This is a genomic window from Sphingobium limneticum (genome assembly GCF_008710165.1).
Taxonomy (GTDB): Bacteria; Pseudomonadota; Alphaproteobacteria; order Sphingomonadales; family Sphingomonadaceae; genus Sphingobium; species Sphingobium limneticum.
Genome location: NZ_VYQA01000014.1, coordinates 57,672 through 115,342 on the forward strand (window position 1 = coordinate 57,672; position 57,671 = coordinate 115,342).

Annotated in this window: 49 protein-coding genes (2 of these 49 cut by a window edge); 24 read left to right on the forward strand and 25 right to left on the reverse strand. The window is 64.2% G+C overall.

Annotated features, from left to right (window positions below; translation table 11 throughout):
- From F4U95_RS17390 to F4U95_RS17400, 3 genes are all read left to right on the forward strand, one after another.
- A protein-coding gene (locus tag F4U95_RS17390; RefSeq protein ID WP_232016392.1) for a DcaP family trimeric outer membrane transporter crosses the window boundary here: on the forward strand, positions 1-533 show its 3' end. The gene continues 892 nt to the left of window position 1, outside the view; only the last 533 of its 1,425 coding nucleotides appear in the window; its start codon lies beyond the left edge, outside the window; the stop codon is at positions 531-533.
- Between the two features lie 56 nt (positions 534-589).
- Positions 590-2,260, forward strand: coding sequence for an MFS transporter (locus tag F4U95_RS17395; protein ID WP_120252331.1), 1,671 nt, complete (start codon positions 590-592; stop codon positions 2,258-2,260).
- A gap of 250 nt (positions 2,261-2,510) precedes the next feature.
- A complete protein-coding gene (locus F4U95_RS17400) occupies positions 2,511-2,771 on the forward strand; it encodes a hypothetical protein (RefSeq protein ID WP_120252332.1) in 261 nt (86 codons plus the stop codon).
- 48 nt (positions 2,772-2,819) lie between these two features.
- Here F4U95_RS17400 and F4U95_RS17405 read toward each other — a convergent pair whose 3' ends face one another.
- Together F4U95_RS17405 and F4U95_RS17410 are read right to left on the reverse strand one after the other, a co-directional pair.
- Positions 2,820-4,658: a DUF8034 domain-containing protein gene (locus F4U95_RS17405; RefSeq protein ID WP_232016394.1), complete on the reverse strand. Its 1,839-nt coding sequence runs from the start codon at positions 4,656-4,658 to the stop codon at positions 2,820-2,822.
- Positions 4,658-5,986 (reverse strand): MFS transporter, encoded by a 1,329-nt coding sequence (locus F4U95_RS17410; RefSeq protein WP_232016396.1) that lies wholly within the window; start codon positions 5,984-5,986, stop codon positions 4,658-4,660. The genes F4U95_RS17405 and F4U95_RS17410 overlap by 1 nt, the downstream gene beginning before the upstream one ends.
- 286 nt (positions 5,987-6,272) lie before the next feature.
- On the opposite strand from F4U95_RS17410, the gene F4U95_RS17415 reads away from it, so the two are divergent.
- A complete protein-coding gene (locus tag F4U95_RS17415; protein ID WP_120252333.1) occupies positions 6,273-9,062 on the forward strand; it encodes a TonB-dependent receptor in 2,790 nt (929 codons plus the stop codon).
- A 157-nt stretch (positions 9,063-9,219) separates the two neighbouring features.
- Here F4U95_RS17415 and F4U95_RS17420 read toward each other — a convergent pair whose 3' ends face one another.
- The 13 genes from F4U95_RS17420 to F4U95_RS17480 form a co-directional block, all read right to left on the reverse strand.
- The gene (locus F4U95_RS17420; protein ID WP_120252334.1) at positions 9,220-10,353 is read right to left on the reverse strand and encodes an NAD(P)/FAD-dependent oxidoreductase; all 1,134 of its coding nucleotides are present in this window, start codon (positions 10,351-10,353) and stop codon (positions 9,220-9,222) included.
- 11 nt (positions 10,354-10,364) lie between these two features.
- On the reverse strand, positions 10,365-11,735 hold the full coding sequence (locus tag F4U95_RS17425; RefSeq protein WP_150411942.1) for an FAD/NAD(P)-dependent oxidoreductase: 1,371 nt from the start codon (positions 11,733-11,735) through the stop codon (positions 10,365-10,367).
- The gene (locus tag F4U95_RS17430) at positions 11,717-12,022 is read right to left on the reverse strand and encodes a (2Fe-2S)-binding protein (protein ID WP_150411941.1); all 306 of its coding nucleotides are present in this window, start codon (positions 12,020-12,022) and stop codon (positions 11,717-11,719) included. Before F4U95_RS17430 ends, F4U95_RS17425 begins: the two co-directional genes overlap by 19 nt.
- A complete protein-coding gene (locus tag F4U95_RS17435) occupies positions 12,019-13,827 on the reverse strand; it encodes an ABC transporter ATP-binding protein (protein WP_120252336.1) in 1,809 nt (602 codons plus the stop codon). The genes F4U95_RS17430 and F4U95_RS17435 overlap by 4 nt, the downstream gene beginning before the upstream one ends.
- Positions 13,824-14,651 (reverse strand): ABC transporter permease, encoded by an 828-nt coding sequence (locus tag F4U95_RS17440; protein WP_120252337.1) that lies wholly within the window; start codon positions 14,649-14,651, stop codon positions 13,824-13,826. Before F4U95_RS17440 ends, F4U95_RS17435 begins: the two co-directional genes overlap by 4 nt.
- Positions 14,648-15,628, reverse strand: a complete 981-nt coding sequence (locus tag F4U95_RS17445) for an ABC transporter permease (protein ID WP_197716472.1) — start codon at positions 15,626-15,628, stop codon at positions 14,648-14,650. Before F4U95_RS17445 ends, F4U95_RS17440 begins: the two co-directional genes overlap by 4 nt.
- Positions 15,628-17,169 carry an ABC transporter substrate-binding protein gene (locus F4U95_RS17450; RefSeq protein WP_232016669.1) on the reverse strand — a complete coding sequence of 514 codons (1,542 nt, stop codon included), beginning with the start codon at positions 17,167-17,169 and terminating at the stop codon, positions 15,628-15,630. Before F4U95_RS17450 ends, F4U95_RS17445 begins: the two co-directional genes overlap by 1 nt.
- Positions 17,169-18,452: an NAD(P)/FAD-dependent oxidoreductase gene (locus tag F4U95_RS17455; RefSeq protein WP_150411940.1), complete on the reverse strand. Its 1,284-nt coding sequence runs from the start codon at positions 18,450-18,452 to the stop codon at positions 17,169-17,171. The genes F4U95_RS17450 and F4U95_RS17455 overlap by 1 nt, the downstream gene beginning before the upstream one ends.
- Positions 18,453-18,457: 5 nt before the next feature.
- Positions 18,458-19,126 carry a haloacid dehalogenase type II gene (locus F4U95_RS17460; RefSeq protein WP_120252340.1) on the reverse strand — a complete coding sequence of 223 codons (669 nt, stop codon included), beginning with the start codon at positions 19,124-19,126 and terminating at the stop codon, positions 18,458-18,460.
- 238 nt (positions 19,127-19,364) lie between these two features.
- The gene (locus F4U95_RS17465; protein ID WP_120252341.1) at positions 19,365-20,291 is read right to left on the reverse strand and encodes a 2-hydroxyacid dehydrogenase; all 927 of its coding nucleotides are present in this window, start codon (positions 20,289-20,291) and stop codon (positions 19,365-19,367) included.
- A gap of 169 nt (positions 20,292-20,460) precedes the next feature.
- Positions 20,461-22,596: a TonB-dependent siderophore receptor gene (locus F4U95_RS17470; RefSeq protein WP_150426555.1), complete on the reverse strand. Its 2,136-nt coding sequence runs from the start codon at positions 22,594-22,596 to the stop codon at positions 20,461-20,463.
- 328 nt (positions 22,597-22,924) lie between these two features.
- Positions 22,925-24,136, reverse strand: coding sequence for an acetyltransferase domain-containing protein (locus F4U95_RS17475; RefSeq protein WP_120252343.1), 1,212 nt, complete (start codon positions 24,134-24,136; stop codon positions 22,925-22,927).
- Between the two features lie 259 nt (positions 24,137-24,395).
- Entirely contained in the window at positions 24,396-25,814 is a 1,419-nt protein-coding gene (locus F4U95_RS17480; protein WP_120252344.1) for an aldehyde dehydrogenase family protein, read from the reverse strand.
- A gap of 122 nt (positions 25,815-25,936) precedes the next feature.
- On the opposite strand from F4U95_RS17480, the gene F4U95_RS17485 reads away from it, so the two are divergent.
- Both F4U95_RS17485 and F4U95_RS17490 read left to right on the forward strand, forming a co-directional pair.
- Positions 25,937-26,383 (forward strand): MarR family winged helix-turn-helix transcriptional regulator, encoded by a 447-nt coding sequence (locus tag F4U95_RS17485; protein ID WP_120252345.1) that lies wholly within the window; start codon positions 25,937-25,939, stop codon positions 26,381-26,383.
- Positions 26,384-26,502: 119 nt separating this feature from the next.
- Positions 26,503-28,632, forward strand: coding sequence for an acetate--CoA ligase family protein (locus F4U95_RS17490; protein WP_120252346.1), 2,130 nt, complete (start codon positions 26,503-26,505; stop codon positions 28,630-28,632).
- Positions 28,633-28,770: 138 nt separating this feature from the next.
- On the opposite strand, the gene F4U95_RS17495 is transcribed toward F4U95_RS17490, so the two are convergent.
- From F4U95_RS17495 to F4U95_RS17505, 3 genes are read right to left on the reverse strand one after another with little or no spacing between them, the layout of a single operon-like run.
- Positions 28,771-29,274, reverse strand: a complete 504-nt coding sequence (locus tag F4U95_RS17495; RefSeq protein WP_120253433.1) for a DUF3237 domain-containing protein — start codon at positions 29,272-29,274, stop codon at positions 28,771-28,773.
- 16 nt (positions 29,275-29,290) lie between these two features.
- Positions 29,291-30,040: an SDR family oxidoreductase gene (locus tag F4U95_RS17500; RefSeq protein WP_120252347.1), complete on the reverse strand. Its 750-nt coding sequence runs from the start codon at positions 30,038-30,040 to the stop codon at positions 29,291-29,293.
- A 15-nt stretch (positions 30,041-30,055) separates the two neighbouring features.
- A complete protein-coding gene (locus tag F4U95_RS17505) occupies positions 30,056-30,448 on the reverse strand; it encodes a nuclear transport factor 2 family protein (RefSeq protein WP_425505079.1) in 393 nt (130 codons plus the stop codon).
- Positions 30,449-30,543: 95 nt separating this feature from the next.
- On the opposite strand from F4U95_RS17505, the gene F4U95_RS17510 reads away from it, so the two are divergent.
- Together F4U95_RS17510 and F4U95_RS17515 are read left to right on the forward strand one after the other, a co-directional pair.
- Complete coding sequence (locus F4U95_RS17510; protein WP_120252348.1) at positions 30,544-30,945, forward strand: nuclear transport factor 2 family protein; 402 nt, start codon at positions 30,544-30,546, stop codon at positions 30,943-30,945.
- 10 nt (positions 30,946-30,955) lie between these two features.
- Entirely contained in the window at positions 30,956-31,510 is a 555-nt protein-coding gene (locus tag F4U95_RS17515; protein WP_120252349.1) for a MarR family winged helix-turn-helix transcriptional regulator, read from the forward strand.
- A gap of 15 nt (positions 31,511-31,525) precedes the next feature.
- Here F4U95_RS17515 and F4U95_RS17520 read toward each other — a convergent pair whose 3' ends face one another.
- Complete coding sequence (locus F4U95_RS17520) at positions 31,526-32,746, reverse strand: multidrug effflux MFS transporter (RefSeq protein ID WP_120252350.1); 1,221 nt, start codon at positions 32,744-32,746, stop codon at positions 31,526-31,528.
- 160 nt (positions 32,747-32,906) lie between these two features.
- Between F4U95_RS17520 and F4U95_RS17525 the strand changes: the two genes are divergently transcribed.
- Entirely contained in the window at positions 32,907-34,241 is a 1,335-nt protein-coding gene (locus tag F4U95_RS17525) for an MFS transporter (RefSeq protein ID WP_120252351.1), read from the forward strand.
- 134 nt (positions 34,242-34,375) lie between these two features.
- On the opposite strand, the gene F4U95_RS17530 is transcribed toward F4U95_RS17525, so the two are convergent.
- Positions 34,376-35,410 (reverse strand): aromatic ring-hydroxylating oxygenase subunit alpha, encoded by a 1,035-nt coding sequence (locus F4U95_RS17530; RefSeq protein WP_120252352.1) that lies wholly within the window; start codon positions 35,408-35,410, stop codon positions 34,376-34,378.
- 146 nt (positions 35,411-35,556) lie between these two features.
- Between F4U95_RS17530 and F4U95_RS17535 the strand changes: the two genes are divergently transcribed.
- Entirely contained in the window at positions 35,557-36,303 is a 747-nt protein-coding gene (locus tag F4U95_RS17535) for an alpha/beta fold hydrolase (RefSeq protein WP_246171635.1), read from the forward strand.
- Positions 36,304-36,333: 30 nt separating this feature from the next.
- Complete coding sequence (gene desA / locus F4U95_RS17540; RefSeq protein WP_120252353.1) at positions 36,334-37,734, forward strand: syringate O-demethylase; 1,401 nt, start codon at positions 36,334-36,336, stop codon at positions 37,732-37,734.
- A gap of 556 nt (positions 37,735-38,290) precedes the next feature.
- On the opposite strand, the gene F4U95_RS17545 is transcribed toward desA, so the two are convergent.
- From F4U95_RS17545 to F4U95_RS25155, 3 genes are all read right to left on the reverse strand, one after another.
- Positions 38,291-39,052 carry an IclR family transcriptional regulator gene (locus tag F4U95_RS17545; protein ID WP_120252354.1) on the reverse strand — a complete coding sequence of 254 codons (762 nt, stop codon included), beginning with the start codon at positions 39,050-39,052 and terminating at the stop codon, positions 38,291-38,293.
- Positions 39,053-39,127: 75 nt separating this feature from the next.
- Entirely contained in the window at positions 39,128-39,529 is a 402-nt protein-coding gene (locus F4U95_RS25150; RefSeq protein ID WP_232016398.1) for a nuclear transport factor 2 family protein, read from the reverse strand.
- Complete coding sequence (locus tag F4U95_RS25155; protein WP_120252356.1) at positions 39,526-40,662, reverse strand: cobalamin-independent methionine synthase II family protein; 1,137 nt, start codon at positions 40,660-40,662, stop codon at positions 39,526-39,528. Before F4U95_RS25155 ends, F4U95_RS25150 begins: the two co-directional genes overlap by 4 nt.
- Before the next feature lie 140 nt (positions 40,663-40,802).
- On the opposite strand from F4U95_RS25155, the gene F4U95_RS17560 reads away from it, so the two are divergent.
- The 5 genes from F4U95_RS17560 to F4U95_RS17580 all read left to right on the forward strand — a co-directional run bounded on the left by F4U95_RS17560 (position 40,803) and on the right by F4U95_RS17580 (position 48,167).
- A complete protein-coding gene (locus F4U95_RS17560; protein WP_120252357.1) occupies positions 40,803-41,414 on the forward strand; it encodes a TetR/AcrR family transcriptional regulator in 612 nt (203 codons plus the stop codon).
- 361 nt (positions 41,415-41,775) lie between these two features.
- Entirely contained in the window at positions 41,776-42,177 is a 402-nt protein-coding gene (locus F4U95_RS17565) for a hypothetical protein (protein WP_120252358.1), read from the forward strand.
- On the forward strand, positions 42,174-43,439 hold the full coding sequence (locus F4U95_RS17570) for an efflux RND transporter periplasmic adaptor subunit (protein WP_120252359.1): 1,266 nt from the start codon (positions 42,174-42,176) through the stop codon (positions 43,437-43,439). The genes F4U95_RS17565 and F4U95_RS17570 overlap by 4 nt, the downstream gene beginning before the upstream one ends.
- 109 nt (positions 43,440-43,548) lie before the next feature.
- Entirely contained in the window at positions 43,549-46,731 is a 3,183-nt protein-coding gene (locus F4U95_RS17575) for an efflux RND transporter permease subunit (protein ID WP_120253436.1), read from the forward strand.
- 11 nt (positions 46,732-46,742) lie between these two features.
- Positions 46,743-48,167 carry an efflux transporter outer membrane subunit gene (locus tag F4U95_RS17580; protein WP_120252360.1) on the forward strand — a complete coding sequence of 475 codons (1,425 nt, stop codon included), beginning with the start codon at positions 46,743-46,745 and terminating at the stop codon, positions 48,165-48,167.
- Positions 48,168-48,179: 12 nt separating this feature from the next.
- Here F4U95_RS17580 and F4U95_RS17585 read toward each other — a convergent pair whose 3' ends face one another.
- Positions 48,180-49,019: a p-hydroxycinnamoyl CoA hydratase/lyase gene (locus tag F4U95_RS17585; protein WP_197716473.1), complete on the reverse strand. Its 840-nt coding sequence runs from the start codon at positions 49,017-49,019 to the stop codon at positions 48,180-48,182.
- A 147-nt stretch (positions 49,020-49,166) separates the two neighbouring features.
- On the opposite strand from F4U95_RS17585, the gene F4U95_RS17590 reads away from it, so the two are divergent.
- From F4U95_RS17590 to F4U95_RS17600, 3 genes are read left to right on the forward strand one after another with little or no spacing between them, the layout of a single operon-like run.
- On the forward strand, positions 49,167-50,705 hold the full coding sequence (locus F4U95_RS17590; protein ID WP_120252361.1) for an FAD-binding oxidoreductase: 1,539 nt from the start codon (positions 49,167-49,169) through the stop codon (positions 50,703-50,705).
- Positions 50,705-51,100 (forward strand): c-type cytochrome, encoded by a 396-nt coding sequence (locus F4U95_RS17595; RefSeq protein WP_232016400.1) that lies wholly within the window; start codon positions 50,705-50,707, stop codon positions 51,098-51,100. The genes F4U95_RS17590 and F4U95_RS17595 overlap by 1 nt, the downstream gene beginning before the upstream one ends.
- On the forward strand, positions 51,097-51,600 hold the full coding sequence (locus F4U95_RS17600) for a hypothetical protein (RefSeq protein ID WP_120252363.1): 504 nt from the start codon (positions 51,097-51,099) through the stop codon (positions 51,598-51,600). The genes F4U95_RS17595 and F4U95_RS17600 overlap by 4 nt, the downstream gene beginning before the upstream one ends.
- 124 nt (positions 51,601-51,724) lie before the next feature.
- Here the strand turns inward: F4U95_RS17600 and F4U95_RS17605 are convergent, their stop codons facing one another.
- Complete coding sequence (locus F4U95_RS17605; protein ID WP_120252364.1) at positions 51,725-52,222, reverse strand: nuclear transport factor 2 family protein; 498 nt, start codon at positions 52,220-52,222, stop codon at positions 51,725-51,727.
- Positions 52,223-52,332: 110 nt separating this feature from the next.
- Here F4U95_RS17605 and F4U95_RS17610 point away from each other — a divergent pair, with 110 nt between their 5' ends.
- The 5 genes in view from F4U95_RS17610 to F4U95_RS17630 are tightly spaced (at most 40 nt apart) and all read left to right on the forward strand, a layout consistent with a single transcriptional unit that may run on beyond the window.
- The gene (locus F4U95_RS17610) at positions 52,333-53,247 is read left to right on the forward strand and encodes an NAD(P)H-binding protein (RefSeq protein ID WP_120252365.1); all 915 of its coding nucleotides are present in this window, start codon (positions 52,333-52,335) and stop codon (positions 53,245-53,247) included.
- Complete coding sequence (locus F4U95_RS17615; RefSeq protein WP_232016402.1) at positions 53,244-55,463, forward strand: PQQ-dependent dehydrogenase, methanol/ethanol family; 2,220 nt, start codon at positions 53,244-53,246, stop codon at positions 55,461-55,463. Before F4U95_RS17610 ends, F4U95_RS17615 begins: the two co-directional genes overlap by 4 nt.
- An 8-nt stretch (positions 55,464-55,471) precedes the next feature.
- Positions 55,472-57,079: a GMC family oxidoreductase gene (locus tag F4U95_RS17620; protein WP_120252366.1), complete on the forward strand. Its 1,608-nt coding sequence runs from the start codon at positions 55,472-55,474 to the stop codon at positions 57,077-57,079.
- Positions 57,080-57,119: 40 nt separating this feature from the next.
- Positions 57,120-57,668: a TetR/AcrR family transcriptional regulator gene (locus F4U95_RS17625; RefSeq protein ID WP_120252367.1), complete on the forward strand. Its 549-nt coding sequence runs from the start codon at positions 57,120-57,122 to the stop codon at positions 57,666-57,668.
- Positions 57,668-57,671: the 5' end (the start) of a cobyrinic acid a,c-diamide synthase CobB gene (locus F4U95_RS17630; protein ID WP_150426561.1), read on the forward strand. Its footprint extends 1,295 nt past the window's final position; only the first 4 of its 1,299 coding nucleotides appear in the window; the start codon lies at positions 57,668-57,670; its stop codon lies off the right edge, out of view. Before F4U95_RS17625 ends, F4U95_RS17630 begins: the two co-directional genes overlap by 1 nt.

Genomic DNA, 57,671 nt, shown 5'->3' on the forward strand with positions numbered 1-57,671 from the left:
GCAAGGCGCTGGAATGGCATGTCGCCGGGCTGATGCGAATGCTTTCGGTGAATCGTGAGGAACAGGGCGGCGCGCAGGGCGATACGGCCATGGGCTGGGGCGTCAGCGGCGGCGCGCGCGTCGCCTTCGGGCCGCAGGGGCGGCATGATGTGCGCCTGCTCGCCACCTATGGTCGCGGCATCGGCCGCTATCTGGGGCTGGGCGCGGTGGCCGACGTCGTGGACGATCCGGCTCGGGCGCAGCGGCTGGGGCTGGTCAGCAATCTGTCGGGCTATGCCGCGGTGAAGCTGGGCTGGACCGACAGCCTGCGCTCCACCTTCATGGCGGGCTATCACCGCGCTTATTATCCATCGGATTTCATCGTGCCGGGGCTGGCGGACAAGGCGGCCTATAGTCTGGCGGGCAACATCTTCTGGTCCCCGGTCGAACATCTCGACCTCGGCATCGAATATCGTCATGCTCAACGGAACGTCGTCAGTGGCCTCAAGGGCCAGATGGACCGGCTTGAGATGGCGGCCAAATATACATTCTGACTTGGGTTCACGCGATTCCACCCGACTGGCAATCGCACTTGAAAGGAGAGGGGCTTATGGCGACGACCTATGACGACGGCCAGCCGAAACAGCATGCGGCGACGCAGAACGAGAAACTCGTCATCGCCGCGTCCTCATTGGGGACGGTGTTCGAATGGTATGATTTCTATCTTTACGGGCTGCTGGCCACCTATATCAGCGCCCAGTTCTTTTCGGGCGTGAACGAGACGACCGGCTTCATCTTCGCGCTGGCGGCATTCGCGGCGGGCTTTGCGGTACGGCCCTTCGGCGCGCTGGTGTTCGGGCGGATCGGCGATCTGGTCGGGCGCAAGAACACTTTCCTCGTCACCATGGGAATCATGGGCCTGTCGACCTTTGCCGTCGGCCTGTTGCCCAGCTACGCCAGCATCGGCGTGGCGGCGCCCATCATCCTGCTGATCATGCGATTGGCGCAAGGGCTGGCGCTGGGCGGCGAATATGGTGGGGCTGCCACCTATGTCGCCGAACATGCGCCTGAGGGGAAACGCGGCCTTTATACCAGCTGGATTCAGACCACCGCGACCTTCGGCCTGTTCGCGGCGCTGCTGGTGGTGATCGGTTTCCGTTTCGCGTTGGGTGAGGAAGCGTTCGCGGCTTGGGGCTGGCGCCTGCCCTTCCTGATTTCGATTCTGCTGCTGGGCGTGTCGATGTGGATACGCCTGCAACTCAACGAAAGCCCCGTCTTTCAGAAGATGAAGGATGAGGGCAAGACGTCCAAGGCGCCGCTGACCGAGGCGTTCGGCCAATGGGGCAATCTGCGCTGGGTCATCATCGCGCTACTGGGTGCTGTCGCGGGGCAGGCGGTGGTCTGGTATGCGGGGCAATTCTACGCGCTCTTCTTCCTGGAAAAGACGCTGAAGGTCGATGGCGCGACCGCCAATATCCTGATCGCCATCGCGCTGGCGCTGGCCACGCCCTTCTTCGTCTTCTTCGGCTGGTTGTCGGACAAGATCGGGCGAAAGCCGATCATATTGGGCGGCTGCGCACTGGCGGCGATCACCTATTTCCCGCTGTTCGGCGCGCTGACCCATGCCGCCAATCCCGCGCTGGCGGCGGCGCAGGCGTCCGCCCCCATCACCGTCGTCGCCAACAGCAAGGAATGTTCGTTCCAGTTCGACCCCGTGGGCAAGAACAAGTTCGACACGTCGAGCTGCGACATCGCAAAGACCTATCTGGCCAAGGCCAGCGCCAGCTATGACAATGTCGAAGCGCCGGCTGGCAGCGCCGCCATCGTGAAGATCGGTGCGGTCAGCTTTACCGCGCCCGATCCCGCCACGCTGGCGGGCGATGACAAGAAGGCGGCCATTACCGCGTTTCAGGACGATCTGAAGGCGGGCCTTGCCACGGCGGGCTATCCGGCCAAGGCGGACACGGCGCAGATCAACAAGGTGGCGGTGGTCGCCATATTGTGGGCGCTCGCGATGCTGGTGACGATGGTCTACGGCCCGATCGCGGCGATGCTGGTCGAACTTTTCCCCAGTCGCATCCGCTACACGTCGATGTCGCTGCCCTATCATATCGGCAATGGCTGGTTCGGCGGCTTCCTGCCGACCACGGCCTTCGCCATGGTCGCGGCGACCGGAGATATCTATTACGGCCTGTGGTATCCGGTGGTGGTTGCCGCATTGACCGTGGTGGTCGGGCTGCTGTTCCTGCCGGAGACGTTCCGCCGAAATATCGAAGACTGAGACAGCGAGTTGTACAGGTGAAATCGTAGAGAGGCGGCGCCAGTGGGTGCCGCCTTTTCATTTGGTGTGGAATTTATCCGCAAAAGCGGTATTTTTTACCAAATAGTGGAATAATATTTTTCGACATTATCGATCCAATTTTTGAAAAGCCCGATTTTCCGCGCTTTTCGCGAATTGGCACGGCCCCTGCAATGTACCCGGCATGATCCACAACGGATCGCCAGAGAGATTTCAGGGAAGGACCATCATCATGAAGACCATCGCATTTGCCGCCGCCATCCTCGTCGCCACCGTCGCCGTTTCGGCAGCCGCCACCCCCGCTTTCGCGCAGCCGCAGGGCCGTTTCGGCGATGCCAAGGTGACCTATCAGGCGAAAACCGACCGCTATTGCTTCCGCGAAACCCGCATCGCGTCGCGCACGCCGTCCGTCCAGTGCCGGACCAAGGCGGACTGGGCACAGGCTGGCCTGACCATCAGCCGCAAGGCGTCGCTGCAGTTGGCCCAGCGCTGATCGGCTCGCCGCCATTGCCCCGGCAGCGCGCCGGGGCAGGGCAGAGACTTATCGGTCCCAGGGGAATGCCAAGGTCGGCCGGTTGGCATAGCGGGTCATCGCCAAAACCAACCGCGCGCCGCAACCCGGCTCCAGTCGAAGCGTGATATCGCGCCCGCCCACGGCCATGTTGCGACCATCCACCATCACGCCGTCGATCCGATGTTCGGCATAGGCGCCGCCCTGTATCGTCACGGTGCGCGCCTGGCGGCCCAGATTGACCATCGTAACCTCCGTTTCCCGATCCGCCAGCCGGTGGACCAGCGCGCCTACATCGGCCGGCACGCCGGCGCGCCTTGCGACCGGATCGAAATAGCGAAGGCGGCAATGGAGCGGTACGCCCCCTTGCGGCGGGGATGTTTTCGACCAGGGCGGCCGGGCGATATGCAGCCCGCCCGTCATCAACTGCACCAAGCTTTTGACGCTGGCCGGGTTGATGCCGATCGGCCAGTCCGCCAGTCGCGTCTGCGGCGTGGTATCGTCCTGCTCTCGCGCCGTCACCCGCTGCGCCACCCGCGCCAGATCGGCGGTCAGCGCCTGAACGGGATAATCGCCATTGCGCCCCTCTAGAAAGGCGATCCACGGATCGTCGCCCGCTGCCGCGCGATCGTCCGCGCGCTGCGACATATACCAGATTTCAAAGCCGTTGGTCCGATAGGGGCCGGGCTTCCACCCATACCAGCCCTGCGCATCATGCATGGTGGGCGCGGACAGGGTGCCGTCGATAGTGCGCGCGGCATCGTTGATCCGCGCCGTCTGCCGTCGCCACAAGTCGATATAGGCCATGTCCCCGCTCATCAGCAGCGCGCCCATGAAAGCGGTGATCGATCGGGGCACGCGATTGCGATCCTCTCGCATGCCGGTCTGCGGCACGATGGGTGAAAAGCCCCAGCCATAGACGCCCTGCCACCAATCGTCGCCCACCTTGCCGTCGGAGCGCACCCGGCTGGGCAGTAGGCCACCATTCTTCGCTGCCCGCTCCGCCCAGGCGGCCAGATAGTCGAGCGCCCATGTGCGGAACCGCTCCCCACCGCCCAGCGCATAGGCGTTCAGGCCGAGCGTGGTCGCCTGCAAATTCAATGGATTGTCGCCGACCACATCGCCATATTCGGCATAATGGTCGAGCGTCTGTTGATAGCTCGTCTCGCCATGTTCCATGTGGAAGGGCGTGGGATCGAACGGATCCCCGGCCCAGTCGAGCGGTGTGGCCTGGCGCAGCATCGGCCCGCGACTGCCGTTCAGCAGGCTGCGGATGATGCGGCGATCCGGGTCGTAATTGGGCGCCGTCGAATCACGGCCGGTGTAGAAATCGGCATAGCGCCGCGTGCGCGCCAGCAATGCCGGATCGCGCGGGCTGGACAGCCCCATGAGGTTGAAGCTGGTCAGCCCCTCCGCATTATGCTGCCAATCCATCTGCACGGGAAATTCGCGGAAATACATGCCGGCACGCGCGATCGGCACATCGGTCGTGCGGGCGGCGGCGAACTGGCGCAGATGCCCCTCCCAGAAACGGGCGGCCAGCGTCCTGATCCGGTCGCTGCCGCCCAGCGCATGCAGCAGATACCAGTCGTTGGTCGCCTCCGCCGCGTCATCCGGCCCGTCATTGGCGCCCCAGCGCTCGAACACCTTGAGTCGATCGCGCCGGTCGACATAGGCGGCATAGAATGTTTCGCAGGCGACCGCATTGGCGTCCAGCAACTGGCGCTGCATCCTCGCCCAATCGGGCGCGGCCATCGGCTTGTCCAACGACAGGCTGGCTTTTGCGGCCTTTGCCTGCGCGGGGAGGGCGAGCGCTGCTGCACCGCCCAGAAAGGCGCGCCTGTCTACCCGCATAAAGTCGACCCGCATCAGGCCAGCTCCAGCCGGCGGATCGGCCCCACGATCACGGTGAAGGCGAATATGGTGAGCAGGCAGTGGGCGCCCACGAATACCAGCGCCAGATCGAACGAGCCGGTCGCCGCGACGATATAGCCCACGACGATCGGCGTCACGATGCCGGCCATGTTGCCGAACATGTTGAACACCCCGCCCGAAAGGCCGGCCAATTGCTTGGGCGCTACGTCGGCCATCACCGCCCAGCCGAGCGAGGCGATCCCCTTGCCGAAGAAGGCGATCGCCATCAGCGTCACGACCAGCCATTCCGCATCGGCCCACACGCAGGCGATGATGAGCGTTGCCAGCAGCATGCCGACGACCAGCGGACCTTTTCTTGCCAGGTCCAGTGAACCGGTGCGTCGCAGGATGAGGTCGGACGCGAAACCGCCCACCAGCCCGCCGGCAAAGCCGCACAGCGCCGGGGCCGCAGCGGCAAAGCCCGCTTCCATGATGTTGAGGCCGCGTTCCTTGACCAGATAGATGGGAAACCAGGTGACGAAGAAATAGGTCAGCACGTTGATGCAATATTGGCCGAGATAAATGCCCAGCATCATCCGGTTGGCCAGCAATTGGCGCACATTGACCCAGGTGAAGGTGGGCGAGCGGCCGGCGGCGCCGCCCGCTTCCTCCATATGGATAAGGCCGCCGCCCGCCTCGATATGCGCCAGTTCGGCGGCGTTGATGGCAGGATGGCGGGCCGGGCTGTGGATGAAGCGCAGGAACATGGCGGTGGCCACCAGCCCCAGCGCGCCCATCACCCAGAAGACCGATCGCCAGCCGAAATCATGGACCAGCCAGCCCATCAGCGGGGCGAAGGCGACCAGCGAGAAATATTGCGCGCTGTTGAAGATGGCCGAGGCCGTACCGCGTTCCGCGCCGGGGAACCAGGCGGCGACCAGTCGGGCATTGCCGGGAAAGGACGGGGCCTCGGCCGCGCCGACCAGAAAGCGCAACACGAACAGGCTGGCCACCACCGGCAGGCCCATGATCAGGCCCACCGTCCCCTGTATGGCGGTGAAGATCGACCAGATGGCGATCGCCCCGGCGTAGATTTTCTTGGTCCCGAACCGGTCGAGCAGCGCGCCGCCCGGTATCTGCGCCAGCACATAGGCCCAGGCGAAGGCGGACAGGATGAAGCCGGTCTGCACCGGCGACAGTCCCAGTTCGCCGCTGGCCGCATTGCCCGCGATGGAGAAGGTTGCGCGATCGGCATAGTTGATCGAGGTGATCAGGAAGATCAGCGCGATGATCCTGTATCGCACATAAGTGGGACGGGCGGCGATAGGAACGGCCTGCGACAAATCTGCTCTCCTGATGGCGCCGCCCATCTGTCGGGGCGGTCGGAGGATGGGGAAGAGGCAGGCTAGCCGGATGGACGGCGATCGTCCAAGTCCAAAAGCGGCATGATCCAGCCATATCTTGGCATGATTGCGGCCATGCAACCGGTGTCCATTGCGGATCGGTGCAAGCTGTGCATCGATCCATGCCGGATTGAGATTGGCATTTTCCGCTGTCGCGGCAGTATCCAGACAGAACCGATCCGGTGCCATAGCCCGGACAATTAGGATGAGGGGAGTGAGAAAGGCCATGAACGGCACCACCAACCGCTGCAAGGCGATTTTGAGCCTGACGACCGCGATCGCGACGATCGCTCTGGCGCCGCATGGACTGGCGCAGGCCGACCCGGTTTCGCCGCAGGCCGATGCGCCGGTCGCCGATATCGTCGTCACCGGCTTTCGCGCCAGCCTGAACAATGCGCTGGCGATCAAGCGCAACGAAACCGCCACGGTCGATGCGATCAAGGCGGAGGATATCGCCGAATTTCCCGACCTAAACCTGGCCGAATCCTTGCAGCGCATCCCCGGCGTCGCGATCAGCCGCGTCAACGGGGAAGGGCGCAACATCTCCGTCCGCGGCCTTGGCCCCGAATATACCCGCGTCCGCATCAACGGCATGGAAGCGATCGGCACCAGCGGCGGCACCGACAATTCAGGTGGCGTGAACCGGGGTCGCGGCTTCGACTTCAACATCTTCTCGTCCGACCTGTTCAGCAACCTGTCGGTGCGCAAGACCGCGACGGCCGATGTGGAGGAAGGGTCGCTGGGCGGCACGGTCGATCTTCAGACGTCGCGCCCGCTCGACTATCGCAAGCCCACGGCGGTCCTCTCCGCCGCCGCCAGCTATAATGATCTGCGTCAGAAGACGACGCCGCGCCTGTCCGGTCTGGTCGCTACCCAGACGGACGACGGGCGTTTCGGCGTACTGCTGTCGGTCGCCTATGAAGAGCGGCGGATCAAGGAAGAAGGCGCCAACATCACCCGCTGGAGCTATGGCGGATTCAATAACGGGTTCAATGCCGCTTCGACCCTGCCGGGCTATACGATCGGGCAGATCAACAATAATAATCCCGATACCGCGCTGTATCACCCGCGTATTCCGGGACTGGTCAGCTATGACATTTCCCAGAAGCGCCTCGGCGCGGCGGGATCGGTCCAGTTCAAGCCGACCGACCGCACGCTGATTTCGATCGACGGCCTCTATTCGCGCCTGGACGGCACCCGCAAGGAAGCGCAGCTACAGGCGATCAGCTTCAGCCGATCGGGCACAGGCAAGCCGCAGACGATCATTCGCGACGGCGTGGTGGACGACAACAACAATATCGTCAGCGGCCGGTTCGACAATGTCGATCTACGCTCCCAGGCGCGCTATGACGTGCTGAAGACCGAATTCTACCAGTTTACAGGGTCTATCGACCACCAGTTTACCGACCGGCTGAAACTCTTCGCCATGGGTGGCTATGCCAGTTCGGAATTCACCAATCCCATCCAGACCACGGTGACGATCGACGCGATCAACACCGGCAATTTCCAATATGATTTCTCGACCCGCTTCCCGAATATCCAGCCGGGCGTGGACGTCGCCAATCCCGCGACATGGAGCTTCATCAACGGCACGTCGGAAGTGCGCATCCGGCCCCAGAGTGTCAGCAACGCCTTCACCACGGCCAAGGGGCATGTGGAATGGGAAGCGATCGACGGCATCACCTTCAAGGCGGGGCTGGACTGGCGCCGGTTCGAATATGGATCGACCGAGCGCCGTCGCCTGTCCGGCGAAACCGTAGTCGCCCCGCTGACCGCCGCGCAGCTGGCCGGCATGACCACGCTCTTTTCCGGCTTCGGCAAGGGGCTGAACGTACCCGCCGGCACGCCGACCGCCTGGATCGTGCCCAATCTCGACGCCTTCATCGCGCAGGGCGGCATCTACACCGACCCGCGCTACGCCACCGGCGGGATCGAGAATGCGACCGCGCGCGGTTCCTACATCAATGTGAAGGAGGAGGATGTCGGCGTCTGGGGTATGACCCAGTTTAATTTGCAGGATATTGCCGGCGTGCCGATCCGGGGCGACATCGGCCTGCGCTATGTGAAGACCGACCAGTTCTCCACCGGCTATGCCAGCCAGGGTACGGCGATCAACCTGGTCACCGCCGATCGCAGCTACAAGCGCTGGTTGCCCTCATTGAACCTGGTCGGCAACATCACCGATACGTTGCAGGTCCGCTTCGCCGCCGCCAAGACGCTGGCCCGTGCCGGCATCGCGTCGCTGACGCCGGGCGGTAATTTGAACGTGTCGGGTGGCAACCGCACCTATAGTTCGGGCAACCCGGACCTGAAGCCGACATCGTCGAAGAATCTGGACGTTTCGGTCGAATGGTATCCGATGCCGGGCGCGATCTACGCCATTTCCGGCTTCCGCAAGGATATCGGCAGCTTCGCCCAGACGCTGAGCGTGGGCGTGCCCTATAGCAGCCTCGGCCTACCGGACGCATTGCTCAACGGCACGACGGCGTCGCCGGGCGATATCTTCATCGTCAGCCAGCCGGTCAATTCGGACGGCGGCATCCTCAAGGGCTTCGAAGTCAATGTGCAGCAGCCCTTCAGCTTCCTGCCGGGTGTGTTCGCCAATTTCGGTGTGATGGCCAACTATACCTATGTGACGTCGAATATCGAATATCTGACCTCGGCCAGCGGGGCGACATCGGTGACGGCGCCCTTGGTCGGCCTGTCCAAGCAGGCGGCCAACGCCACCCTTTATTATGAGGACAAGAAGTTCCAGATCCGCGGATCGGTGGCCTATCGCTCCAAATATCTCACCGCGGTGCCGGGCACGGAAGGCAATGCCTATAATGGCACCAACAGCACGCTCAACGTCGATGCGCAGGCCAGCTATAACCTGACCGAGAAGATGAAGATCAGCATCGAGGCGATCAATCTCACGGACACGAAGAACGACCAGTTCGTGGATGAGACGAACCGGCTCAACGTGCTGACCCACAGCGGTCGCCAGTTTAATTTCGGCGTACGTTACAGCTTCTAACCCTCCCTTTCCCGAAGCACGCCGACCTGACGCCGGTTGCCTGATCAGGCAGCCGGCGTCATTTTTCGTACGGGGGAGAGGGTCGTTTCAAGCAAACTCCGTTCGGGCTAATACCAATATTTGTTGGTGGCCGCCCGAACGGAAGAGGGCGTAACTGTCAGGCCTGCGCGAAGCGGGCGATATCGTAGGGCGCCATCGGGATGTCGGTCGCGCCCTTGGCGATGATTTCCGCCATCGTTTCGCCCACGCCCGGCCCGATCTGGAAGCCGGAACCGGAAAAGCCGAAGGCGTAATATAGCCCGCTGGTCGTCGCGCTCGGGCCCATGACCGGCTGGCTGTCGGGCAGATAGCCTTCGATGCCGGACCAGACGCGGATGATGTTGAGCTTGCCCAGTTGCGGGGCCAGCCGACGGATATGCTTCAACTGGCTCAGCGTGTTCTGCGGCTCGACATAGGCGCGATATTGATCGGGGAAGGAGGGACCACGCGTGCTGCCCCCCAGCACGATATTGCCGCGCGCCACCTGCCGGAAATAGACCGTCTCCTCCTCCAGCGGGGTCATGACGCCTACGGCCGGATGGATCGCATAGGGCACCGGTTCGGTCACGCTCATATTCGGTCCGCGCGGCACGATCGGCACCGGCTCACCAAATTGCGACGACAGGGCGTTGCCCCAGGCGCCGGCCGTCACCAGCAGGATCGGCGCGCGGAAGGTGCGCCCGTCGGCGGCCGTGACGATGAAATCTTCGCCCAGCTTCTGCGCGTCGATAATCTTCGTATTTTCATGCACGACCGCGCCCAACTTCTGCGCTGCGCGGGCGAAAGCCGGGGCGGCAAGGCGCGGATTGGCATGGCCATCGGTCGGCGAATAGGAACCGGCCAGCACATCGGGACCGAAGAAGGGGAATTTGTCGCGCAGCGCATTGCCGCTCAGCAGTTCGAGGTCGAGGCCCTCCAGCCGCGCCTTGTCCGCATACTCCTCCATCGCGCCAACCAGTTCGGGCCGCTCGCGATAGCAGACGCGGATATGGCCGGACTGAAGATATTCCACATCCGCGCCCAGCAATTCGCGCGACTTGCGCCAGATGGCGATGGCGCGATTGGCGAGCGGCAGCTGATGAAATCCGCGCCCCTGCCGCCGCACATTGCCGAAATTGGTGCCGCTGGCCTGCCGCCCGATCAGGTCGGTTTCCAGCAACGTGACGGACAGGCCATGGCCGCGCAGGAACAGCGCGGCGGATGATCCCATCAGCCCGCCACCCACGATGATGACGTCGCTTGCCCCATTCATTGACGGGCCCATCATTCTTCTCCGATCGCGATGGTCAGCGGCTTGACCGGCGCCTGTCCGCGCAGGCGGCCGACCTGTTCGACCGGCACGCCAGCCTCGGCGGCGATCAGTTCGGCGGCGGCTAGACCGCAATAGCGACCCTGACAACGGCCCATGCCGACACGGCTGAACGCCTTGGCCCTGTTCGCCTCCTTCGCCCCCGTTTCGCGCATGACCACGCGCAGATCGCCCGCCGTCACGCCCTCGCAGCGGCATAGGATCGCGTCATCGGGCAGCTTTGCCGCCTGTTCGACAGGCCATGGGAAGGCCTTGGCCAGTCCGCGCGCGAATTTGGCATAATTGGCGACGTCGCCGCGCAGGCTCGCCATCTCGCCCTTGTCCACCGAAAGGCCAAGGTCGACCAGCGCCGCCAAGGCCGCCAGCCGTCCGCTCGCCTCGGCCGATCGCGCCCCCAATATCTTTGCGCCGTCGCCGGCCAGATAGACGCCCGCGACGCTCGCGCGCCCATCGCCATCGCGCTCGGGCAGCCATTGCCGCGTGCCGGGATCGAAGGCGAAGGCGCAGCGCGCCAGATCGGCCAGCTGGGTTTCGGGGCGCAGATGATAGCCCATCGCCACCGCGTCGCAGGCGATCGTCTCTTCGCGACCGGAGGCGGTGCGGAACCGCACCCCGTCGACGCCGCTTTCCACGTCGCCCATGATCTCCACCGGCGTCACGCCATGCTGCACAGTGACGCCCGCGCGCTTGAGCGTCCGGGTCAGCGCCACGCCGTTCCACAGCACGGACGGCATCGCCAGCAGGTCCGGCAGCGCCTTCAGCCGCGCGGAGAAAGGTGACGTATCCAGCACCGCCGCGACATCCGCCCCGGCCTCCACATATTGGCTGGCGACCAGATAGAGCAAAGGCCCGGAGCCCATGAACAGGACCTTGTGCCCGATCGACACGGCCTGGCTTTTCAAGGCCACCTGCGATCCACCAAGACTATAGGCGCCGGCAAGGTTCCAGCCCTTGACCGGCATCAGCCGATCGGTCGCGCCGGTGCAGAGCAACAGCGCGTCGAACGGGATGGCCTCCTGCACGGTGCCGCTCGCGGTCCACAGCTGTCCGGCGGCGATATTCCACACCAACGTTTCGGGCCGATAGTCGATCGCGCCCTTCAGCCCGTCGAACGTCTCGTGCAGGGCCTTCGCTCGCCCGGCCTCGGTGCCGTAGAGTTTCTCATAGGGGCGGGTGAAATTGTCCGGCTGGCGGCGATAAATCTGTCCGCCGTCGCGCCGGCCTTCGTCGATGACGATCGGGCGGATGCCGGCCGCTACGCAGGCCTCCGCCGCGCGCGTGCCCGACGGCCCGGCGCCGACGATAATTATACGTGGTTTGGCCATGATGCCCCCGGCTGGCTGGTCAATATGCGCTGGCCCGATGCTGCCAGCGTGGAACAGGCGCGCAGGCGATCGCCGCTTTCGGTCCACACCCAGCAATCCTGACAAGCGCCCATCAGGCAGAAGCCGGCGCGCTTTTCCGGCCCGAACTCGCTCTGGCGCAGCCGGTCGCCCGCGCTCAGCAGCGCGACCATCAGCGTGTCGCCTTCCAGCGCCTCGATGGGCGCGCCGTCGACATGCAGGGCAACGGAGGGGCGATCGGTTTCGCCCAGGCGCACGAACCGGCTCATGACGCGATCAATCTTTCATCTCCATGATGGCATAATATACGGCTGCCCTTTGCCAGCGGATGGCGGGGCGGCGGGGTGGTGTTGCACAGACCCTCCACCCGTGCGGCGCAGCGCGGCAGGAAGCGGCAGAGGTCGGGATGGTCGCCGGCCGGGCCGATCGGCGGGGGCGCGGCACCGGCATGGCTTTCCTCCAGCCAACCCGCGCGCATTTCCGGCACCGATCCGATCAGCAGATCGGTATAGGGGTGGAAGGGGCTGGACTGGAAGGCGGCGCGCGGCCCGGTTTCGACCATGGTGCCGGCATAGAGCACCAATATATCGTCGCAAATGGCGCGCACCGTGGAAATATCATGGCTGATGAACATGGTCGCGATGCCCAGATCGCGGCGCAGATCCGCCATCAGGTCCAGGATCGCCGCGCCGACCACCGTGTCCAGCGCCGACGTGACCTCGTCGCACAATATGAGCTGCGGGTCGGCCGCCAGCGCGCGCGCCAGGTTGATGCGCTGCTTCTGCCCGCCGGAAAGTCCACCGATCGGCCGGTCGATCAACGCGACCGGTAAGCGGATGAGGTCCAGCAATTCCGCCACGCGCATCCGCACGGCATTGCCCTTCAAACCATGATAAAAGGCCAGCGGACGCTGCAATATTTGCCCCACGCTATGCGCGGGATTGAGCGCCGTGTCTGCATTCTGAAACACCAGCTGGATACGGCGGAACTGTTCGCGGCTGCGCCCCTGCAATCCGGGCGGCAGCGGCTCGCCGTCCAGCAGCACCTGCCCGCTTGCCGGGGGCAGCAGGCCGGCGATGACGCGCGCGATGGTGGACTTGCCCGACCCGCTTTCGCCGATCACGCCCAGCGTCGCGCCACGCTCGATCGTCAGGTTGATGTCGCGCAGCACCGGTATGCGCGGCCGGCCATCCTTGCCGATCTTGCCATAGCCCGCCGTCATGCCCCGGATTTCCAGCAGCGGCGCGGCGGGAATGTCGGCCTTCACCGGCGTCGGGCGGATCGCGGGCCGGGCTGCGGCCATCAGCGTTTTCGTATAGTCGTCCGCCGGACGATGCAGGATTTGCGCCGCTCCGCCGGCTTCGCGAATGCGACCTTGATTGAGGACGACGATCTGGTCGGCCATCTGCGCCACCACGGCCAGGTCGTGCGAGACATAAATGGCAGTCGCGCCGCGCTCCAGCACCACGGCCTTGAACGCGCGCAGCACTTCGATCTGGGTGGTGACGTCCAGCGCCGTCGTCGGTTCGTCCAAGATGACCAGTTCGGGATCGGTGATGAGCGCCATCGCGGCCATCAGCCGCTGCAATTGCCCGCCCGACAGCTGGTGCGGGTATCGCGCGCCGATCGTGTCGGGGAAGGGCAGGGCGAGCGCGCGGAACAGCTCGACCGCCTTCGCCTCTGCCGTGGCGCGGGGCATCAGGCCATGGATCATCGCCGGTTCGATCACCTGATCCATGATCGTGCGCGACGGGTTGAAGGCCGACGCCGCGCTCTGCGCGATATAGGCGATGCGGTTGCCGCGCAGTTGCGCCAGCGCAGGCCGGTCCAGCGTCGTGATCTCCGCATCACCCACGCGAATGGAGCCGCCCGCGATCGTCGCGCCGGGCCGGGCATGGCCCAGCAGCGTCAGCGCGATCGTCGTCTTGCCCGATCCGCTTTCGCCGATCAGCGCCAGCACCTCACCGCGCTTCAGTGCGAAGTCGATGCCGCTGACGATCGGAAACGTCTCGCCCTTGGCATTGCGCGCGGTGACGCACAGATCCTTCACCGCGACATGGATGGCATCGGTCATGCGCGCTTCCCCCGGCCCGGCAATCCGTCGATCAACAGGTTTACGCCCACGGTCAGCGTGGCGATGGCGACGGCCGGCGCGATGATCGCCAATGCGCCTTCGCCAAGCCCCGAAATATTCTCGCGCACCAGCGACCCCAGATCCGCGTCGGGCGGCTGCACGCCAAGGCCCAGGAAGGACAGGCCCGACAGCAGCAGCACGATGAACACGAAGCGCAGGCCGAAATCGGCAAGCAGCGGGTGGATCATGTTGGGCAGGACTTCGGCGATGGCGATATGGAAACGGCCCTCGCCGCGCGCACGGGCGACCTGCACATAATCCATCTGGGCAAGGTTCACCGCCAGCGCGCGGGCGATGCGGTAATTGCCCGGCACATAGGTGATCGCCGCAATCAGCAGCAACAGCGGCAGCGAGGAGCCGAAGGCGGCGACCAGCACCAGCGAGAAGATCTTGGACGGGATGGAAATCAGCATGTCCATGAAGCGCGATAGCGGCTCGTCGACCTTCGCGCCACCCACCGCAGCCGTCAGCGCCAGCGCCGTGCCGGTCGCGCTCGCCAGCATCGCGGCTGCGGCGGCGAGGCCCACCGTATAGCGCGCGCCCGACAGCAGGCGGCTCAGCACATCGCGACCCAGATAGTCGCTGCCCAGCCAGTGCGCGGCGGACTGGCCATCGAACACGTCATAGGCGACGAAAGCACCGACCGGATAAGGCGCGAGCATCGGGCCGAAGAGGGCTACGGCCAGCCAGAAAAGAACCAGCGCCAGCCCGAGTTTGCCGGACAAAGGAAGCGCCTTGGCCTGCGAAAGAATATGAGCGATCATTGCGCACGCAGCCTGGGGTTGGCGAGGATCGCGGTCACGTCCGCGATCAGCATCAGGAGGAGATAGGCCGCGCAGAAGATCATCGCGCAGGCCTGAAGCAGCGGCATGTCGCGGCTGGTGACGGCATTGACCATCAGGCTGGCAAGGCCGGGATAGTTGAAGATCGTCTCCACGATCACCGCGCCGCCCAGCAGATAAGAGAGGCTAAGCGCCATGGCGTTGACGATCGGCGCGATGGCATTGGGCATGATATGCCTCAGCACCACCTGCACCGGCGCGACGCCCTTCAGCACCGCCATTTCGACATAGGGGCGATCCATCTGGTCGATCACCGCGGCGCGGGTCATGCGCGCCATCTGGGCGATCACGATCACGCTCAGCGTCAGGATCGGCATGGCGACCCCGCGCAGATAATCGCCCCATCCCATTTCCTGCGAGGCCATAGCGATGGAGGGCAGCCAGCGCAGCTTGACCGAGAAGATCAGCACCGCAATGGTCGCAACCAGAAATTCGGGCACCGCCACCATGGAGAGGGTCGCGACATTGAGCGCGCGGTCCAGCCGCCCGCCCCGGTTCATCGCCGACCCGATGCCGATCGCAAGCGCCACCGGCACCGCAACCAGCGCCGTCAGCGCCGCCAGCAACAGGCTGTTGGGCAACCGTTCGCTGATGACGTCGGACACCGGCATGTTGGCGACCAGCGACTGGCCCGGATCGCCGCTGACCATGCCGGTCAGCCAGCTAGCGTACCGGACATAGGCCGGGCGATCGAGGCCCATCTCATGGCGAAGCGCCGCGACCTGCTGCGGGGTGGCGCTCTGGCCTAGCGCTTCCTGCGCGGCGTCGCCGGGCAACAATTGCGCGATGATGAAGATCGTCACCGACACCAGCAACAGGGTCAGCAACGACGACGCGAAGCGTTTGCCGATCAGGGTCAGCGCAGCCTTCATGCCGCTTTGGGAGGCGCCACCCGCCATCAGCCTTCCCACCAGACATGTTCGGAAAATTGATAGCCCATCAGGCCGCCCAGCGACACGGGATAGAGGCCCTTGAGCCGGCGATCATAGCCGTCGATCAGGCTGATGAAGACCGGAATGCCGACGCCGCAATGATCGCGGACCAGCCCCTGCATCTCGCCATAAAGCTGTTTGCGCCGCGCCTGATCGGCCTCGCCCCGTGCCTCCAATAGAAGCTTATCGAAACGGGGATTCTTCCATCCGCTCTCGTTCCATGCCGCGTCGGATTTGTAGAAGAGGCTGAACAGCAGGTCGGCGGTCGGGCGGGGGTTGGTGTTGCCGAAGCCCAGCGGGTGTTTCATCCAATGGGTCGACCAGTAACCGTCCGCCGGCACCCGGTTGACCGCCAGCTTCAGGCCCACGCGCGATCCATATTCCTGCAGGATCGATGCCATGTCGACCGACCCATCGGCGGCGGGCGCGGCATAGACGGGCATGCGCACACCGGTCAGGCCCGCACGCTGCAAATGCCATTTCGCCTTGTCCAGATCCAGGCTGCGCTGCGGCAGGTCGGCGCGATAATAAGGATGGAAGGGCGGGATCGGCTGGTCGTTGGCGATGGTCGCATAGCCGCGATAGAGCGCCCGTTTGATGAGAGGACGGTCGATCAGATATTTCATCGCGGCGACGAAATGCGGATTGCCGGTCGGCAATTGCCGCTGCTGCATGATGAGGTTGGTGTAGAGGCCCGACTGGGTTTCCAGCAGCGCATGGCCGCGCGACGCCATGATCCGCTTGGTGGAGCGCGGATTGACTGCGATTACCAGATGGACGTCGCCCGACAGCAGGGCGTTCACGCGGCTGACTTCATCGGGAATGCCGATCAGCTCGATCTCGTCCAGATAGGGCTTCCCCGCTTTCCAGAAATTGGGGTTGCGCCGCGCCAGCGTGCGCACGCCGGGGCTGAACTGCGCGCACATATAGGGGCCGGTACCGTTGGCGACGCGAAAATCCTTCGTGCCGGCGCGCAGGATCAGGAAATGGGATTGCGCCAATATGGCGGGCAGATCGGCATTGGGACCGATCAGGGTGATGACGACATCGCGGCTACCCACCGCCTTCACCTGCGCCAATTGCTCGGCGATCGGCGCCATTTTCGATCCGGTCGCCGGGTCTTTATGGCGCAGCAGCGACCAGACCACGTCCTGCGCGGTCAGGTCCGCGCCGTCATGAAAGGTCACGCCCTTGCGCAGGCGGATATGCCACACCGTCTGGTCGCTGCTCTCGATCCGTTCCGCCAGAGCCGGCCGGGGGATCAGATGGCGGTCCATTTCCGTGAGGCCGCTGTAGAACATATAATGGCGGACATAGTCGGTCGACAACGCGCCCTTGGCTGGATCGAGCGTGTCGGCGGTCGAGCTGGACAGGCTGGCGACGCGGATGCGTCCGCCCTTGCGCGGCTTGGCCGCCGCCAGCGCGCCGTCGGGCAGGATCAGCCCGGCGCCAAGGCCAAGCCCGGCGCCAATGAGATCACGCCGGGAAAAGGGCGGCATATCGTCCATCAATGGATCACATCCTGCCATTTATACCATAGCCCGACGAGCGGCAGGAACCAGGGCTTGCCGAAATGACCGGGCACGCTGGGCCAATCCAACCCATCCCAAGGATTGGCGGCAGGCTCGCCGCTCATCACCCGCGCCATCTGTTGTCCCATATGGGTCGCCATCTGTACGCCATGGCCGCTATAGCCCATGGAATAATAGAGCCCGTCCTGCTCGCCCGCGCGGGGCAGCCGGTCTGCGGTCAGGTCCACCATCCCGCCCCACACATGGTCGATGCCCACGCCCTTCAGTGCCGGGAACATCTCGCCCATGGTCTGTACCAATATATGGCCGCTCTTCTGGTCCGATCGCGGGTCGCTGATGGCGAAGCGCGCGCGCCCGCCGAAGATCAGCCGATTGTCGGGCGCCAGGCGGAAATAATTGCCGATATTCTTGCTGGTGACATAATTGCGCCGTCCCGGCAGGAGCCGGTCGATCAACGGGTCGTCCAGCGGCTCGGTCGCGATGATGAAGCTGCCCACCGACACGATGCGGCGGCGAAAGAAGCCGAAGGGGCCGGTCGCCGGCGCGCCGCCGGTGGCGACCAGCAACTGCTTCGCCGTCACCGTGCCGCGCGAAGAGGTCACGCGCCATCCCTGCGGCACGCACTGGAAATCGGTGACGTCGGCATTTTCGTAAATCTGTGCGCCAGCCCGCGCTGCGGCTTGAGCCAGGCCTACGCCGAAACGGCCGGGATGCACCTGCGCGCTGGTGGTTTGAATGAGGGCGCCGTGAAAGGCGTCCGATCCCACTTCCTCGCTGATGCGCTCCGGCGGCACCAGGCGGACATTCTCGTCCACTTCCGCCGCCAGCAGGTCATGCGCGCGGACCAGCTTGTCATAATGGGCCGGCTTGGCCGCCAGCTTCATCCGGCCGGGGCGGTGAAAGCTGCAATCGATGCCTTCCTCTCGCGCCAGCCGCTCCACCGTGTCGACAGCATCGACATGGGCGCGATAATAGGCCCTGGCGATATCCTTGCCGAACCGGGCGGACAGCGCGCCATAATCATGGGCCGTGCCATTATTGCACTGACCCCCGTTGCGACCCGAAGCCTCGCCGACGACGCGTCCTTTCTCCAGCAGCACCACATTGGCGCCCCGCCTGGCCAGCGCCAAGGCTGCCGACAGACCGGTAAAGCCGCCGCCGATGATGGCGACATCGGCCACACCCTCGACGCCGCCCTTGGCCCCGCCCGTGAAGGGCGGAGCGCTGGCCAGCCAGTAGGAGAGGGGGGAGGCGTCCATGCCGCTTACAGGCCGACGACCGCGGGCAGGCAGCCGATATGCGGGATTTCGACGTCGCGATAGAAGGGGTTGGACGGCTCATGGCCGCGACCCACGAAAACGCGGCACCCGAAATGCAGGTCTGTTGCCGTATTCTGGTCGTAGCGGAAGCTGGAGGAGACGTGCATCATCTCTTCGGGCTTCGCACCCAGCTGGTCGAACATATATTCGAACGCCTGCATGCGCGGCTTGTACGCCTGCGCCATCTGCGCGGTATAGACCGCGTGGAAGGGCGCGCCCAGCTGGCCGACATTGTGATGGATCTGGTCGTTCATCGCGTTGGACAGGATGACGAGCGGGATCTTGTCGCCGATCTTGGACAGGCCGCCGGCCACATCGTCATGCGGGCCCCAGGTCGGCACGGCGGCATAGACCGCATCGGCATCCGCCTCATTATAGGCGACGCCCCATTTCTGGCAGGTGCGACGCAGCGAGTTGCGGATGATCTCCTGATAGGGTTCCCAGTCGCCCATGACCTGGTCGAAACGGTACGCGCTCCAGTCCTTGCAGAAGGCGGGCAGATTTTCCGCCGCGATCCGATCGGCCATGAAGGCGGTCGTCATTTCGGTCATGCGGAAACGGGTCAGCGTGCCATAGCAGTCGAAGCTGATATATTTGGGCCGGAAATTGGGCATCGGCGGAGCGTCCTTTGCGGGTTCTACATTTGGCTTGGGAGCCGTTTGACGATCAGCATTACGACATGGCGAAGCCGGAACATGCACCCGATTGGTTCGGGTCGAGGGGCAGATTCCGGCCTTTTATGGCATGGCATTCGGCATCATTTGCCGTGTCGCTTTCGTGCGTCCGATCGGGGCCGGATCATAGCGCAAAAGCGCTGTCCGGCACAGATGCGCGGCACGGAATGTCGCGGGGTCAATAGCCCCGGTCGCGGGCGACTTCGCCGTCCATCGGCTGCCCGGCCGCAAAGCGTCGGATATTGGCGATCAGCGCGCGCGCTGCGCCGTCCGGGCGGGTCATGCTGGCGACATGCGGGGTCAACATGATGCGCGGATGCGCCCAGAACGGATGATCGGCCGGCAGCGGCTCCGGGTCGGTCACGTCCAGCACGGCGCCGGAAAGATGCGCTTCGTCGAGCAGCGACAGCAGATCATGCTCCACCAGATGCGGCCCCCGGCCGACATTGATGATGGCGGCGCCTTTGGGCAGTTGCGACAGGTTATCCCGGCACAAGATGCCGCGCGTCTCCGACGTCAGCGGCAGCAGGCAGATGAGGATATCGCACTGGCCAAGGAAAGCGGGCAGTGCCGCTTCCCCGGCATGGCAGGTCACGCCCTCTATCACGCCGCCCGACCGGCTCCATCCCGACAGGGGAAAGCCGAAGGGCTTCAACCCCTGCAACACCGCCTGCCCCAGATTGCCCAGGCCCATCACGCCCACGCGCCGCTCGCCGGCGGGTGCCAACTTGATGGGTGCCCAGCGCGCGTCTTTCTGCGCCGCGCGATAGTCGATCAGGTTCCGGTGCAGCGCCAGGACCGCCATCGTCGCATATTCGACCATCCCGGCCGCGATCCCCGGCTCGATCATGCGCACGACCCGGATATGAGGCGGCAAGACGCCCATGTCGAACTGGTCGATGCCCGCGCCGATGGAGAACAGGATCTCCAGATTGGGCAGGCTGGCGATCAGATCGGCGGACGGCGCCCAGGCGGCGAGATAGCGGATCGCGGCGGGATCATAATTCTGGGACGGATCGAAAAAAGCGACGTCGGGCGCCTCGGCAGCGAAAATCGCGCGCCAGATGCGGCCGCGTGTCGGATCGGATGTGTAGAGCAGAGCCATGGGTGCGACCTTCCGGCATCGTCAGGCAAAAAGAAACCGCCGCTGTCCCTGCGCCTAGAAGGGCGGGACAGCGGCGGCGGGTCGGGGCAGAGCATTTTGACGTCGGCTGGCACAGCTGACGGCTCGCAAAATGCGAAAAACAAAAGGCTCTAACCCCGACGTTGCGGCGTCAGAAGTTGAAGCTCGCCCGGACCGTGAACTGGCGGGGCGTACCCGGCTGGATCCACAGCGCCGAATAGGAGCTGGCATAATATTTCTTGTCGAACAGGTTGGTCACGTCCGCCGACAGCTTGATCTGCTCACTGATGTTGAACGATCCCAAGACCTTGGCGATGGTGTAGCTGGGCAGATAGAAATCCGCTGCCGTCTGGCCCAGGCGCCGGCTGACATGGGTCACACCCGCGCCCAGCATCGCTTCATGATCGCCGATCGCGAAATTCTTGAACAGCAGGACGTTGCCCTGATGCTTGGGAATGTTGATCAGCGGGTCATTCTTGCCCACGCCAGCGGCGGCATAGTCGTCGGCCCAGCCTGCATCGGTATAGGCGTAGGTCGCAAACAGCTCGAAGCCGGCGGGCAGCTTGGCATTGACGTCGAATTCCACGCCCTGGCTCTTTGCCTCGCCTACCGCGATCGACAGGCCGGTCAGCAGGTCGGCGGTCAGGACGTTGCTCTTCTTCATCTTGTAGAGCGACAAGGTGCTGGTCAGCTTGCCATCCGGCGTCACGAATTTCGCGCCGACTTCATAGCTTTTGCTGACTTCCGGGGCGAAGGGATTGTTGTTGACGTCCACGCCGCTGTTCGGCCGGAACCCCTTGCCATAGCTGGCATAGAAGGACAGGCTGCTGGTCGGTTCGAACACCAGGCCGGCCATCGGGCTGAACTTGGTATAAGCCGCCGGATTGGTGGTGCCCAGACGGTTGTCGATATTCTGGCTGAAATCGTCGTAACGGCCGCCAAACCGTATCTTGAGTTGCTCCGTGATTTCGATCTGGTCCTGGGCGTAGACACCCCATGCCTTCTGGACTTCGGTCGAATTCTGGATCACCGACGTCGGCGTTGGCGCGGGGATGGAATAATTGGGATTGAAAATGTCGATCGAGTAGGACTGATCGGCAGCGGTCGGGCGATAGCGAAGCTGGAACGTCTTGATCTTGAAACGATCCCAGTCGCCGCCGATGCGGATGTTGTGGACGATGGAGCCGGTTTCCAGCTTGCCGCTGATTTCGCCACGGAACACCATATGGGTGGTGCTATAATCCCGGTACCGGCGCTGGCGCGACAGGGTCCGCCCGTCATTGTCCAGGCGCTGACGGCCCAACGCCAGTTCAGGGTCGCTGGAATAGCCCTCGAATGTCGTGTCCTTATACCCCGCGCCCAGCATCAACGTCCAATCGTCGTTGAAGTCATGCTGATATTGCGCTTGGTGACCCAGAACGCCGATCTTGATCGGACCGTCATTGGGATTGCTCAGGAAACGCGAATTGGGGATGGCGCCCAGATTATAGCTGATCGTACCATTGGCGTTAACGGTCGGGATCGCCACCACGCCGCGATCAAACGGCACCTCCTGCTTCACATATTCCAGTTCGTAGGTGAAGATGTCCCGATCGGACAGCTTTGCCAGCAAGGATGGGGTCAGCGTATATTTCTGCGTCTCGACCGTGTCGCGGAAGCTTTCGGCCTTTTCGACGGAGCCGTTGATGCGGACCGCGATCCTATCGCTCAGCGGCAGATTATAGTCGCCTTCGACGCGATAGGTCTCCCAGCTGCCACCTGCGATCGAGAAGCTACCGCCTTGATCGAAGGTCGGCTTCTTGGTCACGATGTTGATCGTGCCGCCCGGCTCGCCGCGGCCGAAGAGCGCGCTGTTCGGCCCCTTGAGCACTTCGATCCGCTCGACATTGGATGCGTCCCGCGGGCCGCCATAGCCGCGACCGCCGTTAAAGCCGTTGACCAGGAAGCCGCTCGGGAAATTCTCGTCGCCGGCAAAGCCGCGAATGGCGAAACTGTCCCAAAGGCCACCGAAATTATTCTGCTTCGACACGCCGCTCGCCAGTTCCAGCGCGGTGTCCAGCTTGGTGATGTTGAGATCCTTGAGCAGCTTGCCTTCCAGGAACTGCACGGCCTGGGGAATTTCCTTGACCGGCGTGTCGCCGAAATATTGGCGCTTCAGACCGGTGACGACGATTTCGCCGTCGGCTTTTTCTGCTGCGGCCGGCGCCTGGGCCTGGGCGATCGAGGAAAAGGCGATGGCGGCGGTGCTGGCCACACAGGCCAGACGGAGGGCGGATAACGTGCGCATAATGCTGTAACCCCTTATAAAATCACTGTTCCCTTATGTCCTGCGAACGGCAAGGGGACCGGTTTATTCTGTTATTTCCGCGCGGACTTTGTCCTGTCGTCGGGGCCGATCCTTGGGTGATTTTCCACCTCTTCTAAGCAACGAGGCTAAGTTGAGTGACGGAAATATTACATCAAACTTGGCTTATAGGACGGCGCAAAATTGTGAATCCTGTGTCTCTACGGCAGGAAAATGCCGCGCCCGATATGGCGGTCGAACCCTCGCAAAAGCGGGAAAAATGGCCGCCTTCCGGGTAAGGAAGGCGGCCAGTCGATCCGACGCAGGACCGTCAGAGATATTTGAGCCACCATATGTCCTTGCGCCGCTGTTTCAGCTGCGCGAACCAGCGGGTCGGGAAATACAGCACCGGGATCAGGATGAAGACCCAGATCCACACCCAACGCAGATGATCGACGCCGAACACCGTCCCCTTGGTCGGGCCGTACATCAGCAGCGCGACATTATAGATCAGCTTGAGCACATAGAGGTGCAGCACATAATAGAACATCGGCGCGCCACCCAGCATGGCCAGCGTCGGCATCGCCTTGCTACCCTCGAACCGTTCGAACAGCGCCAGCAACAGGCAGCCCGTGCCGATGGTCGGCATCAGGAACAGCAGGGAGGGCGGATATTTGGTCAGCGCCAGAAAGCTCATCACCGTGCGCAGCGGCGTGTCCGCCACGAACCAGGGCTTGTCGCCATAGATGTTGAGATAGCGGATGGCGACGAAGCCCAGGATCAGGCCAAAGCCGAGCAGGGTCAGCCGGCGTATGCGCGGGGCCGGATCGCTGCCGCGCGCGAACCATGGCCCGCAGGCATAGCCGAGCAGGATGACGCCGATCCACGGCAGGATCGGATAGGTCGTCTTGACCATGGTGCCGGCCAGTTCCAGCTTCTCGCGCTGATGCAGGATCGCCCAGGGAACGAACCAGGGCGACTCCGCCGTCAGCCGGATCGGATCGAGCAGATTGTGCAGGCACACGATGCTGAGGCCGACCGCGAACTGCGCCGGGCGCGGCAGGTGCAGCAGCGCGGCCAGCGCCACCATGCTGATGCCGATCGCCCAGATCACCTGCAACCAGATCGCCGTCGGCGGAAAAGCGGGCGCCTGCGTCGGCCAAGCATAGCCGACGATGGTGAATTCCAGAAAGATCAGGAACAGCCCGCGCTTCAGCAGGAATTCCGATACCTGCCCCTTGCTGTGTGACTGGCCGTAGAGCCAGGCCGACAGACCCGTCAGCGCCACGAAGGTCGGCGCGCAGAAGGTGGACAGGAGGCGGGTGAAAAACAGGCCCGGATCGGTCGTGTTGGCGTCTACCGGATCGCTCACCTGCAAATGCAGGAACCATGTTTCGCGCACATGGTCGACCAGCATGAACAGCATGACCAGGCCGCGCAGCGCGTCGATGGCGATCAGCCGGGTGCGCGCCTTCGCCGCGCTGATCGGTGATGCCGTGGCGCCAAAGCCCATGATGGGCGCCTGGCCCGCTATACTGTTCATAACCCCGATTCCTGTCCCCGAAATGCCGTCCGGCCGCGTATGATACAACATATCATTTATGGCAAGGGGCATTGCGCCTTATCGTTGTCGACGACCGGCTCTGTCTCGATACGGCCGTCATCAGCTTACGAAGCTATGGCGCGCGCACGACCGAATGTTCCGAATATGGGAAATGGCGAAGTGGAAAATGTCAAAAAAGAAAGGCCGGCGAAGCGCTATGCTTCGCCGGCCCCTTTTGCATCATGCAGGGGGTCAATCGTCAGGCGTCTTCGAGCGCCACGATATTGACGATATGCGCCTGGGTATATTCCAGCAGCCCTGCCTCGCCCAGTTCGCCGCCCAGCCCCGATTGCTTCACGCCGCGGAACGGGATGTTGGCGTCGATCGCCAGATGCTGGTTGACCCACACCGTCCCGGTGTCGATCTGCATCGCGACGGCCGTGGCCCGTTCCACATCCTTGCCCCACACCGTGCCGGCCAGGCCATAGTCGCTGTCGTTGGCGCGGGCGATGACGTCTTCGATATCGTCATATTTCAGCACCGGCAGAACCGGCCCGAACTGTTCTTCCTGCACCAAAGGCGCATCTTCGGGCAGGTCGCGCACGATGGTCGGCGCGATGAAATAGCCCGGCCGATCCATGGGTTCGCCACCGGCCAGCACTGTGCCGCGCGTCTTGGCGTCGGCGATCAGGGCGCTGACCTTGTCGAACTGCATCTTGTTCTGCACCGGCCCGATGGTCGTGCCCTGCTTGGCGCCATCATCGACGATCGCCTCGTTCGCCAGCTTCGCCAGCTCGTCGCAGAAATCGTCATACATCGCGCTGGGCACATAGGCGCGCTTCACCGCGACGCAAATCTGCCCGGCATTGGTCATCGCGCCCTGATAGACCTTCTTGGCCACCTGCCGCGCATCGACATCGTCCAGCACGATCGCCGCGTCATTGCCGCCCAGCTCCAGCGTCACCCGCTTCACCGTGCCTGCGGACGACGCCATCACCTTCTTGCCGGTCGCGGTCGATCCGGTGAAGGCGACCTTGGCGATATCCTTGTGCCCGGTCAGCAGCGGGCCGAGTTCATTCTGATCGCAAACGATGTTCAGCACGCCGGCCGGCAGGATATCCTTGGCCAGTTCGCCGAACAACAGGGTGGTCAGCGGCGTCGTGGGCGCAGGCTTCGACACCATCGTGTTGCCCGTCACCAATGCCGGCCCCAGCTTGTTCATCAGCAGGATCAGCGGGAAATTCCACGGCGTGATCGACGCCACGACGCCCAGCGGGGTACGATGTTCGACCACCTTGTTGCCGCCCTCGTCCCGCAGCACTTTGGGCTCCACCCGCATCGCGGAGAAGGCGCGCAGGGTGAAGACGCTACCCATGATCTCATAACCGGCCTGGTCCAGCGGCTTGCCCTGTTCGCTGGTCAGCAGGCTGGCGAACTCGCCGACCCGCGCTTCCAGCGCGTCGGCCAGTTTGTTGGTCAGCGCCGCGCGCTCTTCGACCGGCAGGGACGCCCAGCCGGGCTGCGCCTTCTTCGCCGCGGCGATCGCGCGCTCGGCCAGGGCCTCGTCCGCCTTGGGGCATTGGGCGAAAGCCTGCGCCGTTGCAGGGTTCACCACGTCGAATTGGCTGACGCCCGGCACAAGTTCGCCGTCGATCAGCATCCGAAATTCATGATCCATGAGTCGCTCTCCAATTATTCGGCACCGTCCGGATGGCATTGCCTATCGCAATTCGGCCCGGCTGGCTGTAGCATATATTTGTGCGCTAGGGATACAATATTGACAAGGGGTATAGTGAAGGGATGAAACAGGGGGCCGATCTCCAGTCGCTCGTGGGCTATCGCGTACAGCGGGCCAATCTGCTGATGGAAACGGACGCGCGCGCGGCGCTGGCCGATCATGATCTGTCGCCGGCCAAGATGACGGCACTGATCCTGATCCGCGACAATCCCGGTTGCGACCAGACCGCACTGGGCCGGGCGCTCAGCATCAACCGGTCCAGTGCGATGAAGCTGGTCAACATCCTGGCCGACAAGGGGCTGGTGGAGCGGCGACCGGGGCGCGACCTGCGCACCAACGCGCTGATGCTGTTGCCCGAAGGCGCGCGCCAGCTGGACGCGATGCTGGCGGCTGTGCGCCAGTCCGACGCGCGCATGACCCAGCGGCTCGGCGCGGAGGAGCTAAAGACTCTCCTTGCCCTGCTGGCGCGCCTTGGTCTGTCCCCGACGCTGGAGGATGACGAGGATTGATGACAAGGCCGCTTGCGCAAACTGTATCCTTGGCGCACAATTGGCGCGAAACAAGCGGTTGATTCGATGCAAGCAACCGCACGAACAGGAGACAGGCGCGCGTGACGGAAGCTGCTTTGATGGATGGACCGGCAACATCGGACCGGAGCCTCCCGTCCGCCTCGCTCGATTGCCTGCTTCGGCCCCGTTCGGTCGCGATCATCGGCGCGTCGGACAAGCCCGGCGCGCTGGGCGCTTCGGTTCTCGCCAATCTGGTGCGGCAGGGGTTCGATGGCGACATCCATCTGGTCAATCCCAAGCGGACGGAGATTGGCGGCCGGCCCTGCGTCGCGTCGGTCGATGACCTGCCATCGGGTGTCCATGTCGCTGTTCTCGCCATCCCGCGCGTCGGCGTACTGGACGCGATCCGTGGGCTTGCGCGCAAGGGCGTGGGGGCCGCCGTCATCTTTTCCGCCGGCTTTGCCGAGGATGGCCCGCAGGGTCTGGCCGATCAGCAGGAAATCGCCCGCATCGCGCGCGAAAGCGGCATGGTGGTCGAGGGGCCGAATTGCCTGGGCCTCGTCAACTTCCGCGACAATGTCTCGCTGACCTTCATCGAAATGCCGGAGGCGAAGGCGCAGGGCGATCGCCGCGTCGGCATCGTCTCGCAATCAGGTGCCATGGCCGCCGTGCTGGCGACGACCATGATCCACCGCGACGTGCCCTTGAGCTGCTACATCTCAACAGGCAATGAGGCGGCGAGCGGGATCGAGGATTATCTCGCCCATCTGGTCGATCAGCCCGACACCGCCGTCATCGCCCTGATCGCCGAGCATGTGCGCGACCCCGCCCGCTTCCTTGCCGCCGCCCGTGCGGCGCGCGCGGCCGGCAAGGCCGTCGTGCTGCTCCATCCCGGCCGCAGCGCAGCGGGTGCGGCCAGCGCCGCCACCCATACCGGCGCGATGGCCGGCGACCATGCGGTCATGGCCGTCCATGTCGAGCGCGCCGGTGTCATCCTGGCGGAATCGCTGGAGGAGCTGGGCGACATCGTCGAAATCCTTGCCCGCTCCCCTGACGCAGGCATGGGCGGCACGGGCATCGTCGCGGAATCCGGCGCGTTCAAGGCGATGATGCTGGATCTGGCCGAAGCGGTCGATCTCGACCTGCCCAAACTCACCGATGCGGACAGCCCGGCACTGCGCGCGGCACTGCCCGATTTCGTCCCCGTCACCAACCCGATGGACATCACCGCGCAGGGGCTGGTCGATCCTGGCCTTTACGGCCGCACGCTGGCCGCGCTGGCGCAGGACGACCGGATCGGCACCATCTTGCTGACGCTCATCCAGACTGACACCGGCACCTCGCATGTGAAGTTCAAGGCAGTGCTGGATGCGCTGGACGCCATCGGCGACACCAAGCCGGTCATTGTCGGCGGCGTCGATGAAGGCGGTGCCGTCTTCGCCGACGATCTCGCCGCGCTGCGTAAAGCCGGCGTCACCTATCTGCCGACCGCCGAACGGTTGCTGCGCGCGCTCGCCCGCATCGCCGCCTATCGCCAGCGCGACGCGGCAGTCGCGCCGCTCGATGCTCAGCCGGTCGATGGCCTGTCGCAGGTCGGCAGCACCATCCCCGAACATCTTTCCAAGGCGATCATGGGCGCGCAGGGCATCGCCTTCCCCGCCTTCGCACTGGCGCAAAGCGCGGCGGACGCGGTCGCCGCTGCCGATCGGCTCGGCTATCCGGTGGTCCTGAAGGCCCAGTCCCCCGAACTGCCGCACAAGAGCGACGCCGGCGGCGTCATCATCAATCTGGCCGATGCCGATGCCGTCGCGGCCGGCTGGGACAGGCTGATGGCCAATCTCGCCGCTTCGCGCCCCGACCTGGTGCTGGACGGCGTGCTGGTGGAGGGGATGGCGGCCAAGGGCGTCGAACTGATCGTGGGCGCCCGCAACGATCCGCATTGGGGGCCGACCATCCTCGTCGGCTTCGGCGGCGTGGCGGCGGAACTGCTGCACGACGTCTGCCTGCTCCCGCCCGACCTGACCCGCGACGCGATCATCGCGCAGATCCGCACCCTTCGCATGGCGCCGCTGCTCGACGGTTTCCGTGGCGCACCGGCCATGGATATCGGCGCCGTCGCCGACATCGTCCAGCGCATGGGCCAGATGGTCGCGGCCACTCCGGCAATCAGCGAAGTCGATCTCAACCCCGTGATCGTCTACCCGCAGGGGCAGGGCGCGATCGCGCTGGACGCGCTGATTTCTCTTTGAACCAGCAACTTCCGTTCGTTTCGAGCGAAGTCGAAAAGTGGATAGCATTGCGCTTACCGTCTCTCGACTCAGTTTATCCTGAGCGCCTGCCTTGGCAGGCAGTCGAAGGGCTCGAAACGAACGGATGGTGGGTCTGACTCAAGTCAGCGCATAATAGCGCAGCACATTTCCGTCCGCTCGCCGCTCGCCCACGCCGATGAACACATGTTTGGTCAGCCAGTCATGCTTGCCGACCGGACATTCGAAGCTGGGATTGCCGCGCAGATAATAATCCTGTTGCTCCACCGGCGCGCCGTCGGCAAAGGCCCAGTCGCGCAAGCGCGCCATCGTGTCGGGCTTTCGCCCCCACAGGAAACCGCGATTGTTGAGCAGGATCAGCGTCCCATCCTCCTCCTCCAACATATAGCGCGCATCGAACACGGCAACATCGTCCGGCCGGAAATAGGCATAGTCGCCGCCTGATCCCGGCACCGCCTTGCCCTTGATCCTTGGCCCCTCGAACGTCCCGCCATCGACATAGACCGCACTGCGATTGCCGCCCATCGGCGTGTTGACGATAGTCTGGACGCGCGGAAATTGCAGCCGCACCTCCATCGCGAACTCCAGTCGCGGATTGTCCAGCGTCGAAAACAAGTCACTCATCATCCCAGCTCCCGTATCACCCTAATTCCAACGTGCCGCCATCGACAAAGAGATTGGCGGCAGTGATAAAACTGGCCTCATCCGACGCCAGGAACAGCACGGCGCGCGCCACTTCCTCCGCCCGGCCCATGCGCTTCATCGGCACCGCCGCGATCATCGCCGCGCGCAGATTGTCCACATCGGCATCGCTCATGCCCGGATTGCGGTGCAGCAGCGGCGTCTCGATCGGGCCGGGACTGACCAGATTGACGCGGATGCCCTCGCTCACCAGTTCGCCCGCAATCACCTTCAGCGCGGCATAAAGCCCGCCCTTGGTCGCGGCATAAGCGGTGTTGCCGGGCAGGAAGGCATGGCCGCCGATCGACCCCGTCGCCACGATCGACCCACCCCGGCCCATCAGCCGCAGCGCCTTCTGGATAGCAAAGACGCAGCCGCGCAGATTGACGCCATGGACATGGTCCCAGTCGGCCGGCGTCAGGTCGCGAAACGGCGCGAAGCCGCCCACGCCCGCATTGACGAACAGCGTGTCGATCCGCCCGTCCTGTGCCGCGATATCGGCGATCACCGCCTCCATCGCGTTCAGATCGGCCATGTCCGCGCGATAACCCCGCGCGCCGTCTATCGCCGCCACCGCCGCGTCGATCGTCGCCGGATCCCGCCCGGTCAGCCGCACGATCCCACCCTCCGCCGCAAAGGCCTGCGCGCTGGCCAGGCCGATGCCGCTATTGCCGCCGACCACCAATATGATCTTGTCCTTGAACCGCATGATGTCTCTCCCGGTTCAGAAGGGCGAATGGGGATTGGGACTGTCGGTCGGCACATCCTGCACCGTGTCCCAATGCTCGACGATCATGTCGCCCTCGACCCGAAAAATATCTATCACCGCAAAGCCCGGATCGCCCGCAAATCGCCGCACATGATAATGGACGATCACATGGTCGCCATCGGCAAAGCGCCGTTTGATGTCATGCACCGCGTGCGGATTTTCGCCCCGCACCTTGCGCAGAAAGGCCTTCAGCGGCTCCAGCCCCGTATCCACCCACTGATTATGCTGGATATAGTCGGGCGCGATGAACCGATCCGCCGCGTCGGCATCCATCGGTATCAGCACATGGTCGAACATCGCCTGGACCAGATCCAGATTGTGCTGCTCCTGCGGCGTATAAGCCATCATCCTCTCCTCTATTTTCCGCTGGCGCATCGCCTTGCTTTGCGGTTACGATAACGATCGTTATTAAAAGAACAAGAGCCAAGGAAGAGGAAAGCGCCATGAACCGCGCCGATTATGACCGCTATGCGCACGCCTTCAACGATCGCGACTATGACACGGTCTTCGATTTCTACGCGCCCGGCGCCAGCATCCGTTTCTTTGGCGTCGACCTTGGCACGCGCGACGCGTTCAAGCGCTTCTACAGCTTCCTCCACGCCCATGTGATCGAGACGCTGACGATCGAGCGCTTCGCCGCCAGCGACGAGCTGGTCGCGCTGGAAGGGATCATCCGGGTGGAAGCAACACAGGATCTCGACGCCGCCACCCTTGCCGCTAACGGCCTCGACCAGTTCATGCCGATCGCGAAGGGCGAAGTGCAGCAAATGCGCCAATATATCCATTATCACGTCGTCGATGGCCGGTTCACCAGCGTGGGCTGTGCCATCGTCGGCTTGACTTGAGCGCCGGCAGATGCCCTATCGGAAGACCATGTCGAACAGCAGCCCGTCCCAAAAGCCGTCGGCGTCGGCCGAAGCCAGTCCCGCCGATACGCTCCACCGCGTCCTGCGGCTGGCGAACAAGCTGATGGCGCCTTTTTCCACCTATCTGGAGCATCGCTACAAGATCAGCCTTAACGAGTTCCGCCTGCTGATGCTGCTCGGCCGCTTTCCCAATTCGGCCAGCCATGAACTGGCGGAGATGACCGGGGTCAATCCGATGAGCGTCTCGCGCGCGGTTGCCGCGCTCCAGAAGCACGGCCGCATCACGGTGGAACGCGACCCCGCCAACAAGCGGCGCAAGATATTGGTCCTGACGGATGAGGGGCGGCGGCTCTATCGGTTGATGCGGCCGCAGACCGACAAGGTCGCCACCTATCTCGTCTCCGACCTGAAAGCCAAGGAAGTCGATACGCTGAACCAGTATCTCGACACGTTGGTCGATACGCTGGAGGCGAATGACGAGGCGGGCAACAGCCGCTTCCTGGAATTCACCCGCCCCGATGGAGACGACGAACCCGCCGCCTGAGCGAACGGGGGCGGTTCAGGCGCTGGCGGGCGAAGCCCGTCCGCCAAGCGCCAGCATCACCAGCAGCATCGTCAGGAAACTGACGCCCAGCACCCCGGTCAGCGGCAGGATCGACACCGACGGCAGCAGCGATACCGCCGCACTGGCCGCCGCCGTGATCGCCAGCTGCAATGTGCCGAGCAGCCCGGCCGCCGCGCCCGCGCCGCCCGCTGCGGCATCCAGCGCTGATATGGCGGCCGGCGTCAGGATGAAGCCGGACAGGGCGAAGAGCAGCATCGACCATGGCTGGAACAGGGCGATCGGCACAGGCATCGTCAGGCCCGCCATCGCGATCAGCGCGGTCGCGCCCATCGCGACCAGCGCCACACCCGTGACCAGCGGCCGCGCGCCCAGCCGCCGCATCAGCGATGGCGCGAACTGGGTGGCGATGATCGACGTCACGGCATTGAGCGCCAGCAACAGGCTATAATGGTGTGCGCTCAGGCCAAAGCCCTGCGTGTAGATGAAGGGCGCGGCGGTCACGAAGGCGAAGGGCACGGTCGTCGCCAGTCCCGCCACTAGCGTCCAGCCCAGAAAGGCAGGCGTGCCGAGCAGCCGGCCATAGGCATGCAGCATCGGCTGGCGATGCAACCGCCGCTGCGGCGGCAGCGATTCGGGCAGGAAGATCGACACCGCGATCAACGCCACCGCCCCGCCGCCGGCCAGCAGCAGGAACAGCCCGCGCCAGCTCATCGCCTGCAACAAATAGCTGCCCGCCAGTGGCGCCAATACCGGCGATATGCCGATGATCAGGAAGGTGAAGGCCATCAGTTGCGCCGCGCGATGGCCGCTATGCCGGTCGCGGATCATCGCCCGCACGCTCGACGTGCCGGCGCATGCACCCATGCCCTGGAGAAAGCGGCACGCGATCAGCATGTCTAGGCTGGTCGCCATGGCACAAGCGATGGATGCGATCGCGAACAGCAACAGCCCGCCAATCAGGGGCCGACGCCGGCCATAGCGATCGCCCAGCGTGCCGAGCGGAATCTGCGCCAGCGCCAGCCCCAGGAAAAAGGCGGACAGGGTACGCTGCACCGCGCCGCTGTCCGCCGCCATCGCCTGCGCCATGCCCGGCATGGCCGGCAGATACAGGTCGATGGCAAAGGGGCCGAGCGAGGACAGGAAGCCGAAGGCGATGCCCAGCAACAGGGTCGGTTCCGTCTCCTGCGGACCCGAACGGCGATCGGCTTGTGCCATATATGATGTAACCCTCTCCCTAATTAGTAACGAACGTTATATTTATTCAGAAGGGCGCACAAGCGGAGAAGCTGGGTGGGATCGTGCATATCGCCGGTTTACAAACTGTGTCGCCGGCATACAGTGCTGCCTACAACCAGAAATAGGAGAGGGGCGCCGCATGGCATCGATTGAGACAAGGGCTTTGCCCGCCGACGATCCGCGCAGCATCTTGGGCAGCCGGCCGATGCGCCTGCCGCAATGCGTCGCCATCGCGATCTGCTTCCTGCTCAACGCGCTTGATGGCTTCGACATATTGGCGGTCACCTTCGCCGCGCCCGGCATCGCGAAGCAATGGAACATCGGCCCCGGCGCGATCGGCCTGGTCGTATCCTCAGGCCTTGCCGGCATGGTGGTGGGGTCGCTGACGTTGGGCCAGTTGGCCGATCGGATCGGGCGACGGCCGCAGGTGCTGCTGTGCCTCGCCATCATGGTCAGCGGCATGGCCGCTTCCGCCTTCGCCTCCAACGTGCTGCTGCTCTGCCTGCTGCGCGCCTATACCGGCCTTGGCCTCGGCGCAGTGCTGGCGGCGGTGAACGCCCTGTCGGCGGAGTTCGCCAATCGCAAGCGTCGCGACCTGTCGGTCAGCATCATGGCGGCGGGCTATCCTGCCGGCGGTATCGTCGGCGGCTGGGCGGCGGCGCAGTTGCTCAAACATCATGGCTGGGAATCCATCTTCCTGTTCGGTGCGGGCGCGACGGCGGTGATGGTGCCGCTGGTACTGTTGTTCCTGCCCGAATCGATCGGCTGGCTGGCGACGCGCGGCGGGCCGGATGCGCTGGCGCGGATCAACGCCATATTGAAGCGTCTGGGCCAGCCGCTCGCGGGTCGCCTCGTCGCGTTGGAGGAGCCGAAGGCCTCCATCGGCGCGCTCTTCACCGACCGCTATCGTGCGACGACGATCGCGCTCATCTTCATGTACGGCCTGCACATGATGACCTTCTATTATGCGCTGGGTTGGACCCCGGCGCTGGTCGTGTCGCTTGGCTTCGATCCGTCGCAGGCGACGATCGTGTCGGTATTCATGAACATGGGCGGCGCGACCGGGGGGCTGATATTGGGTTTCCTGTCGCCGCGCCTGGGCCTGCGTCCGCTGGTGCTGTTCGGCCTCGCCGGCGCGGGGGCGGCGGTCGCCGCCTTTGGCGCCGTGCCGGCCGACATCGTGATGCTGCAGGGCGCGGCCTTCCTGCTCGGCTTCCTTGCCAACGGATCGGTCGTCGGGCTCTATGCGCTGATCGCCAACATCTATCCCACCACCTTGCGTGCGACCGGCACCGGCACGGTGATCGGTTTCGGCCGTTGCGGCGCCGCGCTCGGCCCCTTCCTTGCGGGCCAGTTACTGGCGGTCGGGGCAGGGCGGGGCATTACCTCGCTCGCCCTGGCGCTCGGCTCCGCCGTCGCGGCGCTGGTCCTGCTGACCGCCCACCTGCGCGTGGCGGATGAGGATGCGATTTAGGACAGAACCAAACCCGTTCGTCCTGAGTAGCCACTGAGCCTGTCGAAGTGGCGTATCGAAGGAACAGTGCTTCGATATGGGTCTTCGACAGGCTCAGACCCTACTCAGCACGAACGGAGGAGAGTGTTGGAAATCTACCCCACCCGCTCCGCATCCATCATCGCCTGCAACATGCGCCGTCCTTCCACCGCATTGCGATCGCTCTTCAGCAGCAGTTCCTCGGGATTCTCGCCCACCACGGCCAGCATCGCCTCGATCTCCTCGGTGGCGAATTTGTCCTCGGCGATCACGGGGCGCAGATAGTCTTCCATGATGGCGATGGCACTCGCGTCCGTCGTCGCCATGGCGAAAAAATAGGTGCAGCTATGCGGCGTTTCCGGCGTTACCGCATGATAGACCCGGCTCGATGCAAAGGCCTCGCCCGCCCGCGCGTGACCCTGCGGATATCGGCTTTCGTCGATCCCGGCATGAAACCCCGGCAGGTGGAAATCCATCCCGCTCACCCGGTCGATCCGGGCCAGGTGATGGCCCATATGCGCAACCACCGGCGGCGCCTCCGCATCGCGCATATGACGGCGGCTGCTCAGAAAGCCGGGTCGCTTGACCACCTCTTCGGGCGTCGCTGCATTGTCCAGCGTGCCGATCGAACTGCCATGCAGGAAGGCGAGGTGGGTCAGGTCTAGCAGATTGTCGTTCAGCAACTGCGCCCGGCCCTTCACATGCTCCACGAACAGCGCCCGCGCGATCATGCCCGGCGTCAGGCCGATCGCTTCCAGATCGGGCAACAGCACGGGATCGGCCTTGTCAGCCTCGCCCATCCATATCCACGCCCATAGCCCATGTTCGACCAGCGGGTAGCTGGGGATATGATAGGATCGCGGGGTGAAGCTCTGGCTCGGAATATCGGTGCATTGCCCGTCCGGCCCGAAGGCGATGCCATGATAGCCGCACACGATGCCGTCCCCCTTGCGACAGCTTTTGCCCAGCGGGAAATGGCGGTGCGGACATCGCCCGCCGACCGCCACCGCCCGACCGTCCTGTTTCCGATACAGGACGACCGGCTGGTCGAGGATGGTGCGCGCCAGCAGCGCTTCCCCAATTTCATGGGTGAAGGCGGCGACATACCATCCATTGCGGACTGCGAACGAACCAGTGGTGAAGGGATACATGATTGCGCCTCTCCTGACTTTTATCAGACTTACAGTGTAAGTTTGGCGGAAATCCGGCCACTGTCAAGAGCGGCGTCCTTTCGCCTCATAAAGACGCGGCAACGCATTTTTCGACTGGCAAGGGGCAATATGTTCGTGTAGATGAAATGTTCATGGATGCGAAATCATCAGATCGCGATCTAGGCGCGCCCCTCCTGATCCTGCCGGGATTGCTCTGCGATTCCCGCATGTTCGGCGAAACGCTGGCCGCTTTTCCCGGCAGCGCGGTTGTGGACGGTTTCTATGCCGGTTGCGATCGAATCGAGGCGATGGCCGATTATGCCATCGCCCGCATGCCTGGTCGCTGCGCCCTGCTCGGCCATTCCATGGGCGCGCGGGTCGCACTGGAAGTGATTCGCAAGGTACCCGACCGGGTCGAACGGCTGGCGCTGGTCGATACCGGCGTCCATCCGGTCAAGCCCGGCGAGCGGGAAGGGCGCTACACGCTGCGCGACCTTGGCCGCGATCAGGGCATGGCTGCGCTGGTCGCCCAATGGCTGCCGCCGATGATGGGCTTTGCCGGCCTGCGCGACGAAGCGCTGATGGACTTGCTCTATGCCATGGCGGTCGACGCTGGCCTTGCCACGTTCGAAGCGCAGATCGAGGCGCTGCTGCACCGCCCGTCAGTGGACGCGTTGCTCCCCACCATCGCCTGCCCGACCGTCGCGATCGTCGGGCGGCAGGACCAATGGTCGCCGGTCGCCCAGCATGAAGCCATCGCAGCCACGATTCCCGGCGCGCAGTTGCGTGTCGTCGAACGCGCCGGGCACATGATGCCGGCCGAAGCGCCCCGGGCCTTCCATGCCGGGATACAGGAATGGCTCGCCATGCCTGCCCATGCTCATATTTCGTAAATTTCCAAACAAGTCGAAGGAGAGGTTTGAATGACTGACAAGACCCTGCAACAGCTGCTCGATGAAAAGGGTGATATCGTCGAATTCCTGCGCAATCAGCAGGTCGGCCCCAACGCCTATCCCGGCGTGCCCGGCGAATATAGCAACTGGCGCGACGAACAGCGCAGCTGGGCGGAAAGCTCGGTTCTGTTCAACCAGAGCTTCCACATGGTCGACCTGCTCGTCACCGGCCCTGGCGCGTTCGATATGCTGGCCTATCTCGCCCCCAACAGCTTCAAGGGCTTCGTGCCGAACCGCGCCAAGCAGTTCGCCCCCGTAACCCCCGAAGGCTATGTGATCGGCGACGTCATCCTCTTCTATCTGGAAGAAGAAAAGTTCGAACTGGTCGGCCGCGCCCCCTCGATCGAATGGGTCGAATATTGGGCCTCGACCGGCAAGTGGGACGTGAAGGTGGAACGCGACGAACGCACCATCGCCCGTCCGCTCGACCAGCAGGGCTATCGCCGCAACTATCGCTTCCAGCTGCAGGGCCCGAACGCCATGCCGGTGCTGGAACAGGCGATGGGCCAGACCCCGCCGGACCTGAAATTCTTCCACATGGCGCCGATCACCATCGCCGGCGTCGAAGTGCGCGCGCTGCGTCACGGCATGGCCGGCCAGCCGGGTTACGAGCTGTTTGGTCCCTGGGAAGATTATGACACCGTTCGCAACGCGCTCATCGAAGCGGGCAAGGATTATGGCCTGACCCTCTGCGGCGGCCGTACCTATTCGTCCAACACGCTGGAATCGGGCTGGATCCCCTCGCCGCTGCCCGCCACCTACACCGGCGAAGGCTCGAAGGGCTTCCGTGAATGGATCGGCGCCAACAGCTATGAAGGCAAATGCTCGCTCGGCGGCAGCTTCGTCTCCGACAAGATCGAGGATTATTATCTGAACCCCTGGGAGCTGGGCTATGGCATCATGGTCAAGTTCGATCATGAATTCGTCGGCCGCGAAGCGCTGGAAAAGATCAAGGATCAGCCTCATCGCCAGAAGGTGACGCTGGCCCTCGACAATGAGGATATCGTCCGCGTCATGAGCTCCATGCTCCAGACCGGCGACAAGGCGAAGTTCCTGGAATTCCCCAGCGCCGTCTATTGCATGCACCCCTATGACGCGGTGCTCAAGGACGGCAAGACCGTCGGCCTGTCGACCTGGATCGGCTACACCATCAACGCCGGCCGCTTCCTGGCGCTGGCGATGGTCGATGCCGAGTTCGCCGCGCCCGGCACCGAAGTGACCTTGCTGTGGGGCGAACCCGATGGCGGCACGAGCAAGCCGACCGTCGAACGCCATGTGCAGACCGAAATCAAGGCGATCGTCTCCTCGGTCCCCTATTCGGAAGCCGCGCGCGACAATTATGCCGACGGCTGGCGCACCAAGGCCGCCTGATCGGCTAATCTATACCCGAGCGGGGTTGGAGCGGGGGATGCCGGAAGGCGTCCCCCGTTTTCGTTTGCTTCATAGTCGTCACCCCAGCGAAGGCTGGGGTCTCAGGCGGCAGTAAAGGAAGGCCAGCCGCCTCGCACTGTCCGTTCACGCAGCGCATCCATGCCTGAGATCCCAGCCTTCGCTGGGATGACGGCATAGAATTGGGGGCGTTTGCCATCCATGCAAACGAGCCATTCGCACCCGTTCCACACAAGCCTTCCAATGTAGGATAATAGCTGATCTATCCTGACGAATGGATCACAGCTCCGACCCGTCCTGCATCCCCGCGTATCCGGACCCTATAGGGTGCGGTCCTGCCGCATTCCGGTCGCCTTTATGTCGCGTGACTGGCGCGCGATCGTCGCGCATCCGTCGCGTCGTTGTCACCCACGCGGCGCGACACCGGCGCATTGCAGACGCTTGGGGAACGCTTCGCGAGCGCTTTACGCCCATATACCCCTGCAACGGTGTGAATTTCGGCTGTCGCCAAGTTGTGGCGCCAGTATCGCACCCTCTCTCAGACGGCAGGCATCTCCGCCGCCGCGAACAGGCTGACGGCCTGCTCCAGCTTGGCGATGGTCCGCCCCTCCACCTCGGCGGTGAAGCGCGGGACGGGGATGGCCAGCGCGAAGGCGCCGACCGCTTCGCCGTCGATCACCACCGCTATGCCCAGGCCGCAAATGCCCGGCGTATATTCCTCCCGCGTGCGGCCGATGCCGGTCGCGCGGATCTCTGCCAGTTCGGCGCGCAATTGCGCCACATCGACGATGCTGCTGGGGGTAAAGCGTTCCAGCGGCGTCTGTGCGAAATAGGCGTCCAACTCCGCGTCGCTCAGGTGAGCGAGCAGCGCCTTGCCCGCCGCCAGGCAATGGAGCGGGCTGCGCGTTCCCACGCTGATCGAATAGCGCAGCGACTGTTCCGCCGTCTCGGTGACGATCGCCTCCAGCAACCAGCCGTCGCGCACGAAGAAGGACGCCGTCTCGTTGATCTGCAAGCGCAGCGACTTGACCAGCGGCCGGACCTTGTCGGCCAGCGACATGGCGACGCGGGGCGAGGCCAGCCGTTCCAGCGCCGGGCCGGGCAAATATCGCCGCCCTTCGCGCGCCAGATAGTGACGTTCCACCAAGGTTGCGAGCAGGTAGGACAGGCTGCTGACCGGAATGGCCAGGCCCGCCGCAATCTCCTGCGCGACGACGCCGGCCGGCCGCGCGACGACATATTCGATGATGTCGATGGTGCGCATCGCCGATTTGACGGTGGACGGCGTGGTCCCATTCATGGTCGGCGATACCCCTTATTATCGGAGCGATTTCGAGCCGGACCGGAGTGTCCGGCGGCTCGGAAATCGCGGCAACTAAAATGTCAGGCTACCGCGCCTTTCGGCAAAGCGCCATTCCCCCTCTACCGCCACGAAACGGTCGTGAAAGCTGCCGACTTTAGGCGCTCCATCGCCCGTGAACAACAGCATAGCGCTTTCGCCGATCGCTTCGCCTTCGCTCACCACGTCGATCACCACATTGGAACAGACATGCCGCGTGGTCCGCGCCGGGCGGGAGAGGAAGGCGGCCAGGATGGCGTCCCGCCCCACGATCCATGCGTCGGGCGCGGTCGGGCGCGCCATGCGGCCATCCTGCGCGTAGAGCGCCGCGACGTCCGCCCAGCGCCCGGCATCGTTCAAATTGGCGTAGAGCGCGACCAGCCGGGCGCAATCCTGCTCGATCGCGCGGCGCTGCTCCTGCGTCACATCGCTGCTCACAGGCGCGCGTCCGCCAGATCCGCACCGGCGCGCAGCGACCGCAGCTTCTTCCACGTCACGGCCGGGTCTATCTTGCCATATCCGGCGAAGGTGCCGAAGCCGCAATCGGTGCTGGCGATCACCCGGTCCTTGCCGACGATGCCGGCAAAACGCTCGATCCGCTGAGCGATCAGTTCGGGATGCTCGACATAGTTGGAACAGGTATCGATCAGGCCGGGGGCAAGGATTTTGTCGTCGGGCAGCACACCGCGCTGCGCCGCATCGCGCCAGACCGTCCATTCATGCTCGTGGCATGGATTGGCACCCTCGAACAGCACGGTTGCCGGCCGCGCAGCCAGCACGATATCGATCACCTTCTCTAGCGGAATGTCATGATCGTGCGGCCCTTCATAATTGCCCCAGCAAATATGCATCCGCATCCGGTCCGCCGGGATATTGGCGGTCGCGGCATTGAGCGCCTCGACATTCGCCGCCGCGATCCTGATGAATTCCTCGTCGCTCGCATCCTGATAACCGGTGTGGCGCGACATGGCGAGGTCGGGGCAATCGAGTTGCAGGTCGAACCCGGCCGCCACGATCGTCTCATATTCCTCGCGCATGGCATCGACCAGGTCGGCCAGATAGGCGTCGTGGCTCGGATAATGGCGATTGACCTGAAAGGCGGTGATCAGGCCGGGCGAGGCGGCGTTCATGAAGGCGCGCGTGCCCGGATGGTCGGCCAGCGCCGTCTTGAACCGGCGAATATCCTCATGCAGCGGATCGAGCGTCACCAGCTTCACCGGCCCGATGCAGGAAGCGCGGGTGAATTCTTGCGAACCCATGATCGCCGCCAGCTTCTGCCGCAACGCCGGCAGCGGCGCGAGGTCGGCCGCGACCTTGCGATCGATATGACCGCCAAAGCCCGACAGCCGCTCGATCATATAGGTGGAATAGCCGACCTTCCCCAATTCGCCGTCGCTGACGATCGACACGCCCGCCGCAATCTGCGCCGTCACTGCGTCCGACACCGCTTGCTGAACGGTCGTGTCGAACAGCGCCGCGTCATAAGCTTCGCCCTTGTCGCGGGCCAGCAGCAACGGGGTCAACGCATCGCCGCGCGGCAGGCTGCCGACATGGGTGGTGGCTATGGACATGGCGTATTCACTCTCCCTAAGATGGGGAGAATATCTGCCACATGTTCGCAAATATGGATATATCATAAATGTGAATTTAATGGCGGTGGAGGGCACCCTTATCTGGACAAAGCCGCGACTCTCACTATATACCGCTCGGTATGAAAATGGCAGCCGAACCCGTAACGAGAGGACGCCCCCGGGAATTCGATCCCGAGGAAGCCCTGTCGGCTGCGCTCCAGGTTTTCTGGACGCGCGGTTATGAAGGTGCGTCACTGGCCGAACTGACCGACGCCATGGGCATCACCAAGCCCAGCCTCTATGCCTGTTTCGGCAACAAGGAAGCGCTGTTCCACAAGGCGCTCGACCTCTATGAGCGCGACAAGCTCTGCTACATGCGCTCCGCGTTGCAGGAACCGACGGCGCGTGGCGTGGCAGAGCGGCTGTTGCGCGGCACTTTGCAGATCCAGACCGGCGGCAACGACCCGCGTGCCTGCCTTGGCGTGATCAGCATGGTCGCCTGCACGACCCAGGCGGAATCGATCAAGAGCGACGTGATTGCGCGTCGCGCCTCGTCCGACAAGGCGTTGGTCGAGCGGCTGGAGCGCGCCAAGGCGGAGGGCGACCTGCCCGTCGGCATCGAACCGGCGGCGCTTGCCACATATCTGACCGCCGTCATTCAGGGCATGGGCGTGCAGGCCAGCGGTGGCGCATCGCCGCAGCAGCTGGAGCAACTGGTGGAAACCACCATGGCGATGTGGCCGACCACCTGACCTGAACCTGCGTAAAACCGCGCATTCAGCCGCAATTCAGAAAAAATTACCAAGCGGTACAGAAAGCGGTTGACGAAAAGGTGCTTCGGATTATATACCGATAAGTATGAAATCCGGTCGAGGCATCTGCCTCCAAGGAGGCAACATGAAAAATATTGTCCTAAGCTAAGTTTCTAAGCTTGGTGGCGCGCTTCGTCTCGCCATCTGCACCATCATCATCGTCTGGCCATAGGGGTCGGGGCATCGCTCCGGCACGGATGGCTTGTGCATTCCCGCGGCCGCCACCGGTTCGGGAGAGTATCGCGTGCGCCCGCAGATGGTGTTCGCGGCCGGGTCTGCACGCAAATAGGGGTTTGAAACCATGGCCTATATCGATTTCGCCCAGCCGCTGCCTGCGGTTGGGGACGGCATCTCCTTGCCTGCGATCCGCGACCGGATCAAAGCTGTCGCCACCGGCTTTTCGTCGATGGAATGGCAGATCGTGCGTCTGGCGCAGACCGATGGCCTCGCTTCCCTGCGGGAGCCGGGTCGCTGGTCGCGTTTCAAGACATTGCTCTTTGGCCCGCAGCCGCATTTCAAACTGGCGGACACCAAGCTGGAGGCGCTGCGCCGCCTGGCCGTGGAGGCTTGGCATGAAGGCTTCGCCGTCCGTCCATCCGCCATCCGAGACTTCCGCGAGGCGGGGTTTAGCGAGGGACAGCTGGAAACATTGCTGTCCGCCGTCACCGCCGCCCGTCGCACCATCAAAGGGAAATATCCATGAACATGATCGCAAAGATCGACACTGATACGCAGGCCAGCGAAGTCGGTTCCGACGGCACGGCACGCCGCTGGCGCGGCCGGCACTTGGCCTGGGCCGCTTTGGGCATCGTCGTGCTGGGTGGGGCCAGCTGGAAATATTGGGGTCAGACGGAGGCGCAGGCCTCCGCCGCGCCGCTGGCGGCTGTCGGCGTATCCGCGCCGCTCGCCCGCAGCGTGACCCAGTGGGACGATTATGTCGGCCGCTTCGCCCCCAGCCAGACGGTGGAAATCCGCCCGCGCGTATCGGGCGCCGTCACCGCCATCCATTTCCGCGACGGCGATTTCGTGCGTCAGGGGCAATTGCTCTTCACCATCGACCAGCGCCCTTTCCAGGCGGCTCTGGCCGAAGCGCGGGCAAGCAGCGCGTCGGCCCGCAGCGCCTTGCTGCTGGCGCAAAATGACTATGCCCGCGTCCAGCGGCTGAGCGGCGACGACGCCGTGTCGGCCAGCGAAGTGGACTCGCTGCGCTCGCGCCTTCAGGCGGCACAAGCCGCCTTGGCCGGCGCGCAGGCCCGCGAACGCAGCCGCGCGCTGGACGTCGAATTTACGCAGGTCCGTGCGCCCATTTCCGGGCGGGTTTCCGACCGCCGTGTCGACATCGGCAATCTGGTGGCCGGCGCGGAAGGTAGTGGCGCGACCCTGTTGACCACGGTCAACAAGCTTGATCCCATCTATTTCAACTTCGACGCGTCCGAAGCGCTCTATCTCAAATCGCAGCGCGACAAGGATAATGGCGGCGCGGTCGAGGTACGGTTGCAGGACGAAGCGGCCTATAATCATCAGGGCCGGCTCGACTTCACCGACAATGGCCTTGATCCGCGGTCGGGCACGATCCGCATCCGTGCGGTGTTCGACAATCCGGGCAATTTCCTGACCCCCGGCCTGTTCGGCAATATGCGTCTGGCCAATGGCGGCAAGGCCAATGCCCTGCTGGTCCCGGATGAGGCGATCCAGTCCGATCAGGCACGCAAAACCGTGCTGGTGGTGGACAAGGACAGCAATGTCGCGGTCAAGCCGGTCGAACTCGGCCCGATCGTCGATGGGCTGCGCATCATCCGATCGGGGCTTGTGCCCACGGATCGGGTGATCGTGGCCAACCTTCAGGCCGCGATGCCCGGCGCCAAGGTAGCGGTGAAGCCGGCAACGATCCGGCCGGCCCCCGCGCCGGTCACGCCGGTCGACAGCGCGGCGCCGATAGCCGCGCAGGCGACCTTCGCCCGATAAATCTGACCCCACCCTTCACACGGGAGGGGCCAATCAAACAGAATCCCTGCCCGTGATCCGGCCCCTGCCGGATCGCGCGGCATCCCTTTCGCTCGCAAAGGACGATCCGATGCGCTTCTCCCGTTTCTTCATCGACCGGCCGATCTTCGCCGCCGTCATCGCGGTGGTCATCACCGTGGTCGGCGCGCTCGCCTTTATCGGCCTGCCGGTGTCCCAATATCCCGATATCGTGCCCCCCACGGTCACGGTGTCCGCCCAATATCCCGGCGCATCGGCGGAAACGGTCGCATCGACCGTGGCCGCGCCGATCGAACAGGAGATCAACGGCGTCGACGACATGCTCTATCAGAGCAGCCAGTCGACCGGCGATGGCAAGGTCGTCATCACCGTCACCTTCAAGATCGGTACCGACCTCGACGCCGCGCAGGTGCTGGTGCAGAACCGCGTCGCCGTCGCCACGCCGCGCCTGCCCGAAGAGGTGCAGCGTCTGGGCGTCGTCACGCGCAAGACCACGCCCGAATTCCTGATGGTCGTGAATTTGCAGTCGCCCGACGGCACGTTCGACCGCGATTATATCTCCAACTATGCGCTGACGCAGGTGCGTGACCGGCTCGCCCGTCTGGACGGTGTGGGCGATGTGCAGATGTTCGGCGCGCGCGACTATGCGATGCGCGTCTGGATCGATCCCGACCGTGCCGCCGCGCTCGACCTGACGGCCGGCGAAGTCGTGTCCGCGCTGCGGGCGCAGAATGTCCAGGTTTCGGCCGGCTCCATCGGTCAGCCTCCTTATGACCGTGGCGAAGCCTTCCAGCTTGGCGTGGAAATGCAGGGACGCCTCAACACGCCCGAACAATTTTCCAACATCGTCATCCGCACCGACGCCACCGGTCATCAGGTCCGCGTCAGCGATGTCGCGCGCGTCGAACTGGGCGCGCAGGATTATGGCACCAACACCTATCTGTCGAACAAGCCCACCGTCGTTATCGCGACGATGCAGCGCCCCGGCTCCAACGCGCTCGACGCGGCGGAGAAGGTGAAGGCGGAGATGGAGCAATTGTCCAAGCGCTTCCCCAAGGGCCTGGAATATAGCATCATCTACAACCCGACCGAATTTATCAGCCAGTCGATCGACGCCGTCTATCACACGCTGATCGAAGCGGTGCTGCTGGTCGTCCTCGTCATCCTCGTCTTCCTGCAAAACTGGCGCGCGGCGATCATCCCGATCATCGCCATTCCGGTGTCGCTGATCGGCACGGCGGCGATTCTTGCCGGGCTTGGTTATTCCCTCAACAATCTGTCGCTCTTCGGCCTGGTCCTCGCCATCGGCATCGTCGTCGACGACGCCATCGTCGTGGTCGAAAATGTCGAGCGCAATATCGAGAATGGCATGTCGCCGCTGGAGGCCGCGCGCGTCTCCATGGATGAAGTGTCGACTGCCCTGATCGCGATCGTGCTGGTGCTTTGCGCGGTGTTCGTGCCGACTTTGTTCATCACCGGCATTTCCGGCGCCTTCTATCAGCAATTCGCCGTCACCATCTCGACCGCGACCGTGATCTCGCTGATCCTCTCGCTTACCTTGTCGCCGGCCGCCGCCGCTCTCCTGCTCAAGGAAAAGCACGGGGCCCGCGACCGCAGCGGCGATCCGGTCTGGCGGCAGAAGCTGGGCAAGGCTGCCGATGCGTTCAACACCGGCTTTGACCGGATGAGCGCGGGCTATGGCCGCCTCACCCGTTTTCTCGTGGCTCGTCCAAAGAAGATGCTGCTGACCTATGCCGGTCTGATCGCGGCCACGATCGCCCTCTTTTGGGTGACGCCTGGCGGCTTCATCCCGGCGCAGGATCAGGGCTATTTTCTGGCTGTGGTGCAGCTGCCCTCCGGCGCCTCGCTCGAGCGCACCGACAAGGTGGCCCGCGAAGTCGCGGCGAAGATCCTGCCGATCAAGGGGCTGCGCGGCGCGGTGATGTTCGCCGGCTTCCACGGTCCCTCGCAGACGCAGGCCCCCAACAGCGCGGCGATCTACTTCCCCTTCAAGAGCTTTGCCGAACGCAAGGAGGAGGGCGCCACCTATGCCGGCATCATGGAGCAGGCGAACAAGGCGGTCGCCGGCTATGACAAGGCGCGCATCCTGCTCGTTCCCCCGCCGCTCATCCAGGGCATCGGGTCGGCCGGCGGCTATCGCGTTATGCTGGAGGATCGCGAGGATCGCGGTTATGCCGAACTCAACAAGGTCGCCAATGATCTGATCGCCAAGGCGAACCAGACACCCAGCCTCGCCATGGTCTACACCCTATTCGACGTCGGCACGCCGCGCGTCTATGCGGACGTTGATCGGCGCAAGGCCGACCTGCTGGGCGTGCCGCCCGAGCGCATCTTCGAAGCGATGCAGGTCTATCTGGGGTCGTCCTTCGTCAACGACTTCAACCTGCTGGGTCGCACCTATCGCGTGACCGCGCAGGCCGATGCAGAGCATCGCGGCACGGTGGCGGATATCGCAAACCTGAAAACCCGGTCGAACAGCGGCCAGATGGTACCGATCGGCTCCGTCTCCACCTTCAAGGACAAGACCGGTCCCTATCGCGTGGTCCGCTACAATCTGCTGCCGGCGGTGGAAATCGACGGTGACACGGCGCCGGGCTATTCCTCGGGCCAGTCGCTCGCCACGATGGAAAAGCTCGCCGACGCGGCCCCGGCCGGTTACGCCAGCGAATGGACCGGCGTCGCCTATCAGCAGGTCAGCGCGGGTAACACCGCAGGTCTGGTGTTCGGCATGGCGGTCTTTTTCGTCTTCCTGGTGCTGGCGGCGCAATATGAAAGCCTGACGCTGCCGCTTTCGATCATCCTGATCGTGCCGATGTGCCTGTTCGCGGCCATGCTGGGCGTGAACCTGCGGGGGATGGACAATAATATCCTCACGCAGATCGGTCTGGTCGTCTTGATCGCCCTTGCCGCGAAGAATGCCATTCTGGTGGTTGAATTCGCCAAGCAGGCGGAGGAAGAACAGGGGCTTTCACCGATCGAGGCTGCCGTTCAGGCTGCGCAGACCCGTCTGCGTCCGATCCTGATGACCAGCTTCGCCTTCATCCTGGGCGCCGTACCGCTGGTGATAGCCACCGGGGCCGGTGCGGAACTGCGGCAGGCGCTGGGTACGGCCGTCTTCTTCGGCATGGCCGGTGTGACCGCCTTCGGCCTGCTCTTCACCCCCACCTTCTATGTCGTGTGCCGCGCGCTGGGCGATCGTTTCGCCCGTCGTCGGCCGGGACAGGCTGAACCTGCGTTGCAGCCGGCCGAATAAGGACAAAAGCCATGACAAGGAACTTCATCGCTTTGCTGCTCGGCGCCAGTGCGCTCACGGCCTGCGCCGCCGGGCCGGACTATAAGGCGCCCGCCACCCCGGCCACAGCCGCCGCTCCCTTCATCGGAGCGGCGAGTCCGGCGGCCAATCCGACCGTCAGCGCCGCAGCCGCGCAGGATCATTGGTGGACGCTCTATGGCGATCCGCTGCTCGACACGCTGGTCATCGACGCGCTCGCCGCCAACACCGACATTAGGGTGGCGGTGGCGCGGATCGAGCGGGCACGCTCTTCGCTGCGCGGCGCGAAATCGGATCGCCTGGCCCAGACCAGCCTGGGCGCGTCCGAAACCTACAACCGCACCTCGGCGGCCCAATCCTTGCCCGGCCTCGACCGGGAAAATTGGGTCTTCGATAGCGGCCTCGACATCAGCTATGAAGTCGATCTGTTCGGCCGGGTGAAACGCGGCGTGGAAGCGGCACGCGGCGATTATGCCGCGGCGCAGGCGGACGCTGACGGCGTGCGCGTGGCGGTGATCGCGGACACGGTGCGTGCCTATCTGGACGTCACCGCCACATCGGAACGGCTGGCGGTGGCGCAGCGCACGGTCGGCCTGCTCGACCAGTCGATCCGCATCACCGGCGCCCGGTTCGAGGCTGGCCGGTCGGATCGGCTGGACGTCATCCGCGTGACGACTCTGCGCGACCAGCAGAAGGCGACGATCCCCGCGCTGGCGGCCGATCGCGATGCGGCTTTGTTCCGCCTTGCGACCCTCACCGGCCGCACGCCGCAGCAATTGCCCGATACGGTCCGCGCCGCGACCCGGACCCCGCAATTGTCGCAGCCGATCCCTGTCGGTGACGGCCAGGCCCTATTGGCACGGCGGCCCGACGTGCGCGCGGCGGAACGGCGGCTTGCGGCCGACACCGCACGTATTGGCGTGGCGACGGCGGATCTCTATCCCCGCATCTCGCTTGGCGCATCGGTCGGCAGCACGGCGCTGGGTGGCGGCAATTTGTTCGGTGGGGGACCATTGAACTGGGTGCTGGGACCGCTCATCAGCTGGGCCTTCCCCAATCAGGAGGCGATCCGTGCACGGATCGGCGCGGCGAAGGCGGACGGCGAAGCCTCACTCGCCACCTTCGACGGCACGGTTTTGCAGGCGCTGGAGGAAACCGAGCGGGCTTTGTCCGCCTATGCCCATGCGATCGAGCGGGCGCAGACCTTGAGTGCCGCGCGGGATGAAGCAGCCCGCGCCGCCCGGATCAGCCTTGCCCGGCAACGGGAAGGCCAGATCGATTTCCTGACCGTACTGGATGCGCAGCGGACACTCGCCAGCGCAGAGGCCGATCTGGCGACGGCGACCCGCGCGGTGTCCTTTGCCCAGGTCGATCTGTTCCGCGCTTTGGGCGGTGGATGGGGTCAGGCCTCGGCCTGACCCCAAACAGCATCAGGCCGAGGTCTTCGCCTTGCTTAGATCATAGCTGCCCAGACCCGGCTTGTAGCTTTTTTCATCGATAAACTGGCGGATGCCTTCCTTGCGGCCTTCGCTCTTGTCATGGAAGTTGGCGGCTTCCTGCATACGGACCAGATAATCCTCGGCTTCGTCATAGGTCATGGTGCCGACGCGGCGGACGGCATCCTTGGCGAATTTCAACGCCACCGGATTCTTCTTCAGCAGCATTTCGGCCACTTGCGTAGTGCGGGTCTTCAACTGGTCCAGCGGCACGCTTTCATTGACCAGCCGCATGGTCGCCGCCGCCTTGCCGTCGATCAGGTCGCCCGTCAGCGTCAGCCACATGGCGTCGCGCATGGGGAGCAGGTCGACCACTACCTTGGTCACGCCGCCGCCCGGCAAAATGCCCCAGTTGATTTCGGACAGGCCGAACTGCGCCTCATCCGCGCAAATGGCGAGGTCGCAGGCGAAGAGCGGGCCGAAACCGCCCCCGAAGCACCAGCCATTGACCATGGCGATGGTGGGCTTGTGATACCAGCGCAGGCGACGGAACCAGCCATAGCTTTCCGCCTGCGACTTGCGCACGCCGCGCAGACCCAGCGCTTCGGTTTCGCGGAAATATTCCTTCAGATCCATGCCGGCCGACCAGGACGTGCCTTCGCCGCCCAGCACCAGCACGCCGACATCGTCGCGATATTCCAGTTCGTCCAGAACCTCCATCATGCGACGGTTGAGCGTCGGGCTCATCGCGTTGCGCTTGGCCGGTCGGGCGAAATTCACCCAGGCGATACGGTTTTCGACATGTACCGAAACGACGTCCTGCTCTTCCATCATCCTGCTCCTCGATATGTATCATTGGCATACAATCTGACAGGGCAGGCAGGCAAGCGCTTTTTACAGCTTCGCTTGACAAGTCCGCTCGCGCTTCAGATAATAACGATCGTTATTAAGGCGCCGGCTCGATCGGCGAAGTGAGGTGGGATGAATGAGAAGGGCCAGATAGCGCCGGCCACGATCGCGGCCTTTGCAGCGATCGTCGGCAAGGATCATGTCTTCTTCGCGGAGGAGGATCAGGCGAGCTATCAGGACAAATTCGCCATCGACGACGCCCGTCATCACCCCGCCGGCGCGGTCGCGCCTGCCACGGTGGACGAGATTCAGGCGATCGTCCGGATCGCGTCGGACCGCGGCATCGCCCTCTGGCCGATCAGCCGGGGCAAGAATCTGGGCTATGGCGGTTCCGCCCCGCTACTGGCCGGGTCGGTGGTGCTCGACCTCAGCCGGATGAAGAAGATCGACTATGATGAGGCGAACGGCACGGTGCTGCTGGAGCCGGGGGTTGGTTTCTATGATCTCTACGACTTCCTGAAATCCAAGGGCATGAAGCATTGGCTGTCGGTGCCCGGCAATAGCTGGGGATCGGTGGTCGGCAATGCGCTGGATCGCGGCATGGGCTATACCCCCTATGGCGAACATGCGACCCGCATCTGCGGCATAGAGGCGGTGATGGCCGATGGCCTGGTCGTGCGCACCGGCATGGGCGCTCTGGACGGTGCGCCGACCTGGCAGCTGTATCGCTTCGGCTTTGGCCCCGGCTGGGACCAGATGTTCGTCCAGTCCAATTTCGGCATCGTCACCAAAATGGGCCTGTGGCTGATGCCTGCGCCGGAATCGCTGATGGGCATGGATCTGGAGTTTGAGAGGCCTGAGGATCTGGGGCCGCTGATCGACGCGATCGCGCCGCTCCGCCGCGAAGGGCTGTTGCAGCAGTCGCCGACCATCGGCAACTGGCTTCGCGCTGCCGCCGTTGTCACGACCCGCGACCAGTGGACCGACAAGCCCGGCGCGCTGCCTGACGATGTGATCGCGGCGATCCGCAAGAAATTCAACGTCGGCTGGTGGGGCGTGAGCCTGCGTCTGTACGGCCGGGAATCGGTCAACAAGGCGGCCTATGCGATCCTGGAGCAGGAACTGGGCAAGCTCAAACCCATGTCGCTGCGCCCTACGGTCTGGAAGACGGGTGAGCCGCTGGAGGCGACCGGCTGGACCGGTACGCCGCTCACCATGCCGATGCAGAATGCCAACTGGCATGGCGGGCGCGGCGGGCATATCGGTTTCTCGCCGATCCTGCCGCAATCGGGCGCGGCGGCGCAGGCCCAGTTTCAGCGCACATACGCCCGCTACAAGGAATATGGCATGGATTATCAGGCCAGCTTCGCCTTTGGCGAGCGCCACCTCATCAACGTCAACGCCGTGCTGATCAACAAGGATGATCCCGATCTGATGGGCCGGGTCGATCCCTTCCTCAAACATCTGATCGCGGACGCGAAGGCGCAGGGCTATGGCGAATATCGCACTCATCTCGATTATATGGACGCGGTCGCGGGCACCTATGATTTTAACAAGGGTGCACTAGGGCAGCTCAACCGCAAGGTGAAGGACGCGCTCGATCCCAAGGGGGTGATCGCGCCGGGCAAGAGCGGCATCTGGCCCAGCAGCCATGCAGGAGGGCAGGGCTGATGCGCCAGGGGATGATCGCGCTGTCGGGGGCCGCACTGATATTGGCGGGCGCCGCCTGCGGCCGGGCGAGCGAGGCGCCGACGCCAGCGCCCAAAGGGCCGCCGCCCTTGCCCGCTCCTGAAACTCTGTCGTCGCGGCCGCAAGCTGCTCCGGGCGAAAAGCTGTATCTCGAAAAATGCGCCATGTGCCACGGGCCGGGTGGCATGGGGACGGGACTGCTGGCGCGCCGAACGGAGCAACCCTTGTTGGAGAAGCGCACCGACCTGACCGCCGACTATGTCGTGCAGGCCGCGCGCATGGGCATCGGCAATATGCCCGCCATCCCTCGCGGGGAGGTCAGCGACGCCGACCTGCAACTGATCGCGCAGCACCTGGCCAAGGGCGCCAAGCCATGAGCGACCTGTCGCGACGCGGCTTTCTGGCAAGCGCGGCTATCGCATCGGCGGCGCTGGCGAGCGGACGGGCGGAGGCGGCAACGGTGCCGCTCCTGTTACACGATCCTGAACTGGCGGCCGGTCGCCGCTTCGCTGCCCGTGCGCAATGGCTCGGGGCACAGCCCGTGGCGCTGGCGGGCGATCGGGTGCGGCAGATGCAGGCTTTGCTCGTTTCTGCACCGGCTGCGATCTTCGCCGTGACACGGCGGAGCGACGAATTATTGGTCGGTGAAATTGCGGCGGAAGCGGGATATCGTCGCATGGCGCTGGTGCGCCACGATAAGGGGCGTATGACTGCAAATTGTGCATCTGACGGCGCTGTCGTTGCCAGATTGGCGTACCTTTCCGGCGCAGCATGGCCGGAAGCCTTTGCCGAACTGGCGCTGGACAAGGCCGGTGAGTGTGCTGCGGCGTCGGACAGCCGGACGATGCCAGCGTTCAGTTGGGTGATGGTAAAATAGCATATTCTTTCCTCCGTTCGGGCTGAGCCTGTCGAAGCCCCGTTCTTCTTCGCAATCTTGGAAGAAAGAACAGTCCTTCGACAGGGTCAGGACGAGCGGCTCTTATGGAAAGCGTGATGCCCAATTACCGCCGGATAATCAGCGACTCCGGCCGTTTGCGCGGCACCCATTCGCCGCGACCGGGGAAATTCTTCAGCACTTCGCCATCCCACAGCCGCACCGTGCGGCGATGGAAGCGCCACTGGCCGTCGTCGCCCTTCACCGCATGATCGTCATACCAGCCGGCAAAGCGCAGCAGATAGGGCGGCTCGCCCTCGCACTCCGTCACGAAGGCGAAGGATCGCATCGTGCAGCTACCGTCCTCCTGCGCTGTATATTGGGTTTGGGTCACATGATGCTGACGCCCCGGAAAGCCCGGCGCGTTGCGATAATGTTCGGCGATGCCGCGAATCCCTTCATGCCCTTCCCAGATGTCGGGATCATCAAACACCTCCTCCACCATGCGCGCGTCCGGCGTGAAACAGGCGACCAGCCCGTCGACATCGCCGGTATCCAGCGCCCAGCTATAGGCGGCGATCAGGTCTTGCAGCGCGATCCTGTCCTCGATCGGAAGGGAAGGCATGATAGTCACTCTCCTTTGGTCTTGGCCTGTGTTTCTATGACTTGACGCAATAATAACATTCGTTACGATTATCTGCAACAAGACGATAGATGATGCAAGCGAGAGGACGCATGGGGAAGATCATCATTTCAGGCGCTTCGGGCGCCTTCGGCCGTGCGGCGGCGGAATTGCTGCTGGAAAAGGTCGCGCCGCAGGACGCGATATTGCTCACCCGCACACCGGCGAAGCTGGCCGATCTGGCGGCACGGGGCGCCGACGTTCGCTTCGCCGATTTCGACGACCCGGCCAGCCTGCCCGCCGCGATGGCCGACGGCGAAAAGATGCTGCTGATCAGCACCGCGCGCGTCGGCACCCGCGTCGGCCAGCATCGCAACGCCATCGAGGCGGCGGCTGCGGCGGGTGTGAAGCATATCGTCTATACCTCGATCATCGCGGCCGACGCGCCCGGCAATCCCGCCATCGTCAAGAACGACCATCGCGCGACCGAGGAGATCATCGAAGCGTCCGGCGCGGCCTGGACCCATTTGCGCGACAGCCAATATGCCGAAGCGATCGCCGGGCCGATGACGATTCCCGCGCTGATGTACGGCGGCAAGCCCGACAATTGCGGCGATGGCCCGGTGGCTTTCGTCAGCCGCGACGATTGCGTCGCGACCGCCGTGGGGGTGCTGACCCAATCGGGGCATGAGAATCGCGCCTATGTGCTGACCGGCCCCGACCTTCTCACCATCCCGCAGGCGATGGCGCTGGCGAGCGAACTGGCCGGCAAGCCGATCCTGGTCGAAGCGGTCGATGACGAGGCGATGTTCGCCTATTTCGATGCGCTGGGCGCGCCACGCCATGCCTCCGACATCATCCCCGATGGCCCGATTCCCTGGTCCAGCGACGATATGGTGACATTCGGCCAGTCCATCCGCGAAGGCTATTTCGCATTGAAGACGGACTGGGTGGAAAAGATCACCGGCAGCAAGCCCAAAAGCCTGCGCGACGTGATGCTGGCGCATAAGGAAAGCTGGCCCCTGTGAAGAACAGCATTACTGTGATCGACCGCATGAAAAAGCCGCTGATTATATTGGCCAGCCTGCTGGCGCTTTCTTCCTGCACCGGTCGCGGACCGGGCGGCAGCAGCGGCGCTGGTGACAACTGGCCCTATACCGGCGGCGACGTCTGGGGCAGCCATCATTCGCGCCTGACCGATATCGACAAGGGCAATGCCGCCCGGCTCGGCCTGGCTTGGTCCTACGACCTCAACACCAACCGCGTGCAGGAAGCGACGCCGGTGGTGGTCGATGGCGTGATGTACACCAGCGGCAATCTCGGCCGCGTCTATGCGCTCGACGCCGCGACCGGCAAGCCGCTCTGGACCTTCGAGCCGGAGGTGGACATGCAGGCGAACCGGTCCGCCTGCTGTGATCAGGCCAATCGCGGCGTCGCGCTCGCCAAGGACAAGGTGATGGTCGGTGCGCTCGACGGCATGCTCTACGCGCTCGACGCGAAGAGCGGGAAGGTCGTCTGGAAGGCCGACACGGTGGTCGATCACAGCCGCGGCTATACCAGCACGGGCGCGCCTGAAGTGGCCGGCGACCTCGTCATTCTCGGCAATGCCGGCGCGGAATATGACACGCGCGGATACGTCACCGCCTATCGCATCGCCGACGGCACGCAGGCGTGGCGCTTCTACACCGTCCCGCATGATCCGGCGAAGGGGCCGCAGGAGGACAAGGCGCTCGACGTCGCGCTCAAGACCTGGGACGCCAAAAGCCGTTGGGATATCGGCGGCGGCGGCACCGTCTGGGATGCGATCAACTATGATCCCAAGTTCGGCACCGTGTATATCGGGGTCGGCAATGGCGGCCCCTATTCGATCGCAACCCGCTCGCCCAAGGGCGGCACCAACCTCTATCTCTCCTCGATCGTCGCGCTGGATGCCAAGAGCGGCGCTGTGAAGTGGCATTATCAGGAAACGCCCGGCGACAGCTGGGACTTCACCGCCACCCAGCCGATGGTGCTGACGGAGATGGAGGTGGATGGAAAGGTCCGCCCGGTCATCCTCCACTCGCCCAAGAACGGCTATCTCTTCGTGCTGGACCGCGAAACCGGCAAGCCGCTGCGCGTCAATCCTTTGGTGCGGACCAACTGGACCAAGGGGTTCGACAAAAACGGCGTGCCGCAGATGACGCCGGACCGCACCGATTTCTGGAACGGCCCGCGCCTCATCTTCCCGGCCTCGGCAGGCGCGCGCAACTGGTATCCCGCCGCCTATGATGCCGAACGCAAAAACTATTATGCCTCCGTGCTGGACATGGGGAACCTGATGTTCACCGTGCCGCCCGGCACTCCTGCGGAAGCGCGACGGCCCAAGGCGCTCAACGTCCAGACGACGCTCATCTTCACCCCGCAGTTGCAGGCCGTGTTGCCGACCCTGCCGCCCGCGATCCGGGAACAGGTGGAAAAGCTGCCCGAAATGCAGTGGGTGAAGGATAAGCCATATAGCAGCGAATTGCGCGCGATCGATCCTCTCACCGGAAAGGCGCGATGGTCGGTGCCGACCGAAGGCTGGCAGGATCGGATGGGCATGCTCTCCACCGCGTCGGGCCTGATCGTTCACGGCACCATCGGCGGCAAGCTGACCGTCCGCGACGCGGATACCGGCAAGCTGATCAAGGCAATCGACACTGGCAGTGCGATCATGGCCGCGCCCATGACCTATCGGGTGAAGGGCGTGCAATATGTCGCGGTCGCGGCTGGCTTTGGCGGCGGTGGCTGGGGCTATGTGCCGCGCTATTCGGCCGCCTATCGCAACGGCAACGCCAACCGCATACTGGTGTTCAAGCTGGACGGCGGCCCGGTGCCGCAACCCACGCCGCTGCCGCCGCTGGAACCCGCCACAGCGCCACCGGCCCAAAGGCCCGGCGTGACCCCCGCGATCATCGCAAAGGGGCAGGGGCTGTTTTTCCAGAATTGCGCCATCTGCCACAGCAACCAGTTGCGCTCCACCGCGCCGGACCTGCGCCGGATGCAGCCGGGCACGCATGAGGTCTTCAACCAGATCGTGCGCGACGGCCTGTTGCTGCCGGGCGGCATGCCGCGCTGGGACGATCTGCTCAGCGTCGAGGATGTCGATGCCATCCACGCCTGGCTGATCGCGGAGCAGGGACCGCTGCGCGAACGGGAACTGAAGTTGAAGGCCGCCGGCAAGCCGATCGACGCGCCCAGCGCCGCCATTATGTCCAATTTCTAGGAACCACCATGGAAGACACCGATATCATCGTCGTGGGTGGCGGTTCGGCCGGGTCCGCGATGACCGGGCGGTTGGCCGACGCGGGCCTGTCCGTCACCCTGATCGAGGCGGGCGGGACCGACCGGCATATGCGCTCGCGCATCCCGGCGCTCACCAGCGCCATCGTCCAGAACCCTGCCTATGACTGGTGCCATCAGGTGGAGCCGGACCCGTCGCTGGGCGGCCGGGCGGATATCTGGCCGGCGGGCAAGATGCTGGGTGGCGGTAGTGCGCTGAACGGCATGATGTTCATCCGTGGCCATCGCTGGGACTATGATGAATGGGCGCGGCAGGGTGCGGCGGGCTGGGACTATGATTCAGTCCTGCCCTATTTCCGGCGCATGGAAGATAATGAGCGCGGCGCCGACCAGTGGCGCGGCACTGGCGGCCCGGTCGCCGTTTCCGAAGGCCGCGCCCGCTATCCGATCACCGACCAGTGGATCGCGGCGGCGCAGGCGGCGGGCATCCCGCGTTCGACGGACCTGAATGGCGAACATGCCGAGGGCGTCGATTATGTGCAGGTGTCGCAGCGACGCGGCGAGCGTTGTTCGGCGGCGCGTGGCTATCTTCACGAGCGGCGCGGCGGGAAGGCGCCCGCTATATTGTTGGAAGCGCAGTTATTGCGGCTTCTGATCGAGGACGGGCGCGCCGTCGGCATCGTCTATTGGCAGGACGGCGTCGAAAAGACGCTGCGCGCACGCCATGGCGTGGTGTTGAGCGCCGGGTCGATGAATACGCCGCGCCTGCTGATGCTGTCGGGCATCGGTCCGGCCGATCATCTGCGCGCCCATGGCATCGCCGTCGTGCGCGACCTGCCCGGCGTGGGGGCCAATCTTCAGGATCATGTCGGCACCCATGTGGTGAACGAAGTCGATGTGCGGACGCTCAACAGCGATGCGCAGGGGCTAAGCGGGGCTTGGCAAGTCTTGCGCTATGCCCTCGCCCGGCGCGGCGCACTGACCACCGCGATCGGCCATGCCCAGGCCTTCGTGAAGAGCAGGCCGGATCTGCCCGCACCCAATCTCCAGATCAGCTTCGCCGCCTTCGCCTTCGACTTCGATGAGCAGGGGCGGCTGATGCTGCGCAAGACGCCGTCCGTCTCCACCTTGGTTGGGCTCATGCGGCCCAGCCATCGCGGGCGGATCAGCCTGCGGTCCGCCGACCCATTCGCGCCGCCGAAAATCGAGCATCGGCAATTGGGCAGCGACGATGATATCGACCAGATCGTCGAGGGTATCGGCATCGCTCGCGCTATCCTGAATGAGACAGCGATTGCGACACATATAAAGGCCGAGTTGCGCCCCGGCGCGGCGCTGACCGATCCGGAGCAATTGCGCGGATATGTCCGCATGGCGTCGATCCCGCTCTATCATCCGGTCGGTACCGCGAAGATCGGCCGGGCGGACGATCCGCAGGCGGTGGTGGACGCCGATCTCGCCGTCATCGGCGTGGATGGCTTGTGGGTGGCGGACGCGTCCGTCATGCCGACCCTGCCGGCGGGCAACACCAACGCGACCGCGATCATGATCGGGGACAAGGGCGCGGATCATGTGCTGAAAAAGCTGCGTCGCAACTGAGGCGCTGGCGGCAGGCGGGCGGCTTTGCCACAAGGCGGTCATGAAACTGAGTCGTGACGCCATCGTCGATGAAGCGATCGCCCTGTTGCAGGAAGAGGGGCTGGAGGCGGTGTCGCTGCGCAATGTGGCGGCCCGTCTGGACGCGAAGGCGCCCTCGCTCGCGCGCCATGTCGGCGACAAGCAGAGCCTGCTGGCGCTGATGTCGAACCGCCTGTTCATGGGGGCGCTGGATGACGTCGCCTCTGGTGGACCATGGACGGACTGGATGGTGCGCTTTGGTCAATCGCTCTGGCGCAAGCAACGCGTGACCCGCGACGCGGCGCTGCTGATCGCCGCTGCGCCGGCCCATATCGGCTCCATGGAGGCGATAGCCGATCGTCTGAGCGCACAGATCGGCGCGGTGGGCCTACCGCCCGCGCGCGGCATGATGATCCAGTCGGCGGTGCAGGCTCTGGTAACGGGGTGGACCGGTTTTGCCACTGGCCCGCAGGGCGGCGATATCGCTCGACTGGTGGAGATCGACGCCGCCGTGGATGCCAGCCTGATCGCGCTGGTCCAGGGTTTTGCCGCATCGAGCGACGATCTGTGATGC

Coding starts and splice junctions, on each gene's coding strand:
- F4U95_RS17590 (WP_120252361.1), top strand. CDS start 49,167: ATGAATGAGAAGGGCCAGATAGCGCCGGCCACGATCGCGGCCTTTGCA.
- F4U95_RS17405 (WP_232016394.1), bottom strand. CDS start 4,658: ATGCGGGTCGACTTTATGCGGGTAGACAGGCGCGCCTTTCTGGGCGGT.
- F4U95_RS17455 (WP_150411940.1), bottom strand. CDS start 18,452: ATGGACGCCTCCCCCCTCTCCTACTGGCTGGCCAGCGCTCCGCCCTTC.
- F4U95_RS17480 (WP_120252344.1), bottom strand. CDS start 25,814: ATGGATCATGAATTTCGGATGCTGATCGACGGCGAACTTGTGCCGGGC.
- F4U95_RS17515 (WP_120252349.1), top strand. CDS start 30,956: ATGCCCTATCGGAAGACCATGTCGAACAGCAGCCCGTCCCAAAAGCCG.
- F4U95_RS17510 (WP_120252348.1), top strand. CDS start 30,544: ATGAACCGCGCCGATTATGACCGCTATGCGCACGCCTTCAACGATCGC.
- F4U95_RS17600 (WP_120252363.1), top strand. CDS start 51,097: ATGAGCGACCTGTCGCGACGCGGCTTTCTGGCAAGCGCGGCTATCGCA.
- F4U95_RS17535 (WP_246171635.1), top strand. CDS start 35,557: ATGTTCATGGATGCGAAATCATCAGATCGCGATCTAGGCGCGCCCCTC.
- F4U95_RS17560 (WP_120252357.1), top strand. CDS start 40,803: ATGAAAATGGCAGCCGAACCCGTAACGAGAGGACGCCCCCGGGAATTC.
- F4U95_RS17475 (WP_120252343.1), bottom strand. CDS start 24,136: ATGAACAGTATAGCGGGCCAGGCGCCCATCATGGGCTTTGGCGCCACG.
- F4U95_RS17460 (WP_120252340.1), bottom strand. CDS start 19,126: ATGCCCAATTTCCGGCCCAAATATATCAGCTTCGACTGCTATGGCACG.
- F4U95_RS17610 (WP_120252365.1), top strand. CDS start 52,333: ATGGGGAAGATCATCATTTCAGGCGCTTCGGGCGCCTTCGGCCGTGCG.
- F4U95_RS17620 (WP_120252366.1), top strand. CDS start 55,472: ATGGAAGACACCGATATCATCGTCGTGGGTGGCGGTTCGGCCGGGTCC.
- F4U95_RS17420 (WP_120252334.1), bottom strand. CDS start 10,353: ATGAATGGGGCAAGCGACGTCATCATCGTGGGTGGCGGGCTGATGGGA.
- F4U95_RS17505 (WP_425505079.1), bottom strand. CDS start 30,448: ATGATGGCTTATACGCCGCAGGAGCAGCACAATCTGGATCTGGTCCAG.
- F4U95_RS17470 (WP_150426555.1), bottom strand. CDS start 22,596: ATGCGCACGTTATCCGCCCTCCGTCTGGCCTGTGTGGCCAGCACCGCC.
- F4U95_RS17585 (WP_197716473.1), bottom strand. CDS start 49,019: ATGATGGAAGAGCAGGACGTCGTTTCGGTACATGTCGAAAACCGTATC.
- F4U95_RS17575 (WP_120253436.1), top strand. CDS start 43,549: ATGCGCTTCTCCCGTTTCTTCATCGACCGGCCGATCTTCGCCGCCGTC.
- F4U95_RS17445 (WP_197716472.1), bottom strand. CDS start 15,628: ATGGCGGGTGGCGCCTCCCAAAGCGGCATGAAGGCTGCGCTGACCCTG.
- F4U95_RS17520 (WP_120252350.1), bottom strand. CDS start 32,746: ATGGCACAAGCCGATCGCCGTTCGGGTCCGCAGGAGACGGAACCGACC.
- desA (WP_120252353.1), top strand. CDS start 36,334: ATGACTGACAAGACCCTGCAACAGCTGCTCGATGAAAAGGGTGATATC.
- F4U95_RS17580 (WP_120252360.1), top strand. CDS start 46,743: ATGACAAGGAACTTCATCGCTTTGCTGCTCGGCGCCAGTGCGCTCACG.
- F4U95_RS17605 (WP_120252364.1), bottom strand. CDS start 52,222: ATGCCTTCCCTTCCGATCGAGGACAGGATCGCGCTGCAAGACCTGATC.
- F4U95_RS17570 (WP_120252359.1), top strand. CDS start 42,174: ATGAACATGATCGCAAAGATCGACACTGATACGCAGGCCAGCGAAGTC.
- F4U95_RS17545 (WP_120252354.1), bottom strand. CDS start 39,052: ATGAATGGGACCACGCCGTCCACCGTCAAATCGGCGATGCGCACCATC.
- F4U95_RS17530 (WP_120252352.1), bottom strand. CDS start 35,410: ATGTATCCCTTCACCACTGGTTCGTTCGCAGTCCGCAATGGATGGTAT.
- F4U95_RS17465 (WP_120252341.1), bottom strand. CDS start 20,291: ATGGCTCTGCTCTACACATCCGATCCGACACGCGGCCGCATCTGGCGC.
- F4U95_RS17395 (WP_120252331.1), top strand. CDS start 590: ATGGCGACGACCTATGACGACGGCCAGCCGAAACAGCATGCGGCGACG.
- F4U95_RS17435 (WP_120252336.1), bottom strand. CDS start 13,827: ATGACCGATGCCATCCATGTCGCGGTGAAGGATCTGTGCGTCACCGCG.
- F4U95_RS17625 (WP_120252367.1), top strand. CDS start 57,120: ATGAAACTGAGTCGTGACGCCATCGTCGATGAAGCGATCGCCCTGTTG.
- F4U95_RS17495 (WP_120253433.1), bottom strand. CDS start 29,274: ATGAGTGACTTGTTTTCGACGCTGGACAATCCGCGACTGGAGTTCGCG.
- F4U95_RS17500 (WP_120252347.1), bottom strand. CDS start 30,040: ATGCGGTTCAAGGACAAGATCATATTGGTGGTCGGCGGCAATAGCGGC.
- F4U95_RS17450 (WP_232016669.1), bottom strand. CDS start 17,169: ATGGACGATATGCCGCCCTTTTCCCGGCGTGATCTCATTGGCGCCGGG.
- F4U95_RS17485 (WP_120252345.1), top strand. CDS start 25,937: ATGAAACAGGGGGCCGATCTCCAGTCGCTCGTGGGCTATCGCGTACAG.
- F4U95_RS17440 (WP_120252337.1), bottom strand. CDS start 14,651: ATGATCGCTCATATTCTTTCGCAGGCCAAGGCGCTTCCTTTGTCCGGC.
- F4U95_RS17490 (WP_120252346.1), top strand. CDS start 26,503: ATGGATGGACCGGCAACATCGGACCGGAGCCTCCCGTCCGCCTCGCTC.
- F4U95_RS17525 (WP_120252351.1), top strand. CDS start 32,907: ATGGCATCGATTGAGACAAGGGCTTTGCCCGCCGACGATCCGCGCAGC.
- F4U95_RS17415 (WP_120252333.1), top strand. CDS start 6,273: ATGAACGGCACCACCAACCGCTGCAAGGCGATTTTGAGCCTGACGACC.
- F4U95_RS17400 (WP_120252332.1), top strand. CDS start 2,511: ATGAAGACCATCGCATTTGCCGCCGCCATCCTCGTCGCCACCGTCGCC.
- F4U95_RS17430 (WP_150411941.1), bottom strand. CDS start 12,022: ATGAGCCGGTTCGTGCGCCTGGGCGAAACCGATCGCCCCTCCGTTGCC.
- F4U95_RS25155 (WP_120252356.1), bottom strand. CDS start 40,662: ATGTCCATAGCCACCACCCATGTCGGCAGCCTGCCGCGCGGCGATGCG.
- F4U95_RS17425 (WP_150411942.1), bottom strand. CDS start 11,735: ATGGCCAAACCACGTATAATTATCGTCGGCGCCGGGCCGTCGGGCACG.
- F4U95_RS17595 (WP_232016400.1), top strand. CDS start 50,705: ATGCGCCAGGGGATGATCGCGCTGTCGGGGGCCGCACTGATATTGGCG.
- F4U95_RS17565 (WP_120252358.1), top strand. CDS start 41,776: ATGGCCTATATCGATTTCGCCCAGCCGCTGCCTGCGGTTGGGGACGGC.